The organism is Paenibacillus qinlingensis (genome assembly GCF_031455095.1).
GTDB classification, from domain to species: domain Bacteria; phylum Bacillota; class Bacilli; order Paenibacillales; family NBRC-103111; genus Paenibacillus_E; species Paenibacillus_E qinlingensis_A.
This window is the reverse complement of sequence record NZ_JAVDSB010000009.1, coordinates 57,672-115,342: the sequence shown is the minus strand read 5'-3', so window position 1 is coordinate 115,342 and position 57,671 is coordinate 57,672. Positions and strand designations below refer to the sequence as shown.

Annotated in this window: 32 protein-coding genes (2 of these 32 cut by a window edge); 7 read left to right on the top strand and 25 right to left on the bottom strand. The window is 45.1% G+C overall.

What is annotated here, in order from left to right; genetic code table 11:
- The 4 genes from J2736_RS21605 to J2736_RS21590 form a co-directional block, all read right to left on the bottom strand.
- Positions 1–3,004, bottom strand: partial view of an InlB B-repeat-containing protein gene (locus J2736_RS21605; RefSeq protein WP_310500666.1) — the 5' portion only. Its footprint begins 2,675 nt before the window's first position; 3,004 of the gene's 5,679 nt are visible here — the first part of the coding sequence; its start codon is at positions 3,002–3,004; its stop codon lies off the left edge, out of view.
- 189 nt (positions 3,005–3,193) lie between these two features.
- Positions 3,194–4,543 carry a hypothetical protein gene (locus J2736_RS21600; RefSeq protein WP_310500665.1) on the bottom strand — a complete coding sequence of 450 codons (1,350 nt, stop codon included), beginning with the start codon at positions 4,541–4,543 and terminating at the stop codon, positions 3,194–3,196.
- A gap of 15 nt (positions 4,544–4,558) precedes the next feature.
- Positions 4,559–5,380 carry a creatininase family protein gene (locus tag J2736_RS21595; RefSeq protein ID WP_310500664.1) on the bottom strand — a complete coding sequence of 274 codons (822 nt, stop codon included), beginning with the start codon at positions 5,378–5,380 and terminating at the stop codon, positions 4,559–4,561.
- 7 nt (positions 5,381–5,387) lie between these two features.
- On the bottom strand, positions 5,388–7,589 hold the full coding sequence (locus J2736_RS21590) for a glycoside hydrolase family 88/105 protein (RefSeq protein ID WP_310500663.1): 2,202 nt from the start codon (positions 7,587–7,589) through the stop codon (positions 5,388–5,390).
- Positions 7,590–7,688: 99 nt separating this feature from the next.
- Between J2736_RS21590 and J2736_RS21585 the strand changes: the two genes are divergently transcribed.
- The gene (locus J2736_RS21585) at positions 7,689–8,588 is read left to right on the top strand and encodes an AraC family transcriptional regulator (RefSeq protein ID WP_310500662.1); all 900 of its coding nucleotides are present in this window, start codon (positions 7,689–7,691) and stop codon (positions 8,586–8,588) included.
- A gap of 66 nt (positions 8,589–8,654) precedes the next feature.
- The gene (locus tag J2736_RS21580) at positions 8,655–10,475 is read left to right on the top strand and encodes a PAS domain S-box protein (protein WP_310500661.1); all 1,821 of its coding nucleotides are present in this window, start codon (positions 8,655–8,657) and stop codon (positions 10,473–10,475) included.
- Between the two features lie 347 nt (positions 10,476–10,822).
- Here J2736_RS21580 and lacZ read toward each other — a convergent pair whose 3' ends face one another.
- From lacZ to J2736_RS21525, 11 genes are all read right to left on the bottom strand, one after another.
- Positions 10,823–13,945, bottom strand: a complete 3,123-nt coding sequence (lacZ, locus tag J2736_RS21575) for a beta-galactosidase, LacZ type (protein WP_310500660.1) — start codon at positions 13,943–13,945, stop codon at positions 10,823–10,825.
- A gap of 108 nt (positions 13,946–14,053) precedes the next feature.
- Positions 14,054–15,595: an extracellular solute-binding protein gene (locus J2736_RS21570; protein WP_310500659.1), complete on the bottom strand. Its 1,542-nt coding sequence runs from the start codon at positions 15,593–15,595 to the stop codon at positions 14,054–14,056.
- A gap of 64 nt (positions 15,596–15,659) precedes the next feature.
- Positions 15,660–16,565, bottom strand: a complete 906-nt coding sequence (locus tag J2736_RS21565) for a carbohydrate ABC transporter permease (RefSeq protein ID WP_310500658.1) — start codon at positions 16,563–16,565, stop codon at positions 15,660–15,662.
- 19 nt (positions 16,566–16,584) lie between these two features.
- Positions 16,585–17,511 (bottom strand): ABC transporter permease, encoded by a 927-nt coding sequence (locus tag J2736_RS21560; RefSeq protein WP_310500657.1) that lies wholly within the window; start codon positions 17,509–17,511, stop codon positions 16,585–16,587.
- 341 nt (positions 17,512–17,852) lie between these two features.
- A complete protein-coding gene (locus tag J2736_RS21555) occupies positions 17,853–19,424 on the bottom strand; it encodes a response regulator transcription factor (RefSeq protein WP_310500656.1) in 1,572 nt (523 codons plus the stop codon).
- Positions 19,425–19,441: 17 nt separating this feature from the next.
- Positions 19,442–21,187, bottom strand: a complete 1,746-nt coding sequence (locus J2736_RS21550; RefSeq protein WP_310500655.1) for a sensor histidine kinase — start codon at positions 21,185–21,187, stop codon at positions 19,442–19,444.
- 173 nt (positions 21,188–21,360) lie between these two features.
- A complete protein-coding gene (locus tag J2736_RS21545) occupies positions 21,361–23,469 on the bottom strand; it encodes an RICIN domain-containing protein (RefSeq protein ID WP_310500654.1) in 2,109 nt (702 codons plus the stop codon).
- 1,076 nt (positions 23,470–24,545) lie between these two features.
- The gene (locus J2736_RS21540) at positions 24,546–26,555 is read right to left on the bottom strand and encodes an alpha-galactosidase (RefSeq protein WP_310500653.1); all 2,010 of its coding nucleotides are present in this window, start codon (positions 26,553–26,555) and stop codon (positions 24,546–24,548) included.
- Between the two features lie 74 nt (positions 26,556–26,629).
- Positions 26,630–28,246 (bottom strand): extracellular solute-binding protein, encoded by a 1,617-nt coding sequence (locus J2736_RS21535; protein WP_310500652.1) that lies wholly within the window; start codon positions 28,244–28,246, stop codon positions 26,630–26,632.
- Between the two features lie 123 nt (positions 28,247–28,369).
- Positions 28,370–29,260, bottom strand: a complete 891-nt coding sequence (locus tag J2736_RS21530) for a carbohydrate ABC transporter permease (RefSeq protein ID WP_310500651.1) — start codon at positions 29,258–29,260, stop codon at positions 28,370–28,372.
- A gap of 30 nt (positions 29,261–29,290) precedes the next feature.
- Complete coding sequence (locus tag J2736_RS21525; RefSeq protein ID WP_310500650.1) at positions 29,291–30,193, bottom strand: ABC transporter permease; 903 nt, start codon at positions 30,191–30,193, stop codon at positions 29,291–29,293.
- Between the two features lie 250 nt (positions 30,194–30,443).
- Between J2736_RS21525 and J2736_RS21520 the strand changes: the two genes are divergently transcribed.
- Together J2736_RS21520 and J2736_RS21515 are read left to right on the top strand one after the other, a co-directional pair.
- Entirely contained in the window at positions 30,444–31,982 is a 1,539-nt protein-coding gene (locus J2736_RS21520) for a response regulator transcription factor (RefSeq protein WP_310500649.1), read from the top strand.
- Entirely contained in the window at positions 31,979–33,754 is a 1,776-nt protein-coding gene (locus tag J2736_RS21515; protein WP_310500648.1) for a cache domain-containing sensor histidine kinase, read from the top strand. The genes J2736_RS21520 and J2736_RS21515 overlap by 4 nt, the downstream gene beginning before the upstream one ends.
- A gap of 64 nt (positions 33,755–33,818) precedes the next feature.
- Here J2736_RS21515 and J2736_RS21510 read toward each other — a convergent pair whose 3' ends face one another.
- Both J2736_RS21510 and J2736_RS21505 read right to left on the bottom strand, forming a co-directional pair.
- Entirely contained in the window at positions 33,819–37,949 is a 4,131-nt protein-coding gene (locus J2736_RS21510) for a carbohydrate-binding protein (protein WP_310500647.1), read from the bottom strand.
- Positions 37,950–38,906: 957 nt separating this feature from the next.
- On the bottom strand, positions 38,907–39,398 hold the full coding sequence (locus J2736_RS21505) for a hypothetical protein (RefSeq protein ID WP_310500646.1): 492 nt from the start codon (positions 39,396–39,398) through the stop codon (positions 38,907–38,909).
- Positions 39,399–39,565: 167 nt separating this feature from the next.
- Between J2736_RS21505 and J2736_RS21500 the strand changes: the two genes are divergently transcribed.
- The gene (locus J2736_RS21500; RefSeq protein ID WP_310500645.1) at positions 39,566–39,865 is read left to right on the top strand and encodes a MazG-like family protein; all 300 of its coding nucleotides are present in this window, start codon (positions 39,566–39,568) and stop codon (positions 39,863–39,865) included.
- Between the two features lie 72 nt (positions 39,866–39,937).
- Here J2736_RS21500 and J2736_RS21495 read toward each other — a convergent pair whose 3' ends face one another.
- The 6 genes from J2736_RS21495 to J2736_RS21470 form a co-directional block, all read right to left on the bottom strand.
- Positions 39,938–46,126 (bottom strand): polysaccharide lyase family 8 super-sandwich domain-containing protein, encoded by a 6,189-nt coding sequence (locus J2736_RS21495; RefSeq protein ID WP_310500644.1) that lies wholly within the window; start codon positions 46,124–46,126, stop codon positions 39,938–39,940.
- Between the two features lie 75 nt (positions 46,127–46,201).
- On the bottom strand, positions 46,202–47,782 hold the full coding sequence (locus J2736_RS21490; RefSeq protein ID WP_310500643.1) for an extracellular solute-binding protein: 1,581 nt from the start codon (positions 47,780–47,782) through the stop codon (positions 46,202–46,204).
- A gap of 67 nt (positions 47,783–47,849) precedes the next feature.
- Positions 47,850–48,710, bottom strand: coding sequence for a carbohydrate ABC transporter permease (locus J2736_RS21485; RefSeq protein ID WP_310500642.1), 861 nt, complete (start codon positions 48,708–48,710; stop codon positions 47,850–47,852).
- Positions 48,711–48,718: 8 nt separating this feature from the next.
- Positions 48,719–49,600 carry an ABC transporter permease gene (locus J2736_RS21480; protein WP_310500794.1) on the bottom strand — a complete coding sequence of 294 codons (882 nt, stop codon included), beginning with the start codon at positions 49,598–49,600 and terminating at the stop codon, positions 48,719–48,721.
- Positions 49,601–49,870: 270 nt separating this feature from the next.
- Positions 49,871–51,412 (bottom strand): helix-turn-helix domain-containing protein, encoded by a 1,542-nt coding sequence (locus tag J2736_RS21475; RefSeq protein ID WP_310500641.1) that lies wholly within the window; start codon positions 51,410–51,412, stop codon positions 49,871–49,873.
- Between the two features lie 16 nt (positions 51,413–51,428).
- Entirely contained in the window at positions 51,429–53,240 is a 1,812-nt protein-coding gene (locus J2736_RS21470) for a cache domain-containing sensor histidine kinase (protein WP_310500640.1), read from the bottom strand.
- 158 nt (positions 53,241–53,398) lie between these two features.
- Between J2736_RS21470 and msrA the strand changes: the two genes are divergently transcribed.
- The gene (gene msrA / locus J2736_RS21465; protein WP_310500639.1) at positions 53,399–54,034 is read left to right on the top strand and encodes a peptide-methionine (S)-S-oxide reductase MsrA; all 636 of its coding nucleotides are present in this window, start codon (positions 53,399–53,401) and stop codon (positions 54,032–54,034) included.
- Between the two features lie 121 nt (positions 54,035–54,155).
- Entirely contained in the window at positions 54,156–54,605 is a 450-nt protein-coding gene (locus J2736_RS21460) for a tellurite resistance TerB family protein (protein WP_310500638.1), read from the top strand.
- A gap of 83 nt (positions 54,606–54,688) precedes the next feature.
- Here the strand turns inward: J2736_RS21460 and J2736_RS21455 are convergent, their stop codons facing one another.
- Together J2736_RS21455 and J2736_RS21450 are read right to left on the bottom strand one after the other, a co-directional pair.
- Positions 54,689–55,621: an aldose epimerase family protein gene (locus tag J2736_RS21455; protein ID WP_310500637.1), complete on the bottom strand. Its 933-nt coding sequence runs from the start codon at positions 55,619–55,621 to the stop codon at positions 54,689–54,691.
- A protein-coding gene (locus J2736_RS21450; protein ID WP_310500636.1) for a DUF5107 domain-containing protein crosses the window boundary here: on the bottom strand, positions 55,621–57,671 show its 3' portion. 1,288 nt of this gene lie beyond the right edge of the window; only the last 2,051 of its 3,339 coding nucleotides appear in the window; its start codon lies off the right edge, out of view; its stop codon occupies positions 55,621–55,623. The genes J2736_RS21455 and J2736_RS21450 overlap by 1 nt, the downstream gene beginning before the upstream one ends.

The window sequence follows — 57,671 nt, the reverse complement described above, 5'->3', positions numbered from 1 at the left end:
AAAGACCACCATCTAACTTAACAAGGAAAGCTCCCTTCCCTTTTGCCGGCTGGCCTGTTAATACGTTCGCTTTTGTATTTCCAAGATCAGCAAGACCTTTGGTAATGGTCGTTCCGAATTGCTCACCCAAGAAGTTTTTGCCGATTTGCTTCGGATAACCTGTTACGGTAAGAACCAAATCGACACCTTGCGTAATCGTACCTTGGGTATTCCCTTCGGCATTGGTCACTGTAAACCAATCGTAATCACTGTTTTTGCGCAAATCATACTTCGTTCCAGTCGGAATTCCAGCTGTCTTAATAACAACTTGCTGCGTGGTGTTCCCTGTCACGTTCAGTTGATACTTACTGTCATCTGATCTTAAAGCGGTCGGTCTCGTCGGAACGATCACATCTTTGCCGCTTTCGATGGCTCCGATATCAGGTGCTGCACCAGCGTAATCAGCCGAAGTTACAAAGTTAGGAATCGTTGTACCCTTATCAAAACCAAGGCTGCCGCTTGTTTGGCTCAAGTCACCTTCCGCTCGGTTAGTGAAAGTCGCCTTTTTACTGGAATCCGGATTGATCGCTGTTACAGGTGTTCCGATTTTATCACCGGTAATCCCGTTTGGCTCAACAATTGGCGGAGGTCCACCCGTTGTACTGAAAGCATTTGTTGTAACCCCAGATCCATTAAACAAATCGTAATCATAACTAGCGCCTGGATAATTGTAAATGTGCTTAATCGTTATGATGACTTGGCCATTCGCCAAAGGACTATCCATGGATTCAATAATATTATTGCGATAGTACGGTCTGTAAATTTGACTGTCTTTGCGGGTAATATGACTAGCTGAACTCAGGATCGTATTGTTGAACAGATAGTTAGCGCCGAGCCCCATGTTCGCTTCTTTCGTAGCTGCTCCGTGCTTCAGTGCGCCTTGAATCAAGCCCCATTCATCACCCAAGTTTGTTAGGACATTTCTATACAAATAGATAGGACCTACATAGTTCGTATCCAGACCTACGCCATTCGCGACCCCTTCTATTTTGTTGTTGTAAAACCTTACGTTCATATCTGAGCCTTCTAATTCGACACTATCATCTTGGGTATAGGCAAAATAATTGCCATACACGTCGGAATCCTTACCAACGCCGCCGTCCACTTCACCATTGCCCCACGTTTCAATGGCATCGTTAAAACGGTGATCATCGCTTCCGACAATATCATTGTAACGAATGACCACCCCTTGCCCGCCCCTTGCATACATGGCACTTACACCTTGCGGATGTTTATCGTCCCATTCCGGATACCAAGCTCTACCGCCGCCGCCGTTCCATGCATTGGTTTTGGTCCTTGCATCATGAATATAGTTCTTTTCAATGACAAGATTGCTGGCATCGCTAATAAAAATACCGGAGTCATTGTTAACTGGCGTAGCGTTGGCCGTGTAACTTTGACCTGTACGCAAATCCACAGCCAAATTCGGATCTGCATTAGCAACCACGGTTTGCTTCGCTAAGTATTGTGTCGCTTCTCTTCCAAAATGGGAAATATCGCTATTCACAATGCGAATATGGTGACTTGAACTAAGTACGGATATCGCGCTTCGCTTACCGCCACGAATGATTAAGTTTTCCAAAATCACATATTCGGACTGGGCGATCACTACGGCTTCCCAGAACTCGTCCGTCACTTCAATGACCGTACTTCCGTCGCCAATAATTCGGATATATCCGTTTTCTGACCCTCTCAATCCTTGAACCGACAACGGTTTTCCGGGTTCATATATGGAAGCGATCGGGATATCTCTCGCAATCGGCACGTTCTCTTTCCATGTTCTGATTTGCCCGGTGTAGGTAGAAGCGTCTTTAAGAACCTTCACCTTCACTTCATAATCCGTGTCAGCTTCAAGGCCAACGATAGAGCCTCTGAACTGCTTGTTAACCGAGTCCCATGCCAGTGAGAGTCCGTCTTCCCATGTTGCAGTACCCACTTTCCTGAATTGCACCTCATTGGCAGGGTCAGTGACGACCTGTATCGTGGTGACAGGCGACGTCGGAAGCTTATACGCGATCGTATCTCCAGGAGTCGTATAACCTGTATAATTCAGATATACACTGACATTGTTGAACGTCGTTCTTAAAAGCAAATCGTTCCCTGTATTGGGGATGCTGTAACCACTTTGCGCTGCGCTTGTGGCAACCGTCGTTTTGAATTCCTTATCTGGTCTGCCGTCGGAGAAATGAATTCTCACTCTGATCATGTCATTGCTGCCCCCGCCGGACAAATAGCTGAGGCCTCCCTCAAACGCTCCTGTCGCCGCATTATAACCAGGCTTAGGCGCGATCAACCAAGCGTTGCCGGTATTTCTTGGTTGAGCGATGACATAGTTGGCCGGGTCCGCTGACTTCCGCCACACCGTGACTTCGGCGTTCGGATCGTCGCTCGGAATACTGTAGTAACCGTCTCTGGACTTGCCTACAGCTGTGATGTCAACACCCGGTACAGCTACTGGTATAGCCGCTTCAGCGGTAAGATGTCGGTTTTCATCATAAAGTACTTTGGCCGTATTGCTTGCGGCATCCCATGTGTATGTGGCTTCAAACGCATACATGAGTGTATCTAAGGGAATGAAGCTGCGAATTCCTTCTTTAAAAGGCATGTCAGTCGTAACTGTGGAGCCGTCCTTTAAAGCAACTTCGCTGCTTCCATATGTCGCTGTCATTTCGTAATAATCATTTTTTAAAGTGAAGGCTTTGCCATCGATTGACTCATAGAATACCGCATATAAATAGTGTGCGATCGCTTCAGCCGATACCCAGATTTTACCGTCCGTAAACTTAGGAGTTATGTCTGATTTTACGTTTTTGCCGTTTACGGTGATCTGGATCGGTGATGCTGGATTTACAATCTCTACAGGCTGATGCGAATATGCCGCAAAGGCTGAAGTAGGAAGAACAAGTGACATGATGACTGCAACAAGTAGTAGAAATCTCAGATTAGGTTTCATTTTGATTGCCATGTTAATCCAATCCTCCTTGTTAATTTGCTAACTAAAAATTGTAGAGAATCCCTCTATATCCCCCCTCGCATCTTCATGTCCTCTTCTTTTTTCACATATCGGAAACGTTTTCAATCTCTACTCAACTATAGATCGCCTTCATATTCATGTCAATGAAGTATTTTTACAAATATGAATTTTCAATCAATTTCAATAATTATGATAAGCCAGTTCTGATGTATGGAAGCTGCAGAAGATCGGGAAATTTTTCGCCAGTTTGGCGATTTCTTCAGCAGGCACAGAATCAAGTTCCGTTAATCGCCGGATTCTCGTCTTTTCCGCCATTTCCTGATAGGTGATAATCATATCGGCTTTCTTGAACAACTCGGGTCCCCATCTCACCGAAAAATCAATATGTCGACGTTCGTCAATCAAATCAAATTCACACGTAATCGCAGACAAGACATCGCCAAATTTCCAAAACGCTTCCGCCGACTTGCGCTTCTTCTTGAAGCCGCAAGCTTCACCTAGCATGGTTAAGTTGGCATACAACTCGGTAAAGTGTTCTTTGACATCCTGCTTGCCAGGACCGCCCAACCACTGGAACTGGTCAACGGAGTGACCCATTTGCAGCAAACGTCGCATCCCCATCTGACTGTGCCTGAATTCATCCCACATATGACGAGCCAAATCAAAGTAAAAAGGCAATGGCATGCGATCCACGTAATAGTAAATGCAGGACAACGTCTCTCCGGCAAAAATCTCCGTCGCATAGATGTAGATCATTTGCTTCACACTGTCATGCAGTACGGACATACTTGTATCGGTATACGATTGTTGTGGTTTCGGATTCGTGTATCGCGGATACTTGCTCTCCAACTTTGCCTTCTCCGGCAGTGGACCTGCTGGATTCTTTACCAGATTAGCCGGCCACACCACAGCACTCGCATCGACTGCGAATGCATTTGCCCGAAAAGCTGCCCAGACCGTCTTAATATAGCGCTCCCATTCCACCAGCTTCCGCGATCCTTCTTCACTACTACAATGGACAAACTGCAATTGCTCATGCAGCCAGCGTTGCGTCGCTTCCCGTTCTATGAAGATGATCTTGATCTGATCTAATGTAGGCGCATTTAAAACCGGATCCAGCTTGGCTACTAAAGCATCATACTGGGCATATAGTTGCCTATGAATATATAAGTAACTGATTAAAAACGCGTGCTCATCTGGCGCTCCGAACATTCTTTCGAATGCCTCCCTGGTGATATCAGGCATCCAATCCTTATCGTGCATCCCGCCAGGCAGTTCCTCGATACGTTCGTATAAGCACTTCACGTTCCGATTGTGCACATAGCATAAGCGGCCAAGTTCGATCTTGTGCTCATAGACTGGAATTGCTGGAATCCATCCGCCAATTAACTTAGATAGCGCCAACTCCTGCCAGAGCAAATGCTTGAGTTCATTGCTTGTATCCACAGGCCGTAAGAACCGATTTTTCAAAAAGCTATGCTCCGTTGTCATACTTTGCTGTAAACCTTCAAAATCTTTTTCATCTCTCAACGCTATCACCCCTTCCTATTTCTCTTTCCAGAGTCCTTCTCGAAACGAATGCCCATGCCGGAAATACATCTGTCTGTGCTCCAATCGATGCAGCGTCTCCTTGACCGCAATATCAACAGCCAGGTCGATTGTCTCGTTACCGAAAGCCGCGCTTGAATCCCTCGGATCCATCACACCACCAACGCCAACAATTGGCTCCCCTTTCGGAGGAAGCAAATCGAGTCTAACCGTCTCGGGATGAAGCGCCATCATATGCGAAGTCTCCCACCCCGCAGCGTGATCCCCGGCACAATCGTACCGGTTCTCCACCAACATATAATCAACAAACGCCCACGCTTGCATCCCACTGCTGCTGCGGCTATACAACCGCTTGTTGAACAACATCGCAGCCGCTCTGGCATGATCGATTAGCGGATAATGTCCAGCAACTAGCACGCCCACGCGAAAGCCGAGTGATTCCGCCTCTGCAAGGATATGCAAGAGCAGTTTCTCATAATTAATCACTTGCTCCATAGCTGAAAAAGGCATGCGTTCTGGCAGAAAGTTGTCTGGATTCAGCCCCATCAACTCTGCAATTTGTTGTCTATCCGCCGCATTCGCTTCCATTAGACCTTCAACCCGGCTCTCACCGTAGTACAATGGCGGAAAAACAAGGCCGCCGCCCTTTTGTGCGCATCGAATGGCAATGCCCTCTGCTTGCAAGGAGTCGGCACCGACTGGATTATGCAAGCCATGCCATTCTAGCGTGCCAATAGGGATATAGACGACTGGACATGCTGTTCTCCTAGCAACAATCTGCTCAGGGCGCAGCATGTGGTATCTGACTTCTTCGCTCATGATCCCCTCACTCTCCATTTGCCATATAATGGTTCAATCGTTCAACTTCAATGCCCGCCAGCATGACGATGCCGATACCGTGTGTATCGTTGGTCTTCCATGGCAGCTCATCCTTATAATAATCAGCCGTAAACGCATATTTAGATCCCGTACACACCCCATGCACATTGCCGTACTGATCAACCGCCCTGCTGATTAATCCATGCCAAGCCTGCCTAATGCTAGCTTCGAATGCCGAACGGTTATCCTGCAAGATACCCAGACGCAATCCTCGACAGAAAGCGTAAATAAACATAGCCGTGCAGGACGTCTCTTCATAGGAATCGGGATCGGTCAATACTTGATGCCACAAACCATTGTTCCCTTGAAGCGAAAGCAATCCCTCACTAAACTCTTGAAAAAACGCAACTAACTCTCCTCTGCGAGCATGCGTGGAAGGTAGTACTTCTAATAACTCCGACAGCGAAAATAGCGGCCAACCGTTCCCACGTCCCCACGGCACATAGGTGGCTGTATTGAATTTAAAATCGTACACATGCGACATCACTTTCAGTTCAGGCATGTATAAATACTTTTTATAAGCGATAAATTGCTCTGCTGCATCGTCCAAAACAGCCACATTTCCCGTAAGTAAATAGTAGCGCTTCATGAACGGTGTGCTCATGTACAAATCATCGCCCCAGAGCGTTTTTTCCATATAATAACCAGGGCTCTCCCGATAAAATGCCCCGTCTTCCCTACGTTCTTGACGATTGCATATAAAGTCACCAATTACTTCAGCTACTTCCAAGTAGGTACGTTCCTTATGTTCGGTATAAGCCTCTAGCATAACTGATCCAAAAGAACCACAATCATCTAACATATCCAATTCAATTAACTGATGATTAACCCACGGGAAACCGTACTGCTTGCGATCCCATAGTCCATAGTCGTATAGTCTGGTGCATTCCGAAATATGATTCGTTACATAGCGGACGATGTCTTCGCGCCCCAGCATCTTGCCTCCTTGCAGCAAGCCATACAGCGTCACGCCAAGTGGATAATTCCAACGCGCATAATTCGCATTTTCCAAATAAGGACGAACCCAAGCATCCGGTTGATCCAGCCGCCAGTAAAGGCCACCGTTCTCCGGTTCCCAAACGGTATACATCGTTTGCAGTTCGGCAGGCGTATATGCCTTTTCACGTTGAAAAGGTCCTGCATACAACCAGCGTTCTTCTGTACCTTGAACGGGATGCGGAAGCTCAACCTCACATAACTGGCCATTCTGGTGAATATCTACGTTAAAACCCCAATCCTTGCCGCCGCTTAGTGACTGCACCAAGAGGTCATGCTGCCCATAAGTGAGATCGATGTCAAAATGAATGGGTTGCAAGGCCTGCGCATGAAAAACTTCCTTTCCGTCTATCCACACAGTTAGCGCTGCACTCTGGTTGGTTCCCCTAAAGGAATAGCGTTGCTTTCCTGGAGATGAACAACGCAGACGCGTCCAACCGTAAGCATACTGCCCCTCTTGGGCTCCATTCCCAAACATTCTCGTGAAAACGGGTTGCTTGTTTTGTTCCGTGTTCCACTTCAGTGTTGGACGCCATTCAATGCCTGTCGCCAATTCACTTTGCCCTAGTGCGGGCAATGCACGATTTTTGTACACATCCTCATCCGTGGGAACCGAGTAGATCCATCCGGCCTGACCCTCACGCTCGTTAAATGGTGCCAAAGCAGGAGGCGTCGACCATTTACTCCGAATTGTCCCAAGGATGCAACCGAATCCAGCAGGCGTTTTACGTAATTTAATGAAAATCGTCGTCCAACCCGAACTCAGCGGTATTTTCAGATGACGCTTATTCGCAGGGTTTAGCTCATCAATCGTCACTGACTTATAGAGCAGTTGACCATTAACATACAGGCTTGCCGGTCCATAGCAGCTTAATGCTGACTCTACAATGCGTTCCGTATCACTCCATATTTGGGTAAACGCGTAGCCAAACTGACCGTTTTTCGCCTCAGGAAACTTCTCTCCCAAGTTAAGATCGTATCTGGCATCTGCCATTTGTTTACATCCTTGCCTACTGTACAGACGCCATGTGAACGAATTTGCTGGGTGCGTCCCCATATAGTGGTTGGCTATATTTTCTAAGATAAGCTGGGTGTTGGAACCACATCGTGCTTGGATACTTTGCTGCTTGTCAAAATGCCTTGTTATCATCATTTGAGTTTGCTCCTTAATGAAATCTTGTTAATGACTTCATTGTAGCCACATACTATCACATTGTCTTTGCCCTGCATTGTGTTAAAATGTTGTTGTATTGTGATTTATTTAGAGGAGGTTATCCAACTGAATCTCATCAAAGATTTTCAACTGAATCATGAACCGATCCAAATGACGTTTCACAGTCAAACGACTGCCTACTGGGACATTTACCACGCTCACCAAGGTATGGAATTTATCTATGTGCATCAAGGCGAAGGTTCCGTCATCATCGATCCATTTATGTACGAGATCAAACCAAACACATTACTGTTTTTCCAACCTTATCAACTGCATCGCATTAAAATGGATCTCCATTCGAGTACGTACAATACCTACGAGCGTTCAAAATTTTTATTTGAACCTTCTATCGTAGACAACTTACTGAGTACATTGCCTAACATGCAGAGCTTTTTCCGAACCTTATGGAAAGATACCCTTACTTGCCAAGTCCTGTACTTGCCCGAATTAGCATCTAGTTGGGATGTTCAGTTGAAACAATTAGACAATGCTTTACTTTCCACGCCCAAAGAAGAACATATGGAAGAGTTCGCAATCTTTTTAATCGGCTTCCTACAGGGTCTGCGTGCACATTGGCCAGATAAACAGGATTCCACGTCTGCCAACCAACGCCCCATGCATCATGTCGAACACATCATGAAATGGATTGATGAGCATTACCAGAATCCTTTTAAATTGGAAGAACTAGCAGAGTCCTTACATCTCAATACCACCCATGTCTCGCATCTCTTCCGCAAATTCTCCGGCAGCAGTATTACGGAATACTTAACGGCCAAACGATTACGAGAAGCTTGTTGGCTGCTCAGAACCACATCAGAGCCTGTTCACATCATCTCCTCGGCTGTCGGGCTGAGCAATGTGTCTTATTTCTGCCAATTATTCAAAACTCATATCGGAACCTCTCCGCACCAATATCGCAAAAACAGCACACATACCTGATGAAGGAATTCCACTACAATTGTCCAATTGTTTTAATATAAAACTTACGTGAATGCTGGAGGATATATGGCAATAGATCTCACTTTTTCACAGCCCGAACTGTTCTCTCAAATCTTTGAATATTCTCCGATTGGCATGTCCTTCCTATCTAAGGAAGGCAAGTGGCTGCGGGTCAATTCATCTTTATGTCGAATGCTTGGATACTCAGAATCTGAATTCCTTGATATGACATTTCAGGACATCACGCATCCCGATGATTTAGCGAGATCTCTGCATATTAAGAATCAAATCTTAGAAGGTAATATGGAGAATTGCGAACTGGAGAAACGTTTTATACACAAAAATGGTTTCACGGTATGGGTATTAGTAGTTATCAATTGTATGAGGGACGTAGGGAAGCAGCCCCTATTTTTTATTAGCCAAATCAAGGACATTACGGAAAGTAAGTTAGCCGAAGAGGATCTCAAAGCGAAAACTGAGCAGTTGGAGTCGTTTATCGAAAATAATGCAGATGCCATTTGGATGATCGATGCCGAGGATACGCTATTAGAAGTAAATCCTGCTTTCGAAAAGCTCTTTGGATGGTCTTCTGAAGAGGTTAAAGGCAGCAAGTTACCTATCATTCCTGAGTTTCTTATAGATTCCATCAATAACATTCATCAAGGAATCAGAGCGGGAGAAACGGTTGTGGGTTTGGAAACCACTCGCATGCGCAAAGATGGTACTCTCATCCATGTGGAAGCAACTTTATCTCCCCTTCGCGATCAAAGGGGAGCGATCATCGGGATCACAGGTATTTGCCGTGATGTTACAGCTAAAAAACTTGCAGAAGAGGATCTCAAAGCGAAAACACAGCAGTTGGAGTCGTTTATTGAAAATAATGCGGATTCCATATTAATTTTTAACAACGAAGGTTTTGTACTAAGAGTAAATGAAGCTTTTGAACATACTTTCGGGTGGTCGAAGGAAGAGGTCATTGGCACTGAGTTACATCTGCTTCCTTTTATTCCTGCTGCCTGTGCAGAAGAGTTCAAGCATAGTCGTGAACGCGTGAAAAAGGGACTGTCTGTCATAGGTGTCGAAACGATGCGTTTACACAAAAATGGTGATTTATTGAACGTGGTATTAACCGCTTCACCTATTCTTGATGGTAAAGGATCACAGATAGGTTGGTCTGTTACATTCAGAGATATTACAGAGTGGAAAATTGCGCAAGATCACCTTCAAAACTCCGAGAAATTATCTGTTGCTGGCCAATTAGCTGCGGGAATTGCTCATGAGATTAGGAATCCCATTACCTCCATCAAAGGATTTATTCACCTCATGCAATCCGGATTTGGAGAAAAAAAAAAGTATTTTGATATCATGACGTCCGAGATCGAACGAATTGAAATGATTCTTAGTGAGCTTTTGATATTGGCAAAGCCTCAATTGATTAAATACGAGCGAAAAGATATACGTGTGTTATTGAGTCAAGTGATGACATTGATAGATTCTCAAGCGATTCTCAACAATGTTGAATTTATTGCTGAATTCAAGCCAGGTGTTACTCATCTTTACTGTGATGAAAATCAACTGAAGCAAGTATTTATTAATTTCATCAAAAACGCCATCGAATCCATGCCAAACGGGGGAAAAATAACGATAGAAATCCACAGCGATCATGATCAAGAAATGAAGATTCGTCTCATTGACCAAGGCTGCGGAATTCCCAATGATGTGCTTTCCAAATTAGGGCAACCCTTTTATACGACGAAAGAGAAAGGAACCGGATTAGGTTTTATGGTAAGTAAGAAGATTATTGAGAATCACTCTGGTCACATCAAAGTTGAAAGTGAAGTAGACAAAGGCACGACGATTGAAATAACACTTCCTTTTTCTAATTAGGAGACAAATATAATAGAAGGAATGCATATAAACGGGCGGCGGCGGACGGCGGCTCCGCTGTAACTCGAATTTTGAGACTGTCGATTAATTCCCAAGCGTTTGCCCTACAATCGATTTTAATGAGTTAGTTCAAACCGAAAAAATACTTAATCGATTAGAAATGACTTGGCAGATCGATTCTCAGCTATTTAACGGAATTGGGACCCCTCAAAATAATTAATCGACAGTCTCATTTTTCGACTTACAGCGCTCCTAGAGAGCTGCTGCCGGCGGCGAGCCATACAAAAAAGCTTACAAGTGACCCAGTCACTCGTAAGCTCAATAGAAGTCGTATGAATGCTTTTATACTAGTTTACCTTTCCTTGCAGCGTAAAGCTGTAGGAATAAGTCTTGTCAGCAAGCAGTAAAAATTGCTGATGCGGCTTTGAACCCCAACTATCATCCCCGCCAACACCCATTTGACGATAATTGATTCGTACAACCGTTTTATCGCTTGCCGGCAGCTTATAGACATGGTCATTGGCCTCTAGCTCCCATGGCGTATAGGGCAATATATTTAGCTCGAAGGTAGGTTCACCTGTAATGTGCAGGACAACACCGCTCGGATTTGAGATTGCGGCACAGCGGACATCCATCTTGTTGCCACACTCCTGCGGTCTTAGATAAGGCACGAACTGATCGGCAACTTTGCCTCGATGCAGTCCAATTTTTGCACTCAACTGACGATCCCAATAGGATTCATGCGGCCCTTTGCCGTACCACGACAGGTCCGTGAATGAACCGTCCATACGAAACATCATGCCGATTTCAGGTATTTCTGGCAGACGATTGCCGGGCACAAGCTGCTGCTCAACTCGGATCGTTCCATTACCAAACACCGTATACGTGATCGAGCAAAACGACTCTGATGCTGTAGGCAACACATAGGCTGCATGTACGATAACACGATCAGCAAGCAACTCCCAACGGAACGAGCGGAGCGTGCGTTCTTCGCCTGCATGTCGCCATGTTGCGCAACGTTCATGCTGTTTATTACCGCGATCGTTATCCGTGTAGGCACGCCAGAAGTTCGGTACTAGTGCTCCCTTGAGGAGCTCACAACCTCCAACGATATAGGAAACCAAGCTGCCGTTTACCGTATCAAATTCCGTAGTGAAGCCCTTGCCACTTACCATTAGCGTGCCAGATTTGACGGCCATATAAACCGGATTGTAGCTCTTCGCAGCCTCAATCACAGCTTCAACTGGCTTCCCGACCGGAAGCACGAATTGCTCGAATGCAATTTCATGACCCGCTTCCGCCCATTTCTCCGCTTTCTTCGTTACAAAGGAGATGGTAAGTACGGCTTCTCCGTTGGGGTCGTGCTTCGGCAGCGCGAGCTGAATCTCCTTGCTTTCAAGAGGTGCGACGGATACAGATAGATGGCCTTCCGCACATACAACGCCATCTACAGCGATCGTCCATTGAAGCAAATAGGCGTCCAAATTTGTGAACAGGTTTTTATTTTTCACCTGATAGATACCTTGCGCAGCATCCACTTCGGTAATCACAATATTCTCATAGCATTTCTTGGCTTCAATTAATTTCGGGGAAACGGAACGGTCAGCAAGTAGAAGCCCGTTGCCGCAGAAATTGCCGGAATGCGGTGATTCACCGAAGTCTCCACCGTACGCCTTATAGGCCTTACCGTCCGCGTCTGTTTGCCAGAGACTCTGATCAACCCAGTCCCAAATAAAGCCGCCCTGCAGCACAGGATACTTATCAAATAATTCCGTGTATAGATGCAAGCCGCCGAGAGAATTACCCATAGCATGACTATACTCGCATAAGATATACGGCTTCTTCGGTCCTCTCTGATTGGCATACGCAATCAATCCTTCAGGTCGTATATACATGTAACTTTCCACATCTGTCGCGGCAGCCGATTCCTTCCAATTGACAACTCCTTCATAGTGAACGATCCTTGTCGGATCTGCCTCGCGCAGGAAATCATGCATGTGTACGAAATTATCACCACCGAACGCTTCATTACCAAGCGACCAGATCACAATGGAAGGATGATTCTTATCCCGCTGCATCATAGCATTCGCACGGTCAATAACATTCGCCGTCCATTCTGGTTTGTTGCCAGGGACAATATTCGGAAGCATTTCATTCTGACAGCCGAGCCAAGTGCCGTGCGACTCCAGATTGGTTTCATCAATGACGTATAAGCCATATTCGTTACATAGCTCATACCATAGCGGGTTGTTGGGATAATGGGCCGTACGCACAGCATTGATGTTGTAAGCCTTCATGAGCTTAATATCTGTCAACATGTCGGCCATCTTCATCACGCGGCCATCATCTATACAGAATTCATGACGATTAACGCCTTTAAACACGATGCGTTGTCCGTTGATTAGCATGAGTCCATCTTTGATTTCGAATTTACGGAAGCCCACCTGTGTGGAGATCGTCTCCAGCAGTTCCCCATTCTCATCTTTCAGACTCAGCACAACCATGTAGAGGTGCGGCTCCTCTGCGCTCCATTTCAGCGGATTGTCGACATGTGCTGAAACCTCTACTTGCGCTTCTGAATGACTGCTGCCAAGCGATGTAGTTACCCTCATCGGCGCTGTCAACACAGCGCTCTGCTGCGCATCATACAACTGTGCCTCCAGCGTAATTGCACCTAAAGCGACCTCCCAATAATTCATCAGCGTCGCTTTCACTTTCAACTCTGCATCTTGGTACGCCTCGTCAAATTCCGTTGTTACGAAGAAGTCGTACACATGCGCTTTAGGCACCGTATACAGGTACACATCGCGGAAAATACCGCTCAACCGCCAGAAGTCCTGATCCTCCAGCCAGCTGGCATCGCACCAACGATACACTTCGACCGCAAGCTTATTCTCACCTGCCCTTAAGTAAGGAGTAAGATCGAATTCAGCCGGTGTAAATGTATCCTCGCTGTAGCCCACAAGTTCACCATTGACCCACACGTAGAATGCGGACTCTACGCCTTGGAAACTGATGAAAACAGGTTGTTCCAGCCAATACTCCGGCACCGTAAATGTACGTGTATACGATCCAACAGGATTATATTTCGTAGGTGCGAACGGAGGAGCTAGTTCCGGTTCTGAAGTCTCCCACGGGTAGCGAAAATTCGTATATTGCGGATAATCGTACCCCTGAAGCTGCCAGTGTCCAGGTACATGAATGTCATTCCATCCCCTATGATCAAAGCTAACCTCATAGAAATTCGTAATCCGCTCCGATGGTGACTCCGCGAAAGCAAACTTCCACGTGCCGTTCAGCGATAAATAATGCCGAGAAGCTTGGCGGTCATTCGTAAGCGCTTCTGCCACGGAATCGAAAGGCATAAGTGTTGCGTGTGCTTTCATGCGATTCAATTCAAAAATTTCAGGATTATTGTTCCACTCTGGGTAGCCGTTGACCGGAAGCGTATGCTTAAATTTTTGCTTCATTCTTGATGCCTTCTTTCCTCTATTGGTCCTGTACTCAAAGAGCAACCCGGAAGTTAGACACCTTCAAACAAGGCGCTTTCTTCCGGGTTACGGTTACGGGTACGGGTCTTATTTATTTTCAGCTAGGAACGTGTTAATTTGATTTTGAATTTCCGTTTGAATTTTTTCAGCATTTGCTGCCTTAAGCTGTGATGTCAGCTCTGTCAATCCTTTGTCAGTCTCTTTCACAAGACCGTATTCCAGCGGCAGTCCGTAACGCGTCATTACGTTGCTGACATTTGACACTTCATTAACAACTTTCGAGGTATCAAATACGAACGTTTCAAGTTTGTAATGCATAACTTGCGGTTTCCATTTTGCCTCGATGTCTTTCGCGGCTTGCGGGTAAGTCGTCTCTGTACGGTTCAATGTGGACTGGAAGCCCCAGTTCGTGAACGTGTTAAAGCTAGCGAATTTGTCCAATTTCATGTATTGATCGTTACCGACAGCCGAATAGTGCGTGCCTTCGATACCATACATGACTAGATCGTGAAGCTGTTTATCATTTTGCAGCAAGTCGAGCACCATCAATGAACGCTCAGGGAATTTCGACGTTGCATGAATAGACATACCATTTTGTGTTGAAATAGGGTTTGATTTCTTGCTATCTGGCGCGATATCCGCAATACCGACTTTCCAATCTGGATGCAAGCTTTTCACAGCATTTACAGCAGAAGCAGCGGCAGACAATGTATGTGAGTATGAGGCAATTTTACCCGCTTTGAAATCTTCTGTTTGGCTGCCTTTGTAAGTTAGGACATCTCTCATCCAAGAGCCGTTCTCTGCAAGCGTTTTGTAGTAAGTTAGAAGTTCTTTGAATTCAGGCGTGTCGTAAATGTTAAACACTTTGCCCGTTGCATCATTTGCATTGAAAGCAAACGGCGTGCCGTCAATTTGCTTCCAGTTGTTCTTTTGTAGTAACAACAACGTATCCAACGTGTGGACAGTCCCTAGTGTAGCGCCAAATGGCGTAACGCCTTTTTCATTTTTGGCAATCGTATCCGAGTATTTCGCAAACGAAGCCCCGTCCGTAATTGGCGGCAAGCTGTACTTCTCACGTAAGTCTTCACGATAAATAATGGTCTTTTCCTTGTATTCATTCGGAATGTTGTACGGGATCATGTAAAGCTTGCCTTTCACTTTCGCTTGATCCCACTTGACTTTATCAATCGTTTTCCAAGTTATTGGCGCGTATTTAGCTAGCATATCGTCTTTCAACTCAAGGAAGCCGCCTTTATTGGCTTGATCTGCGTATGATGACCAGTTCGCAGTGAAGACAAGGTCAAAGTCTTCGTTTGCTGCAAATTTAAGCGGATACTTTTGTTTATAATCGGACCAATCTAAGAACTCCGTTTGGAGTGTAGCGTTTACTTTTTGTTTTAAAATCTTGTTAATTTCTCCGAATACGAGGTCATAATCGGCCGGTTTCGGTCCGAGCATGATCATCTTCAAGTCAACGGCTTTCGACGTATCGATGGCAGCGTCTTTGGGACTTGTAGAGGCCGTACTTTGGGCATTGTTCGGTTTCTCATTGTTACCGCAGGCACTAAGCATGATTGACGCTGTTAAAAGACTTGTCAACACAAGACTCATGGATTTTAATCTCTTCATTCTGATGCTACCCCTTTTCATTCTGTTAGTTGTCTTTCCTATTGATAATCAGGTTTCCCTGAGTTTACCCTTTTACTGCACCAATCGTTAATCCTTTTACGAAGTACTTTTGGATGAATGGATAAGCAAGAATGATTGGGCCTGTCGCGACGACGGTCATCGCCATTTTCAAGCTTTCACCAGGAATCGTCACTGTCATGCCGCCTCCAGATCCGAGCATAGCGTCACGCATGCCCTCCAGATTGCCGAGCATCTTATACAAATAATACTGCAGCGGCATTAGCTTCTCGTCGGATATAAAGAGCAAGGCCATATACCAATCATTCCAGTGGCTCAGCGCGATAAACAGACCGATTGTGGCCAACGCGGGCTTGGAAAGCGGAAGAATAAGACTACGGAAGATACGAAAATCACCGGCACCATCAATTTTGGCTGACTCGGAAATGGCATCCGGAATTCCACTCATGAACGACCTCATGACTAGAATGTTGAATACATTTACTAACGTCGGAAGTATAAGGACGATCAAGTTATTTTTTAGATCCAAATAATTAACAATTAACAAGTACCACGGGACAAGCCCTCCACTGAACAATGTGGTAAAAAAGAAGTAAAAAGCGAAATGGTTGCGCCATTTGAAGTCTTTGCGGCATAGCACGTAAGCGGTCATTGCCGTTAGGAACAAGCCGAGCACCGTGCTGACAACCGTAACCGTAATGGTTACGCCATATGCTCTAAGAATAGCTTCGGGAAATTCGAATATAATCCGATACGCTTCGGTCGAAAATAACTTTGGAATAAGACTATATCCGCTTAATCGAATCGTATTTTCATCCGTGAATGAAGATGCTAGAACGATCCAGAATGGGATGATGCATAATAATGCCATGAAAATCAGTATGACGTACCCAATGGCGGAGAGAAGGAGTCTATCCTTCTGTAGGCCGCGTTTAACGGCTGTTGCTTGCATATGAATTATCCTCCTCCGCTTAGAATAAAGCGCGATCCTTATCGTATTTACGTACTGCATAATTGACCATTAGAATGGTCACGAAGCCGAGAACCGATTGATAAACACCCGCTGCGGCTGACATGCCGATTTCGTTGGTCGTCATCAACAACCGGAAGACAAACGTATCAATAACATCTGTTGATGAGAACAACATACCGTTGTTGCCAACCAGATTGTAGAACATTCCAAAGTCGCCGCGGAAGATGTGACCAACAGATAACAGAACGAGAATTGTCGTCGTCGGTATCAAATTGGGAAGGGTCACATGGTAGATACGCTGGAACACGTTCGCTCCATCAATTTCGGCCGCTTCGTACATTTCGGTATCGATGCTTGTAATCGCTGCCAAGTACATCACCATACCGTAGCCGAGGGACTTCCAAGTGTGGAAGAATAGCAGAATGTAAGGCCAGTAAGCCGGCGTATTGTAGATATCGATCTTCTCCATGCCGAGCGATGTCATCAAGTTGTTCAGTGCGCCAATGTCGTAACTAAAGAAACTGTATGCGATCGAGCCGACGACTACCCAAGAGATGAAGTACGGCAGGAACATGGCCGATTGGATAATTTTGCGGAACCATTTGCCTCCGACTTCAAAGAGTAGAATCGCTGCTCCAATTTGCAGGATATTCCCGAGAATAATAAAGGCAATGTTATACAACCCTGTATTACGCGTTACCAGCCAAGCGTTACCGGATTGAAAGAAAAATTTAAAATTATCAAACCCTACCCATGGACTCCCAAAAATACCGCCTGTATAGTTGTACTGCTTGAAAGCAATTACGATCCCAGCCATCGGGATGTAGGAAAACAATAAACATAACAGTGTTGTTGGCATTATCATGAGCAGCAGAGTTCTACTCTTCACTAGCTCATGCCAAAATCTTTGTTGTCTTTTTATCATGTCTCTACTCCTCTCTCTCTCTCTGTTTCTTATTATAAAGGGAAGGCGAAATGGATATCATTTAGCAGAACAACAAAAACGTATACAAAATCAACGAACATCTTTTATATTTTGCAAGGCTATGTAAGTAGCAGCTGGAATAAAAAAAGCAGTAGCGGATTGCTCCACTGCTGCTCATTTGAATACCACACCTTCTCCTTCGAAAATTTTTCCAGTTCCATTGCCGTCTATGACAATGGAAGTCGCAAATACGGGAGCTCCTAAGCTCCCCCCATTTTCAGAAAACATCACCATGATTGCATGAATCCCTCTCTTGTTCAATCGTCCTCACATTACGAACTTTATATTTTATTCTTTTTGCGATATTCCCTTGGCGACATACCTATAGCCTGCTTGAAAGAGCGATTAAAATAAATGACGTTTCGATAACCAATTTTGTCTGCGATTTCATACACCTTCAACCGAGGATTATCCAGAAGCTCACAAGCTCGTTTCATAGTGATGTCATTCATAAATTCGCTGAACCCCATCCCCGTTTCCGTTTTAAACAAATGGCCCAGATAGTTAGGTGTAAAGTCGAAACGCGCGGCAACTTCTTTCAACGTAACTTTGTTCTCCAACCGTTCTTCTACATAACTCCTAATTTCTGCTATCAATTTACGGTCCTGTTTCCGTCTTTTCATATAGAGCAGTTCAGACAACTCGAAAAATCTTCTGCGCAGCCAGGATACAATATCATTCATCGTCTCGAATTCGAATAGCACATCCGGCTGATGGGATTCCCAATTCAGAAGTTCATACAAATTTTCATTTAATTTTTGTAAATCGCCATGTAGTTTCGACGTCATTCGGTTGATCAGATCATAGGCCTCGCTCTTGCGATGCAGCGCTAAATCAGGGCGGAAGATGGCCGTTAATCCATCATCAATCTTCACAAGGTCATAATCGAGTATGGCTTGCAGTACTTCTTCGAAGATTTGTTCAGTATTCACTGTTCCCACCTTAACAGGTTGCTCGAAGGTTACATCGCGAATCACTCTGTTCTTCCCCAGCACCCACTTGATACTAAGCGCCATCTCCGCTTGCCGATAGGATTGATGAAGCTCATCCTCGCTATATGCACGAACGCCAAGCCCAATGGTTAGGGTAAATGGGAAGGACTTACCGAACGAACGAATCAGTTCTTCAAGTTCATTTCCTATATCGGCGCCGCCTGTTGCCAAAAGAACGAACCTATTCGCGTAACCATTCATCAGGCTCCCCAGTCTTTTAGTCTGAACACTCTCTATCAGATGCTGCTCGATCCTTGTCCATAATGCACGCCGATCTTCTACGGTCATATCTTTCGAATGTCTTTCAAAGTCATCTGCTTCAATCAATGCCACCGCTGTACCCTTCTCGATAAAAGGCGACACAAACTCGGCCACCCGCTCTTCGGCAATACCCGGAGATGCTTCCTGGAACCAGCGCAGCAGCAATTCTCGCTGAACAAACGGCAATGCTTCAGAAAGAGAGGAGTGGAGGCGACGATCTTCCTCGACCTTGGCACAAAGACCTGCAATCATCTTGGCCAGCTCATCGTCATCGACAGGCTTTAACAAATAGTCATATGCCTCTAGTTGTATGGCTTCCTTCGCATAACCGAAATCTTCATGTCCACTTATAAAAGCAATCCGAACTTCTGGATTTATTTCTCTTGCTTTTCGCGCGAATTCAAAACCCGACATAATCGGCATACGGATATCCGATAGCACGATATCAATTCTTTCCTGCTTCATTAAGGTAAGTGCGGCGAAACCACTCTTCGCCGTTCCCGCAACTCGCAGTCCTTGGCAATCGGTTGCCTCAACCCTTACTCGCAGCCATTCCAAATCAATCGCTTCGTCATCGACAAGCAAAATGTTAATGTTCATGATATCTCACCACTCATTCATGTGTGTTTGCGAGTATAACTCGACACGTCTAGTTCTGGGAATTCATTCATATGAAATGGCAACAGAATCTGGACGGTTGTCCCGCCGCCGTAAACGCTAGCTATTTGCACGCCGTAATCAGTGCCATATCGAAGTTTAATTCTTTCATTCACATTCTTAAGTCCATAAGCGTTCGATTGTGCTCCACCTCGAAGTGCCTTCTGAACCGTTTCTGGGCGCATGCCGATACCGTTATCAATAACCTTTAGCTCTAGGCTATCCCCTATCCGCTTCGCCGTAATACGAATCGCGATCGTTTCCTCAAACCAGGCATGCTTGAACACATTTTCAACAAAGGGTTGCAGCAACAATTTGATAATCTGTACATCTTTAACTACGGGGTCCATCTCAATATAAACTTGAAAAGCATCCGCATATTTGACCTTCTGAATGTCAAGATACGCTCCCACTTGATCTAATTCTTTTTTGAGCGGAATAAGAACCTGTCCTTCGTTCAGCGTCAATCTATAGAAGCGGGAGAGCAGCTTAACCATCTCCGTTACCTCGCGAGTCTTGCCCAAATTGCTTAGACTACTGATAGCCGATAAGGTATTGTATAGAAAATGCGGATTGATTTGCGCTTGCAGTGCCTCAAGCTCCGCTTGTTTTTTTTGAACCCCTTGACTATACACATCTTGAATAAGCTGCTGTATACTACTGGCCATGTTATTGAATGAATGGGCGATAAGTTCAAACTCGTCGTTACCGCTCACAGAAAGCCGGCGATCCAGTTTTCCTTCTTTCATGGATGTAATGAAGGAGACAATTCGTTTCATTCTTCGTCCAGACAACGTCGCTACGACAAACCCGATAATCCCCATCACGATAAAGCTTGCAGCACAGATCAGCCCAATCGTCACTTGTAGCCGTTTGGCATCTTTGTTCAAATAACCGTGCGGCACGCGAACTTCAATGGCGAACGAAGTACCTACAATTTCTTCACGCAGATTCAAATACGTCGTACCGATGTTATTGGGAAGCCTCTCATACAAAGTAGACTCTGTTCGCTGGTCATAGAAACGCAAACCAAGTCCCTGCTCTGGATATTTGACGATGTTGCCTAGTAAACTATCGAGATTAACCGTAATTTTTATATAACCAATGACCGTACTATAGTCAGTAAATAAGACGAGTTTGCGAAAAAGCGATACGTTGCCAAGCTCTCGATCCTCGTCAGCCTGAAACCAGAGATTATCCACGCCTTCGGCCTCCAGCTTTTGAAACCAGGGACTGCTCTGCACAGCAGAAAAGTGCTGCATAAAATAATCACTTCTGGTAATTGGCGTCGTCTCGGAAGAGCTTGCTGATTCACCGATATCTGGGTTGACCGCGTAGAGTGTCAGCCGAATTGGACTGCCGAACAGATCAAGCGGCGCTTGCAGCAGCGGAATCACTTCGTCGATGACAGTTAAGTACATCGTTGCTCGATCGCCGTGTTTCGTCAATGCGCGTTGGAAGGGCAGGTTGCCAAACAGCTGGTCCGAAATTCGCTGGACTTCCGCCATTCGGTAATCCGCATTATTGCGCGTCTGCTCCAGTGCTGCACGAATACCCGTCTGTGCGACTTCCGTACGAGACTTAACCAGCATCGTATAGGAGGCGTAGCCGATCGCTATGTCAGTAACCAGCACAAGCAAGAGATAAGAAATCATCATTTTATACGTAAAAGGCATATATGTGCTTCTGAAGAATAATCGTGTCATACCTAGCCAACCCTTCTACGATTTAACTACAGAACGCCTACATTCTCAGTTTAGGGTATACGTGCCCGTCTAGAATATACAAAAAATCAACGGAAAGGAGTATAAAATCAACTTTTTATTAGAAAATAATTAAAAACCGAAGACATGTAAAGTGTCTCCGGTCAACATACCCATTAAGGATTAAGAACGGTAAAGCTCCAATTTTGGTTCAAAGAAGTGGACTCTGTCCATTGTTTATTTAGTGCACCGTCGTTCATGCTGCCGCCGTCTAGGCCGAGCATTAAGCTGCTTTTTACGTTTTTAAGTTTGTAGAAGCCGTTGCCTACATCAACTAGCTGCCATAGCTGGCTAGTGGAGCTGCTGGCTGTGTTAATGATATTGTTCGCTCCGCTAGCCGTAGAAGCGTTGTTAATATCCAAGTAAGTGCCGCTGCTTACATTTTTGATTTTATAATAACCGTTCGTATATTCGAACTGCCAGGACTGACTTGCCGCACTTGCATAAGTGCGCTGTTCGACATTCGTACCAGCCGTTGCAGCGTTGTTTACTGTGCCTAGTGACTTACCGCTATTGCGATTGACAATCGCATAGGTCTTGGTCAAATCAATGGGAGCCACTGCGTCGAAGCGCCACTTTTGGTTGGCCGAGCCTGATCCAGACCACTGAACCACAGCAGCACTGTCATCCGTTGACCCCCCGCTTATACATAACATCTTACCGCTGTTGCGGTTCTTGATATTATAGTAGCCGCCTCCTGCGTCAACTAACTGCCATTGCTGACTATTGTTGCCATTAGCTGTCCATTGGATGCTCTGCCCGCCATCTGCTGCCGACTCATTTCTAACATCCATGTACAATCCGCTGTTCGTGTTCCGAATTTTGTAATAACCGCCCCCAATATGAACGAGCTTCCATGATTGGCTGACTGCTCCGGTATAAGAACTCTGTTGAAGCGTCGCATCAGCACTCGTAAGATTGCTCGAAATGCCAAGCGACTTACCCGAATTACCATTCACAATTGCGTAGGTTAATTGCGTATTCATAGAAGAAGTAGGCGTAGCAGGGCTCCATGTGCCAGCTGCCAAATCGATGTTCCAATTTTGATAACCGTTAATAATAGGCTTGCCTGTACTATCGAAGGTCAATGGATACCATTGGTTACGACCAGGTCCTGTGCTTGCAATAGCACCATTCTCTTTCATATTGCTCCAACGATCTCCGATATACATATATGTCGTTCCGGATGTTCCTTGAATCGGTAGAATTTGATCAATTTGCGTATCAAAAGAATTTGCGCCCGTAGGACTCGTTCCCGCGTAAGTTGTTCCATTCCAAGCGGTTGTCCCAACCTTTATGGCAGAACTCCATGTTCCGGTTACACTTGATGCGGTATAGTAATACGTTGGGCTCGATTTCCAACCGTTGGTCTCCGAAGCCAGCATGTAATACGTGGATCCTACTTTGAACAATGTAGTCGCTTCTTTATTAGGGCCAGTTGACTTAAATAGTACCACAGGTGTGACATTGATCTCATATTTATTATTAATGAGTGTTGTGTCCACTCTGCCGATATAAATGCCGGAGTTATAGCTAGGTGTGATGCCGTCTGATTGTAGTTTCCAATCCACGGTTTGCGTAATGTACGTAGTGCCGTCATCGTCGGTGAAAATCGAACCCAGATCACCATTTCCGTAGTAACCGCCTGGATTAGGAATGACTTGCTGGAATTCGAACGGACCCACTGGTGAATCACTACTCCAAATCGAAATGGAAGCGCGGTACCCGCAACAGCCCCATTCCAGGTACATCACATATTTACCCATCTCACTGTTATACTGAACAAGCGGCCTACCGAACCAGTTACTCGTATCAAAAGCAGGGACAGTCGTACCCGGGTTCGCTGTGCGATACGCAGCAATGGAATCAAAGTCGACAACTTCCCTATGCGCTGTCCAAGTCATAAGATCTGTGGACGTGTAGGCACTAACTTTCTTTTTCCAGTTCGGATTGAGTGTACCATTTGGCAAATACATAGGTTCCGATGCGTCGAGGCCGTACCAATAGTACGTGTCTCCTTCCTTCATCGTCCAGCCGCCTTGTGCCCAGATCTCCTCACCGTTCGTTGCATACTTGAGCTCATTGTTCACAATTCCTGCTGATGCGGCTTTCACTGGCTGTGCAAACATAAGCAACATGATCGCAATAAACATCGCTCCTACAATCGACACTACTTTTTTCTGTTCTTGCAGCCAATTAATATTTTGCATGCGTGTCATCATCATGGACATCCTCTCTTAGTAAATTACATGGAATTGATTTCATCAAATGTACTAAACTTGTGCCTCTATTTGTCTGTGTCCCCCTTTAAAAATCAGCTTTAATAAAGCGCTTTCACATAGTATATTTTAGTTAATTTTTGAAGGACCGAATAGATAGCAAAGCAACGATTTCTAAACTTTTGTTAACACACTAGTCTGACTTGGCGCGATTTCCTTTCCGAGACGTCGATTTTAGCAGCCTCAGATTCACATCAGCACCGACTGCACTCTGAGACGGCGAAAGTGGCAGGCTCGGTTAACAAACTAGTCGGACTTGGCGCGATTCCCTTTTCGAGACGTCGATTTTTGCAGCCTCAGATTTCCAACAGTACCGACTGCACTCTGAGACGGCGAAAGTTGCAGGCTTATCAATCAAACTAGCTTTTGCAGTGCTGTAACTCGATTTTTCCGTGTTACGGGCGGCCACTGTGGCCTTTCGAGTGCTGTAACTCGATTTTTCCGTGTTACGTGCGATCACAGTGGCCTTTCGAGTGCCGTAACTCGATTTTTTCGTGTTACGGGCGGACGCTGTGGCCTTTCGAGTGCTGTAACTCGATTTTTTCGTGTTACGTGCGGTCACAGTGGCCTTTCGAGTGCCGTAACTCGATTTTTTCGTGTTACGGGCGGACGCTGTGGCCTTTCGAGTGCTGTAACTCGATTTTTGAGACTGTCGATTAATTCCCAAGCGTTTGCCCTACAATCGATTTTAATGAGTTAGTTCAAACCGAAAAAATATTTAATCGATTAGAAATGACTTGGCAGATCGATTCTCAGCTATTTAACGGAATTGGGACCCCTCAAAATAATTAATCGACAGTCTCTTTTTTCGTGTTACGTGCGGCAGCAGTGGCTTTTCGAGTGCCGTAACTCGATTTTATCGTGTTACGGGCGGACGCTAAGGCTTTTCGAGTGCTGTAACTCGATTTTTTCGTGTTACGGGCGGCGACTTTGCCTTTTCGAGCCCTCCCCCGCCATTTAGAGCACTCTAAATAAAAATAGCGTAACTCGATCAAATCGAGTTACGCTTCGCAATCCCCACACTAAAAAATCAGCTTCAATATTTTCGACTCCGCCGGTTCCAAGCGAACTCGGATATCACCAGTTGACGGTATATCAGTTTCCTCCCATAAGTCATGCAGCGAATAAGTCATGTCACGAGGCAGGCCTAATCGGTCAAGTTGGATGACGGCCTCAACTGTTTCTTCTTTATTAAAGTTAAATACGGCAATGAAACAGTTGTCACCTGCCCTTTTATAAAAAACAGTGTCAGAAGCCGCATCCGTATTCCCCTCAAGCGGTATAAAGCTTTCCCCTTTTTTCGCAATTTCCAGTAACTCAGGACGAGTCAAACAATCCTCCGCCCTTATTCTTGCCTCCTCATGACGGAAATCATCCCCCATGAGAAGAACTGTCCCGGCAATGAGGGACGCATTCAGACGGCTCCTACTTTCTTGTACCATCGTAGGTTCTTGGTTAAAGCTTTTGTATAGAACCGTATGATCAGGATCATTAAATGGAAATAAATTTCCATTCATCCACCAGCCATAGGTAAGTGCATTCAACATATACTCCGTATCTGTCAATGTCCCGAAAGCGTCGCAGGAAATGCGCCTGCTATGCGCGTATTGATGGGGAAACATCGGCGCGATGGACAAGTTAATAAAGAATGGACGACCAATTGCTTTAGGGTTAAGTCTGTCTTTAATCAACGCCATGCCAAGGTTATACGCTTGAATTCCTGTACGCACCGATTTATCGAAGTGCACACCTTCCAACGCACCGTGTCCAAGGAAGTCGAGTTTAATGTACTCGAACCCGCACCTGACAAAACGTTCTAGATAAAACTCCGTCCTTAACAGATTGCCAGGGTGGGTAGGATCAATGGCAAGCCCGCCATCCAACTCGGGGAGAACTTGCCCCTTTTCATCGCGCATCAGTAGCTCTCGGTACGTATATTTACCATCAGTCCCTTCCACCAACCGATCATAATCATGCCCCCAGAAGGCAAAAGGTGTCCAATAGATGCCAGCCTTCTGTCCATTATCACGAACGTGACGCACGGCGGCTTCTAGCTGCTCTTGCGATAAGTTCGTCCAGAAGGAATCGAAGTTGATATAGAGCGTCCCCTGATGATGAAACCCGCAATCCGACAAGCTTTTTAAAAAGTCCGACGTATGCGTGTATAACTCATAATCAAGTTTATCCCCAGCCGCCGACCAGCTATTCCATCCAAAAGGAGTACCCAGTTCCCATTGTAGAGGTGGGGCTATCAACGCATTAGCATTTCCATATTCCTCTAGTCCCGTTCTATAATCCTCATACATGCCCACAAAGATACGCGGTGAAGTAAGCGTTCCACCGATCAGCGTTCCATGTGGCATCGTATCGCGTGTATACTCCCCGGCTGCGCCACCAAATACCTCCAGACGGTGAATGGCAGCCCCCTCTTTACCGACTACTTTCAGACCGGTTTTCCACGTATCATGTGTCACCGAACCAACGACTACGCCATTTCTGGATGTCGGGTCAAATATAGCCGTCACCTCATAGCTTTCCAGCTGATTCGGCATGGCGATGGATTCATAACGTACCCACTTATCGTTATCAAAAGGTACGAGCAACGCGCGCAGTTCCTCAGCCGCCAACGAAACAGCTTCCACCGTCAATGGTGACATATAATTCGTCTCCAAAGCTTCGCCCTCCAGCTCGACCTGAACGAAAAAGTATGGCGCTTTTTCATAAAGCCAGAACGTCTGCTTCATAACCGGCTTGAACTGAGCAGAATGAAGTACAGAGAAGCGACAGCCTGTGCCGAATTCATCATGAATCACCTCAATGCCGCTAGCTGCCAGTTTGTGCTCCGAGTACTCCGTAGAAGCCACATCGGTGCCATCGATCCTTACAACACTGTAAGCCCCGCTCATGCTGCTGCCTGTGCTCCATTCATAATTGGTTAATCCGCTGGACAGATCGACGATTATTCGGCATACCCCATTTCCGCCAACGACGTTCCCTTCCAACTCTTGAAACAATACCGTACTAGCTCTCATCTTTCCCCGCTCCTTCACGCTTTTGTATATGAAGAAGGAAGCCAGAGCAATCCCTCGGCTTCCTAATTCGTCTCTTATTTCCAAAGATCCATGCGTTTCTTGTAATTCTCGTTTATGATTTTCTCCACTTTCTCATCGCCAGCTGCTTTCATATCGGCAAGCATTTTATCGAACAGAGCAGCTGCATCCGCTTCTGTCTTGGAAATGATCACTTTCGTAATGGTCTGACTCATGATATCTGAAATTTTCTGACTGACGAGCGCATCTGGGGTGCCGCCTGCAGGGCCAAGATTATCATAAGCCGCTGTTTCCCACACCGTATCGGACAAGTTCTTCAGTGCCATCTGGTCGATCTCGTTACGTGAATAACGTCCCGGCAAATCATACGGCGTGCCATCGGAGCCTTTACCGTTCTTCACGAACCAAGTCCATTTGCGGATACCTGTTTTCTTCGCGTAGTTATCCCAATCGTCTTTGAAACCTTGAAGCACTTCCGGACGCGGTGTATGTTTGCCGTCCTTCTTATCCCAGTGCACACCCTCAATTCCCCACATCAAAAGGTATTGGCCTTCTTCGCTAGCTAGGAAGTCAATGAGTTTCATCGTTCTTTCAGGGTTTTTATTCGTCTTTGTAATGGCAATTGCATCCCAACCAAGCGAGCTTTTTGGCCCTAAGGTTGTTTTGGCAGGGTCAACGCCTGGTCCTACAATTTTATACGGGTAAACCTGCTTCTCAATGCCGCCTTCTTTCTTCAGCACACCGTTAGGCGTACCGAAATCCCAATAAGCGCCAGGTGATGCAAATACGAGACCTTTGGAAATTTTTTGTTCCCACGTTTGCTTCTTATTAACAGGCCATTCCGGATCGATTAAGCCTTCACGGTACAACTTGTTAATATACATCAGCATGTCCTTATATTTCGGGTCCTTCACATCGTATTTCAGTGTTCCATTATCTTCGTAGTATACGCGCATTCCCCACATGCCTTTAAACGTTCCGAGCACAGCGCCCATGTTTTCACCGTTGAAGCTCATCGGGAATACGTCTTTGCCATCCACCTTACCCAGCTTTGTTTTAAAATCTTTCAGTAGAGCCTCGAATTCATCGGTCGTAAACGGCTTACCGCCTTCCGCTTTGTCTGGCGCAATCTGTTTCAGCCAATCCTTCCGCATATTGATGCCGAATACAGGCTCATTCTCTGGACCGTACCAGTTAGAAAGATAGTAGTTTTTACCGTCCGTAAACCGCGTCTTCTTCAAAGTATCCCCATACATTTTCTGCACGTTAGGACCATATTTTGCAATGAGATCATCCAGTGGAATAATCGCCCCTGCGGCGATGTACTTACTAACGATATCTCCGCGGTCCATGAGAACTAGATCCGGTAGATCGCTGCTGGCGAGCATCAGATTGAGCTTCTCGGATGGATTGCCCGTTGGCTGCTGAATTTCAATCGTAACTCCCGTCCGTTTCGTAATTTCCTTTGCAACTTCATTGGTAAAAGCATCGCCTGTATTTTTATCGAAAAAAGTCATTTTTATCGGTGTCGTATCGTTTGCTTTGTTATCGGTTGTGGCTGCTGGTTTAACACTTGTTGAAGCCGTATTATCTTTGGTCGTACAACCAGCGATGACGGAACCCATAAGAACCGCTGATATCAGCACGTTGAATGTTTTTTTCGTTTTGAACATGAAATAAAATCCCCCTTGACTGAATGTATTTGAAACATATCTACATGCATGACTTCCTGGAATATCGCCCTGATTAAAACGAATGTGTTCCCAACCACCGCCTTTCATATATAAGATACAGGTCTAGGCTTTAACAGCACCAACCGTCATCCCTTTGACAAAATACTTCTGCAGGAAGGGATACACGATAACAATCGGGAGTGTTGCGACGATCGTTGCCGCCATGCGGATTGAATCCGACGATACGGCGAGACGTTTGGCCGAATCTGCCATTTGCTGCGCATCGGACACCATAGAAGACGTCTGATACTGATTCAATATTTTGACCAGCACCGCCTGTAAAGTCTTCAATTCCGGCTTATACGTGAATACATAGGAATCGAACCAAGAATTCCAGTGGCCGATTGCCGTAAACAAACCTATTGTTGCAAGCACTGGTGTTGTTAAAGGCAATATGATCATAATGAAGATTTGCAAATCGTTCGCACCGTCTATTTTCGCTGATTCATCTAATTCCCCAGGAAGTTGTTGAATAAATGTGCGTACCAATATCATATAGAAGACATTCATAAGCCCTGGTGCAATGTATACCCAGAAGGTATCAATAAGGTGCAGACTTTTTAAGATCATATAGTAAGGAATTAAGCCGCCGCCGAAGTACATCGTGAATATGAAGAACAATGTGATGGGTCTCCCACCAACTAGATCACGTTTGCTCAGCGGATAAGAAAGCAGGCAGATAACTAGAACCGCGAGAGGCGTGCCGATCAATGTGCGTGCAATTGTCACTTTGAGCCCATTAATAATTTCCTGATCGCCCAAAATCTGCGCATAGCTTGTTAGCGAGAAATCCCTCGGCCAGAAATACACACCACCCCGGATTGTATCCTCCGCACTATTTAGAGAGAGTACAAGAATGTTCCAGAAGGGGTAGAACGTTGCGATAAACATCAGTAAGAGGAACCCATATACGAACCAAGCGAAGAAAACATCGCCTCTCGATTTTGTTCTCATGTAAACCCACCCATTTCTATCTTTTCTTAGTTAGAACAAAGATTGCTGATTCATTCGTTTAGAGAGCGAATTGACGCTGACAACGAGGATAAAGGCAATGACCGATTTAAACAACCCTACAGCTGCTCCATAAGAAAACATGCCATTCTGTAATCCGTAACGGTACGTATAGGTATCGATAACATCCGAATATTTCAAGATCGTGTTATTTTGCAATAAATACTGCTGATCGAAACCCGCGTTCAAAATCCCGCCAATTGACAATATAGCTAGAATGACAATCGTAGGGCGCAAAGATGGGAGTGTTACGTGGAACATTTGGCGCATGCGACTGGCCCCATCAACTCTGGCTGCTTCATATAGTTCGGGATTAATAGCGGCTATTGCGGCCAAATACATGATTGCATTAAATCCCATGTCCTTCCACATATTCGAGACGGCAATGATTCCCCAGAAATAATGACCATTTTGGAAAAATTGCACGGGTTGCTCTGTAAAGTGCAGAAGCATCAATATTTTGTTAATCAACCCTTGTGAAGACAGCAGTGTTATGATGATGTTGGCTGCTATGACCCACGATATAAAGTGAGGTAAGTAAGATACCGTTTGCATCACTTTTTTGAATAAACCTGTCTTCACCTCATTGATCATTAAGGCCAGTAGAATGGGGGCCGGAAATCCGATTAATAGGGATAAGAAGCTTTGGGCAATCGTATTTCGCATAATGATATAGAAGTCACCGCTGCTAAAGAAGTACCGAAACCACTCGAAACCGACAAACTTACTTGTAAAAAACTGATGAAAAAATGAACCTCCACCGGGCGAGTAATTGATAAACGCCATGTATAAGCCGAACATCGGACCATACGAGAAGAATAGGGTAGAGATGAATGCCGGCAGGATCATTATGTATAAGTATTTTTGGCTCTTCATCCTTCTGAGTTGCGCTTCCATGTGGTTAACCCGCCTTTTCCAGGCTGCGACGGCTGAAGCCGCTCGATCACAACCATCATCATTTTGTATATTCTCATTATAGGAACGGGCCATTCACAATTCTATACAAACATCCTCCGAAACGTATTCCAAATGAACGATCCTTGGGTTAGGTCATTGTTTATTTGAGCTATACGTTTTACAATACATGGTGTTATAACTAACGTTCAGAAAGGTGGTAGCGCTCTCAATGTACAGCATACTGCTGGTAGACGATGAAAAAATGGAGCTCGAAATGCTCGCCGATTACGTTCGTTGGGGTGACATGGGTATTCGTGTCGCTGGCACAGCGAAGAACGGTAGAGAAGCGCTTCAGCGCATGGAAGAACTTCGACCTGATATCATATTAACGGATGTCCGGATGCCTATTATGGATGGACTGGAATTCAGCAGGCGAGCCAAGCAGATCAATCGCAACGTCCAAATCATATTCCTAAGTGGTCACGATGAATTTCACTATATTAAAGCGGCGCTTTCCGTTGAAGCGATCGGCTATTTGTTAAAACCACTTGATATGGGCGAGCTTCAACTCCTCATGGAGAGAGTGAAACAGAAGTGCGAGGAATTCCGAATATCCTCTCAGACTTCGGAAGTACTCAAAGAATCCTATCTGAGGGAACTCGTACAGGAAAGTAGTCCTCTGATTAGATCGCAATGGATTGAGAAACTAGTCTTACTGCCATCTTCAATCCCTTCGAGCGGACTTTTTCAAATGATTTACTTAACTGTTGACCCTGTTAGCCATTATGGCTTGGAGCTCGTTACACAGATCCGTAATTTCACACAAGCGGAGATCCCTCGTTCCTTTCTCTGTCAAATGAAAGAAGGAACCTTCCTGCTTCTCTGCCACAAGCAAGATACAGCGCCACTCGAGCTATACCCTGCGGCGGAACGACTGATTCGCTATATCAACGACAGCAATAACTTGATTATTTCAATCGGTATTTCCGATGTACAGATGGGCTTAGATAGCCTATACGAACTGTATGTCGGCGCCAGACGAGCGAATGAAAGCAAATTTTATTACGGATTGGGGACATGTACAAGGGCTGATCAAGCTGTGGAGCCGGTGTACAAAGAAGTGAACCCCGAGCAGGCTATTGCTTCACTTTGTCATGCCATTTCCCACTTACAAGAAGCTGCTGCCTCTACCGTGATTCATGATTTCTTTCATGAAATGCGCACGTCCAAGATCGATCGTGATCTGGTCTGCTCAAGCTCACTGCGCCTTATTACAGCCATCGAGCAGCATTTTACCAATATTATCGGAGGCGACTCTGTGAATGCCATGTATGTCGACGATTGGAGAGGCATCGCGAATTATTCAACTATTAATGAAATTGAAAATCATATTTTGGGAGTCTGTCATGCCATCCTCTCCCTTATGAAAGAAAAGGACAAAGATAAGAATCTTCATATTATTCATCAAATCACTAATCTTATCGACAACAGCTTCAGCAGACAGTTGACCATTGAGGATCTCGCGAAACAAGTGTATCTGTCACCCAATTACGTGCGAACTTTATTTAAGGAAAAAACGGGAGAAACGATACTGGAATATTTGACACGTATACGCATACATCATGCAGGAGAGATGCTCAAAGATAAATCCAAAAAAATCCATGAGATTGCCGCATCCGTTGGATACGAGAACGTCTCCTATTTTTGCTCTGTGTTTCAAAAGTTCAAAGGAACGACCCCTAACGAATACAGGAAAAAACAGTTATGAAGCAGCGACGATTGCCCTGGCCACTCGGGTTGGTAGCTAAAACGTTTCTTAATCTCAATTTGAACCGTAAATTATTCGCCGTCTTTTGCATCGTTTCCATCTTACCGTTATTGTTTTTCGTCAAATATTCCTATGACACCACCAAACAGGAATTAACAACACAAATCTATGCCAATATGATTGCAACGACTGATCAAATTAACACAAACTTAGAAACAAAGCTGGATTCTTATTCACAAATATCAGCTTCCATTTATTTGGATAATACGCTGCGTCTGCTATTAATTAAAGATTACTCCGAAGATGAAACAGAATACTTAGATTCCTACATGTACTTCAATAATGTCATGAAAAATGTATTAGCAACGAATCCCGATATTCGGGCGGCATCCATCTACATAAGCAATACCACATTTCCTGCGGATAGCGTATATATTAAACGCATTGATGCTGCAGCCAAAGCAACCAATTGGTACGCATCTATCGCCAATTCTCATGGTAATGTGACTTACAGCGTGTCCGCAAATACGGATACCACTGAACCTGTATTTACGCTTGCACGTTTGCTCAATAACAACAGCCTTAACTTTCCTTACGGGATCCTTACGTTCGAAATTGCTGAAGCGGACATTTATCGGCTTATGGAGAAAGAAGATAAACAAAAAGATATTTATATCGTCAATGAGAATGGCAATATTTTATCCAACCGCAATAAAACACTTCTGAATCAAAATATTAATACCTTAATCTCCGGTACTTTCCGTGAGAATCAGTCAGGAAGCTTCGACAGCATGTACAATGGTGAGAAGTCACTCGTCGTGTACAACACGATTAAAAATGGCTGGAAAACGATATCCGTTATCCCCTACAAGAGCTTCATTTCGAATGCTCAAAAGGCATCCAAACGAGTTCTTCTCATGGCTTTGAGCAGTATTGCGATCTCCGTAGTTTTAATTTATATCACTTCACGGTTCTTCACGAAACGTATCGAATCCCTGCTTCAAGTCATCCGGCGGGTTGAACGGGAAGATTTTAATGTCAATATGACGTTTATGGGGCATGACGAAATTGGGCAGCTATCCTTTGCCTTTCACAAGATGACAGGGCGCCTCAAAGAATTAATCAATGAGGTCTACAAGAAGGAAATTGCCAAAAAAGAAGCGGAAATGAACATGCTGCAAGCGCAAATTAACCCACACTTTTTATATAACACGTTGGCTTCTATCTCATCTTTAGCTATTAAGCATGGGGATAATAGAATTAACGAAATGGTCTCACACCTCGCTAAGTTTTACCGAATTTCATTAAATAAAGGAAAAATGATATTGCCCATTAGTGAAGAAATCAAGCTCACCAAATATTACATTGCCATCCAACAGCATAGGTTTGAAGGGTTGCTGCGACTCCATTATGACATTGATGATTCTGTACTGGTTTATCAGACCGTCAAACTAGCCTTACAGCCATTTGTCGAAAATGCCATCAATCATGCCGTGTGGGACGACGAAGTCGGCCTTAATATTATCATTAAAGTATACAGAGATGATTACGATATTTATCTGGAAGTAATCGATGACGGGATGGGCATGCGTGCCGAAACACTGGAACGTGCTCTCAATAAAACAGATAACATCTCGGGGTATGGGATTACGAATGTTGACCAGCGGATTAAATTAGCCTTTGGCGATGAATACGGCGTGATGCTGTACAGTAAGTTTGGAATCGGAACGAAGGCGCAAATTCGTATCCCGCTGCACGGTATTCATTCATAAACATGATTGAAAAATGTGACTAATGAAACAAAGGGGCTCTGATGAGAGCCCCTTTTTCTCATAGCTATTTACTTGCCTTTTGGATGAAGTAATCGATGTCGGCAATAAGGATGTCAGAGAATTCTTTGGTGATCTTCTTACCGACGGTTACAACTCCCACAAAAATTCGCAGCGCTTTTAATTGCAGAAGGGTCGCTTCTTTATTATGACTGCGAATAATCGCATCCACTTTGGCAAGCAACTCCTTGCCCTTGTCTGAAATGGTAATTGAACCATTCGCAACACCGATATTGATGAGATCCAAGAAATGACTAGTATCCATCTGTACTTGCAGCGTATACGTATTCGCCGTCACATTGCCGGCCAGATCCGTTCCCATGATCTCGATGAGATGGTTGCCAAGGGCTAATGTTGCAGGGGCAGCTTGAATGGGATTGCCCGTGGTTTTCTTATCCAGTTGAATCGTGCTATGACCTAGGCCGCTTAGCGAATCCGTTATCTGAACCGACAAGTTCAAAGAGTCTGTCTGCCAAATGGTTAATGGACCATTGATTCGGACAGCGGGTGCTGTGCGATCGATGCCTGCCCTCACTTGCTTGGCTGCCTCGACATTGCCGTATCGATCCTTCGAACGATATTGAATGCTGTAAGCACCTTCTGTAGAAAGCGTCACAGGTCCATTAACCGTTACCCAATCTCCACCATTGAGCTGGTATTCAGTCAGCAGTATGCCAGAGCCTCCCGGTTGATCTACTGCGCTGAAAGTCATCTTAATATCTTTATTGGTAATGGTATTGGAACCACTGATTCCGTCCAAGATGACGTTTGTCGTAGGAGGTACGGTATCTAGCTGAAGCTTAAATAGTTTAGATTCAGCGGGCTTCAGGGTTACATTCAGCATACCGCTCACCTTATCCTCGGCTCCTGTCCAAAGATCCGTTCGTAGATAGTTACTGACACCATTCAAGCCAGCACGCGCCAAATCGATGGACTTCGTCGAAGCGGAAGCTCCGCTATAATTGAAGACAGCCACGTAGTAAGAGCCATTGTGATTCAGCACGAAAGTCTCGGCTGCATTTGCACCCGTATTCCCTTCCACTGCTTGGAATGCTTTTCCTAGTAAAGCGACTTGGTTGACTGCCTTGTTCGTCAACAATTCATTCATGTAGGCTTGAGCCGTCTCATTATGAACATCATCCGAATTCAAGAACACCGTGCCCGAAATAACGGCGGAATTAACTCTGCTGCGCGCCTCGTCCATGGAGCTTGCTCGCGACAATGACATATGATCTGGGTCTGTGTAGGGGTAAATCGTGCCATTCTGCCACCAACCATAAGTGAGCGAGTTCAGCTCGTACTCGGTTTCACTGATTTTGCCATACACATCACAAGATATTCGACGGCTGTGCGCATATTGACTAGGGAATAACGGCGCAATCGACTCGCTAATGAACATGCTGCCATTAATGACATGATTCACGTACGCCATCCCTTGATTATACGCTTGAATACCGGTGGTCACCGTCGGATCAGCATGCTTGCCTTCCAAAGAACCGTGTGTTAAGAAATCCAGTTTAATATACGTGAAGCCTAAACTCTTAAATTTACCCAAAAAATAATCCATTCGTGCCTTCGTGCCCGGATGAGTTGGATCAAGTGCATAAGCGCCATCCAGCGTAGGCAAAATATTGCCTGAACTATCCCTCAATACGATGTCACCGTATGTATATTGATTGTTCGTCCCCTCAACCACCTGACTCATATTCGTGCCCCAGTAGACAAAGGGTCCCCAATATATACCGGCTTGCTGACCATTTTGATGAATGGTTGTCACCGCATTACGCAACTGCGTATCCGTTAAATTGTCCCAATAGGAGTCTAAGTTAATGTAGAGTGACCCCTTGTTGTTAAAAGATTGATTCTGCAAGTGCTCCTTGAAGTAGTTCGACGTATCGATAACATCTTGATAAGTGAGATCGCTGCCGTAGGCTCCCCAGCTATTCCAGCCTACCGGAACTTCTTGGGCAACAGTGCCCTGGAAGCTTAATGGCGGAGCAAACACGGCGTTCGCGCGCCCGTATTCCTCGAGACCGTCACGGTAATCGGCAAAATAACCGACAAACATCGTTGGTGATGTTACTTCCATACCCGTGATACTTCCGTGGGGCACCGTGTCGTGTGTAATGTTGGACGATGCTCCGCCATACACCGTGAGGTTACTCAATTTATTGTTAGACCCGTTCCAGGAAATACCCGTCTTCCACGTATCATGCGTAGCGGAGCCGATCACAAGTCCATTCCGATTTGCGTTATTGTAAATTGCCGTTACTTCATAACCAGTGTTCGACGTGTTGATCGATTGAGCCTTATACCGAATCCAATTATCATTATCAAAAGGGACAAATAGGGCTCGGTTATCCGCATAACTGCCAATGTCCACACCGCCCGTATTGTTCACAACGATAGGAGCTATGGTATTTGTCGTCATGGATGCGGTATTTACCGCTTTTAACTGAGTCAGAAAGAAGTTCTTCCCTTCATACAAGGTATAGATTTGATGAAGCGTAGGTTTACCAGGCGCTTCGTTAATGACGGTGAAACGAAGACCTGCACCAAAACCGTCATGAACAGGCACGATCGCTGCGTCGGATAAGGTATGCTGTGGATAACTTTTATTGGTGATGAGTTCATCCAGTTGTAGACTGCCGTATACGCCCTTTACAATTTTGGCATCCTTCCATGTATAATCTGCCATGCCGCTATCTGTATGGTACGTAATGGTCGTATCACCGTTCGAAAAAGTAGCACCATACGTATAACGCGTTACGGTGATGGCACCGTATTGTTTCGACTCGCCGGGTACGCCAAGAGAGCTGTCGACGTTATCGTCATCGCCAGGATTCTGTACCAGCTTCGGGCCAACAACAATTTTATCCAGATCAGGGGAGTATCCGTTGCCGTCAGCGAACTGAATTGTATTGCTGCCAGCCACTAAAGCCAAAGGAATCACATACGTATTCACCGTGTTCCAGTCAGGTGTTTTGGGAAAATCATACGTCTCTGCAGATCCACCATTTGCACTGACTTGTACAGCGCGAGGATCGCCAGATATATAAGATACGGTTACTTGATAATTCCCTGCTGAAGCCACTTCAACCCCATTAAATTGCAAGGAGCTGCCTTGATATAAGTTGCCGACTTTCTTACCTTCCGAGCAACTGCTGCAATTGGCAATACTTGCTTTGCCACCGAGTGTGTTCGTAGAAGCTTCTGCTTCATAGGTTAAGCTTTTGGGAGAAACAGAAATCTTATCGATATCAGGGGAGTACGAATTGCCATCGGATAAAAGGATTGTATTGCTGCCCGCCTGTAAAGAAAGATCGACGTCATACGTGCCGACCGTATTCCAATCCGCCGTTTTGGGCAGATCATATAGCTCGGACGAGCCTCCATTTGCACTGATTTGAACAGACCTAGGATCTCCGGAAATATAAGAAAGCTTCACCGTGTAGATACCGGTAGCATTCACTTGGATCTGATTGAATTGCAACGCGCTTCCTTGATATACATTACCGACTTTCTTGCCTCCTGAACACGAACCGCAATTCGATATGGAAGCTTTGCCCGTTAGCACATTGAGCACAGACTCTGCCTCGTAATGCTGAGCGAATACTGGTGGTGGGTCGCCTCCGCCACCATCTCCAGGATTCTGCGTACCTGCAGGATTGATTACCACTTTGTCAATATCCGGTGCATACCAATTGCCGTCGTCAAATACGATCACATTCGTACCGGCATTCAGTTGCAGCGTAATATCAAAAGTGCCAACCGTGCTCCAATCCGCCGTTTTCGGAAAATCGTAATTTTCCACGCTCCCTCCATTTACACGGATGTTCACCGAACGAGGATCGCCGGATATATAAGAAACCGACATCTTGTAGCTTCCAGCTTCGTTCACGGTAATACCGTTGAATTGGAGCGAACTTCCTTGATAGAGTCCACCTACCTTCTTACCACCAGAGCATCCGGTACAATCGGCTATTGATGCGTTTCCAGCTAAAAGATTACCCGCTGCTTCAGCTTCGTAGCTCTGACCTTCCGCATACGCAGTTTGAACGCCCATGCCCGCGTTGGCTGGCAGCGCCACTAATAAAAGCATGAACACAACTAGCCATATCGCAATCCTATCCCTCATAACATCTCTCCTTGTACAATGAAATTTTCATTCATGTCTATTATAGGAAGGAAATCAGAGAGATCTCTACGCGATTATTTTCAGAAACATACCGTTATCTAACAGACTTTGTAGATTGCAAAATTACTAAAAAACACCGCGCAACCTATTCATTCATAAGTTGAACGGTGTTTGTTTTTTTTGCATTTCCGCGTTTCTATTGTTGATGCTCTGACTAGTCCTTCGATATAATGCTTTTCTGTTGTATCTACAACAGAATTTCTTCTACCCAAGTACACTTCAGGTACCCTAGTTTTCTGATGTATATACAACAGAATTCCTTCTACCCCAGTGCACTTCAGGTGCCTTACTTTTCTGTTGTAGATACAACAGAATTTCTTCTACCCCAGAGCACTTCAGGTGCCCTGCTTTTCTGTTGTATCTACAACAGAATTTCTTCTACCCAAGTACACTCCAGGTACTCTACTTTTCTGTTGTATCTACAACAGTATTTGCTCTACCCCAGTGCACTCCAGGTGCCCTGCTTTTCTGTTGTAGATACAACAGAATTTCATTTAAACCGAGATCACTCGCGCCACTACCAGCGCTGCTTATCACTTAATCTTTAACACATTTTGAATATGCTGGTAGACATCCTCATTAATCATCGCATCAAGATCATGTTCAAACATGTTAATATCAAGGAATTTACCATTTGCAAATTTATATCTAAAGATTGATATGCCAGAACCAATATCCTTGGTGTTGCCTAGTTTGTGTATTAATTCTTTGTACGACATGTCCTTTGTTATTTGCTTCAATTGAGACAACGTTATTTTTCGTATCTCAGTTGTTAGTACTGGAGGTTCGGTACTATTTGACGGAGTCGAATGATTAGAGCACCCGAGTAAAACTGTCATTAGAGTAACAAAAAATAAAATAAATACATTTCGCCGAATATACATCGCGCTGTCTCCCTCATTTAGATTTCACTATTTTATCTTTGTTACTTGTCATCCAGACGTCATCATTTTTCTCAATGGTTTGTCTTAGTTGGATGGATCCTAGGAACGTCTTCCTGCTAGTTAAGATTACTTTTCCATCTTTTTTGAAAACGATGTTCTCCAATTCAATTGCCATCCCACCAAATATATTTTTCGCTAAATTGGTCTCTATATTCGAATACTTCCCTTCCCCCACATCAACTTTAGTAATTTCCTTTACGTAATTTAATAACGCTATTTTTTCATCCGTGTTGAGTTCTAAATTATCTGTTTTCACTAATACATATGTCATCTTGGAATTATTATAAAAATTGGCATCTTGATCAAAAATCGTTTTGAAAGCAACTTTGTATATGTCCAAATAGTCATTCTTATTAATTATTTGCGGTTTTGTACATCCAACTATGAGGATTACCAATAGAAATAGTACGACTAACTTTTGCGATAATTGATTCATCTTAATCATTTGCTCTCCTTCTGTCTCGCATTTAACAATCGCTCCATGACAGTTAGACGTCCCTTTTTTACAATAGTTCCATAATTAAACAATTATATTTTGTAAAATACTTAGTTTATCTCTATACTTATTCTAACAACTTTATTTCACTCATTTTAAACAAGGGGAATACCATTATGCACATATCTGACATGCAAAAGCATATTCAACAATTCAGTATCGAGAAGGGCTTCGATTCGTCCACTGTGGAACAAAGAGCACTATATCTGGTGACCGAAGTAGGTGAGATGGTCAAGGAACTGCTGCATCTTTCCTATCATCCGGACCACGAAAACAAAGAAGATATTAAAAAGAACCTCGGTTTAGAAATGTACGATGTGGTATGGAATATCTGTGATCTCGCCAATAAATTGGAAATCAACCTTGAAAAGGCCTTTGCGATGAAAATGGAAATAAATAAGGATCGCACTTGGTAGAGTCAAAAAAACGCTCATCCACCTGCTCAGTTGAGCAAGGGGATGAGCATTTTTCCTACCCTCCAAGTAGCTTTAGTTGATAAAATTCAGCTGCTGCAGCATTCGCTTCAGTATGACAGTTGCTTGAGCTCGGGTGGCCTCTGCTAAAGGTTCAAATTCTGTATCCGACACTCCGCTCAAAATATTCGTAGCTACAGCCTCATCAACTGCTGCGGCCGCCCAGTCGGAAATGGCATTTCGATCGCTGAATCGAGATAGAGCCTGCGCTAGGGTAACAGCTGCTTGTTCCGTTCCCCGAACAATCCTCATAGCTCTAACGATCAGGACGGCCATCTGTTCACGCGTTATCGTTCCTTCAGGCTGAAACGTACCATCAACATAACCGTCGATCAGACCTGCCTTCACAGCGGCACCGATCGCCCCAGCGAACCAATCCTCACGAGTAATATCTGTGAAGTGAGTCGCTTTGAGCTCCTCCGGAAGACCGAGTCCCCGTATCAATAGCGCCACGAATTCAGCTCGAGTCATGCTCCGTTCTGGCGCAAAATTCATCTTGGTGACACCATGCACGATTTGTTTGGAGGCTAGCAGCTCAATATCCGTTCTTGCCCAGTGCTCCACAAGATCCGAGAAGGTTTTATGTGACTCGGCGATCGCGTATATACTGTTGCCATTACGCAACATGGTACGTGTAGGTGTAGAGGAAGCTGACTGAGTATCTGACTTGGTTGGACCCACACTTTCTTCCTCCCTGTCTTCGCTTTGCTCATCGGAATCTCCCCCGTCAATACTAGACGGGGGTGTTGTATCCATAATGTCAACAGCTAGCATTGCATTCGTTCCTGCACTGAATTGGAAGTTCAGCGATAAAGAACCTACAGCTTGCGCCATGAGATAAGCTTTTTTCAACGTAATTTGATTACCAAGCACCGTATAGTCTGTTCCTTTAGCAAGCGCTACACTTCCATTACTTATCCCCTCAAGTAGGTTACCATTCAACGATAGCGAGACACTACTATCTTTAAATTCGGTGCTGTTGCTATTTTTATCAAATACTGCCAAGGTAGGATTGACTACAGAATTTTGAATTGCGTTATTAAAAGCATGCACAACCACTTCAAGATAAGGCTGCTTATTCGTATTCTCACTGGCGTATACATAGATTTTTCGCCCTACGAGTACCTCCTCAACAAGCGCCAGATCAAGCGTGGTACTGGTTTTTAACCTTTCCTTCGTATATTTGGTAATATCGAAGCTCTTATCGGCTTCTACGTTCGTATACCGAGTTGCCTCGGTAATGGCCTTTCCAAGCGCTGGTTTACTCGCATAATGAACCGTTCCTTCCTCCCAATCACTCAGCACTGGTTTCAGTACCGTATCGACAAAGGTACCGCTGGAATCATCCACTTTTCCAGTGGCATGGAATTTGACAGATGCAATCTCGCCAGCAATGCCACTTAAATCAAATGAGAAGTAAGCCTCACGATAATCATCGCCGCCTGCATTTTTCACATTCAGTTTGGTATCGTTGCCATAGGCATCTTCCTGATACATGCCGGATCGAACGAACGTATCTTTGCTCGTAAGCTTTGTAATCACGGTCGGGTTAGCGGATGGCACCAAAACCTGTAAGGTCGCAGTCTTACTAATACCGCCTACGGTAACCACAGAGGTAATCTCCGCAGTTCCTGGACTGATTCCCGTAACGCTCCCTGCGCTATCCACGGTCGCCACTTGTTCGTTGCTGCTGTAGAATAACACACTCGTCGGGCTAAGCACCGCAGCCCCTTGATCGTCTAACGTTGCCGTCAATGCCGGTGCGGCAGTAGTACCCGCTCCTACAACGATTAAGCTTGTTGCAAAAGAAGTCGAAGCCAGCGACGGAACTGAAAAGTGCTCCACAGCAACAGCATCATCATAACCGAAGGTGATTACATGCGTTTTTCCAGGGTCGGCGGTCGTGTCCACTTCGAACTTGATGGTCGGTGATAGCTGAAGTACAGTGATTGTACTGTCCTTACTAATCACTTCCGTCCCCTGCTTCTTAATCTCAAAGCTGATTCTATCCTGTTTCTGCGTCGGATCGGAGACAGCCAACGCTAATTGTTCATTGGTTTCCTTCAGCATCACGGACGAAGAATGATTGGCCTTTACATGATCCATCGTGCCTCTCTTCCAGAAATTGATACCCGTGATGTCCAGTGTGCTGTCTTTTACTGCTTGAATTTCCGGCGTATTGGACAGTACTACTACGTCCGGATTTGCACTGTAAGCAGCAACCGCAGCAGCATCCTTCTTAGGCAGTTGGATGTAGCTATAGTCGGCCTCCTGCGGTGCGATCCCATGCGGCATCCAGAGCGTCATATAGTTCCGCGTATGCCAGAGATGGAAGAAATCAAAGCTGGCCGTCACTTCTGTGTTGGTCTCTGTACCACTTTGTGCAAAGAGTCCCATTTTCAGCCCCATATTAAGCCGATCTGTACCTGCCATAGCGTTGGTGAACGTATACAGTGGCGTTCCCCAAGCTGTTTCGCTGCTGCTGGCGTATACCGAATAGCGGTCATTGCTCTTATCGATTTTCAAAAAGACGTCTCCTGTCAGGTTAAGAGGGAAATCAACCACTTGGGAGACCCCGTCAACTTCATTGACAGCGATAATTCGGCTGCCTTGCGAGGTCATTCCCTTTGACAGCGACACGTAGTTATCGTCATCTTTTCGAATCAAAAGCCCCGCTTCCTGCCCTGGCTGTGTAGGTGCAATATCCAGAGAAGTGGTTACAAAAAAATCTTCCTTAGGCGCTGCAGTCTGGAACAGATTGAACGTAGAATTTGCGTTCCCCCTTAAGCTCCCCTGCTGTGATTTGATCTGCAACTTCGTGCCCGTTAGCGCATTGTGCGTCTGATTCTCTCGGATCCATCCCCAATTCGCAGCTCGATTGGTGCTATTGAATTCATCATCGCCCGGAAAGAAAAACTTCTCGTTAATCGTTTTCGATTTACCTTCCCTTTCTTCTCGCAGCATCTCTACATTCGCGACGTTAGGAAAGACATAGCCTCCTGTGCCGTCTAGATGTATCCAATGTGTACCTTCTTTTGTAACTTGTTGGCCCATAGGTGAAAGATCCACGCTGCCATCAACGGTAAGGACATTATCCCCATTGGCATTCAACGGGCGATTCTCCACAATCGTCTCGATGGGTCGATCGGAAGTGCTATTGATTCCTGCGCCAAGTGCAACGATCTCATCATCAAACATAAACCATGACTTCTTCGCTGATACATCCATATCCCCATAATCATGTTGTTTGAAGTCCATACCGGCTGTCCCGTACGTACGGTCCAACGAGACACCGCCAGTCCAGCTGGTCTCCATTAACTCGCCGTCACCAGCGAACTTGCTGACATCCACATAAGGCCGATTCGCGGATGTGGATGCGGGGCGATTCACATCCCGATCGACAGTAATGCCAGGCAATCGGCTTGAATCAGCCGTTGTCCAGAACAGGGCTAAATAATCCAATGGATCTAGATACAGCTGTGTCATGCCGTCCGCCTCATACCAGCCCTTCAAATTCTCATTGCTAACTGTTTCATAGTTAGCCATGCGATCGGAGTGCATCGAAATGCTATACAACCAGTCTTCTCCTCGGTGAACGACATTATCCTGATTGTAGAAAAGGAAGTTGCCTGCTGGTGGCGTATAAGCCTCGACCGTCTCGTCATTAAGAATGCTCTTTGCTTTTTGCATATTCCAGATGTTCGCGTTACTTAGAAATGCTCGAACATTGGCGTTCTCAATATGATATTTGATCGCACTTTTTTGCTTCTCAACATACGGATTGCCAGCCAATTCAACTTGCGTCAATAGCGCATTCAGGACAGCATACCCGCCAAACGTGTACTCACGGGATATTTCCCTGCCGTCAATCGCGTTAATCATTTGCCCTTTGTACAGATTGGGCTCGAACGCTTCAAAGTACCAGTCGAAAATATTCGCCTTCTGCGAGTCCTCATTGTCCCACTCACTACCACTAACCAGCCATAGAGTATCGGTGAAATCCTGGAGAAGTGCTTTTCCGTATGCACCTGCATAAGGGAAATAGTCATGTTGGATGAATGAACCATCCTCATAAAAGCCATCCCCAGCCATGACATTCGGGAAAACCTCCGTCAATCCATCGGAGCCTGCTTGAATGCGGCTGCTTTGCTTACCAGTAATCCCTCTTAGAATCATAACCTTGCTGACAAAAACCCGATTAGCGCCGGTACGAGTGACCGTAGGATTGAACTTATCAATCGCTCTATTTAATTTCGTGATCAAATCGGGATGTGCACTATAAGGAATCGTTTCGTAGAGCAAAATCATAGAATCATTGATATTGTTCGGCACATTAACCAGCCAGTCAAACCAATTATCATATTGGCTTTTATTTTCGTTATAGCGAAGCAGATAAAACTGGTTCCAGCTCTCCAGCATGTCGTACAGCAGTGCCTCTTCTTGGTAATAAGCAGAGCCATAGGTCGCCCATGCTTTAGCCATCGTTCTTAATCTGGAGGACATTGTGCTTAATTCAACCGACTTGGTCGTCGACGTCAAATCCAACCACGTGTAGGTCGTTTTATTCATAGATTCCCAAAGGTTCTTAGTGTCAGCATCCAGCGTTTGAATAATCTGTTGAATATCGGGATCATTCACATCATAGGAATTGTCCGGATCGTAGCCGCTCATCTTCTTGGCATACTTGATTCTCAAGGTATCGTACGCATCCTGAGCAGTTGGGTACACTCGAACCAAGACAGACGCCGATTCCCTCGTTACGCCGTCCAACGTGACGATCGCTTTGACTCTCGCTGAACCAGCATAAACCGCATTCGCGACATTCGTGCCTCCGCTGCCCAAAGCAATACTTTCACTATTACTGACATATGTAATCGCTGCTTGGGTTAAATCAGCCGTTTCCCCATTCTTCCTTGTAGCACTTATGGAAAACACAACCGACTGTCCTGGTTTTATCGTATCTGTGCTTGGCGATAGGACCACTTCTTTAAGGACATTCGGCTGCTCGTATACGAAGGTAAACGGGATTCCCGATGAGAGATTGCCCGCCAAGTCTCTTGTCTTAATCGTAAACGTATAAGACTCCCCTGCGTTGAGGTGAGGCGCTTGAAAGGTACCGATGCCTTTCGCTACCGTCCCTAGAAGCGTCGTCCCCTCATAGATGTTAACGCCGGCATAATCAACATCCCCAGGATCGGACCAGGACAACGCATACTCACCATTCCTTAATCCGCCCGATACATTGGAGACTTCTGCAGGTGCGATGCCATCTGCCGTTAGCAATACGCTTGCGGATCTTGTTACGCCTTCTAGCGTAACGGAGGCTGTGATCGTCGCGCTCCCACTCGATACTGCTCTTGCAACGCCGATCGTAGCGTCGTCAATGACAAAATGAGTACTATCGCTCGTATACGTGACGGTGGCACTGGATAAAACAGCAGGCGTATTCGTGTCCATCGTCCCTGATATCGTCAGATTAGCTGATTGTCCCAAACCTAACGAAGTGTGGTCAGCGACTACTGATACCGCTTTCAAAGAAGGGGTGCCGTGGATAACCAAATACGGCTTAGCTTTATGTCCAGGCGTATCCTCAATGGTTGTGGTACGCGATTCAATCTTAATCAAGGCATTCGAGCCTGTCAGAGCAAAGGTTGCCTTTTTATCCGTAGTAAGTTGACTCTGAATAAAGGAGGTCACATCCAAACTGCGCCACCCAGCCGCAGTACTGCTTGGAAATATCATAGAACCAATTAGATTCCCTCCTGGTCCTGGCTTCGAATTCCATGTCAAGGCGCTCTCGCTCCAACTGTCACCTGTTGGCGTATCTACCCCATAGACCTTGGCGGTCACCGTATTGGTTGCGCTTTCACTATTCTTGCCAAACAAGAACAGTTCTGCCGATGTAATATGCTCCGGATAATTAGTGAGATCGAACTGTAAATATGCCTCCCTAGGCGATGTTGTATTCGTTTCCTTCACATTCAAATAACCTGCTTTGCTCGCTTCTCCGCCATTTGGCAAATTGCTGTAATCGGGATTCACGGGGCTAGGCGGGGTCTTCCTGACAAAATTATCTTGAACATTCATGACCGTGTAGGATTGTTCGGATGCATGAGCGAACGGCACGCTGAGTCCGCTAAACAATTGACTCACGAGCGCCAAAGCTAACCCGACTGTCAAACACTTCTTGACCTTACTTATCATCTAAACTCCTCCCTTTTTTACAATGGAGAGGCAGCCCATAGTACAGGACTGCCCCTTCCGAATGTTGTATCCACCTTATTTTTTCACCTTTGCATACCATTCCCTTGACCGCTTAGTTACTTCCTCACCGCCGGATTTATTCCACTTCTCGACGAACTCATCAAATTTACTGATGGGATATTGGCCTAAGATAATCTTAGTCGCGTACTCGACATACAGAGTACGATTGTTTATATCTGCAAAGCCTTCGTACACACTGGCAGGCAATCCGTCTCCAGCAATCGTTTTTACGTATTTCTGATTCTCCGCCATATTTCTTGTATTCTGACCTAACGCCCATTCACGCTCAGCTGAAGTGGCCGACTTCAACAGATTTGTTTTATATGCCAGTGTATCGAGATCGTTAAAAGGTTGGAACAGCTTATTCTCTTGTGTGCTTTTATCCGGAGCGATCGACACTTTCTTACCATCTTTAACCGTATGGTGCATACCCTCAGCGCCATAGAATAGATTTTCCCACTTACTTTTGTCATACAGATTATTTAACAGTTTCATGGTAGCCATCAGCTTTTTCTGATCCTTGTTGTTCTTGACGACCCAGATCGGACTTCCCATTTTCTTCTGCGTGTAGAAACCTTTGAATCCCGGCACTTCCGGAACTGGGAGCACAGCGTAGTCGCCTTTTACGTTTGTGTTTTTGGAAATTTTCTCAATGTGTCCGCCAGCATCCTCCACCCAGTGATAGTACAAACCTACTTTATCGGAGTCGATTTTACCGTCCCATTGGGCTTTGTTGTTTAATAAAGTTTCCTTATCCAGCAAACCGTCTTTATACAGCTTGGCAGCAAACTCCAACGCACCTTTCATGTTCGGTGTCACTGCGGAATACGTCATCTTCCCTTCGTAGATGTCCCAGTCCGGCTTGCCTTCATTCATCGCAACACCGTACATGGCGAAAATGTGATCCATCCAGGCCGCTTGCTCACGCCCACCTGTCGGTATCTCATCCTTCTTGCCGTTGCCATTCGGATCCTTATCGCGGAATGCTTCCAACACCTTCACAAAATCATCCTGCGTTTTGGGCATCGCAAGCCCCAATTTATCCAACCAGTCTTTGCGAATCAACCCGCCCATGCGACCGTAATCTAATACCCCAGGTACATAATAAATGCGACCTTGTCCGGTAGGGTCATTTGCTTTTACAATATCCCACACATCCTTCGGAACTGCATTCCACAGGTTCGGCGCATATTTGGGAATGAGGTCCGTCAGATCAGCAATCGCGCCATTTTTGGCTAAGCTTGCTTCCATGCCTTGCTGCGGAAGAAACATATCGGGCATTTCATTGGCTGCAATTTTTAAATTGAGTTGATTTAGATACGATGTCCCGCCGTTCCATTCCACATAAGGATGGATAATGCCAACGCCGAGTTCTTTTTTATAAAATTCATACAGCGTGCTGCCCTTCTCAATCGGTTTAAAGCCTAGATTAGAATACCATACTTCTAGATTTACGATTTCCTCAGGAGCAGCGCTGCCAGTCGGGTTTTGAGACTGGCCTTGCGTGACTGCTTCTTCCTTCTTGGCGCAGCCAGCGAATACGGATACTGATAATGCTGCAGTTATTGTAAGCAAACTAAGCTTTTTCCATAACATGTTGTATTCCCCCATTTGATTGTAGTTGTATTTGATAGCCCTACGGACTCCTAAAACGAAGTAGTAATTACCCTTTTACCGAACCAATCATAGCACCTTTGACAAAATACTTCTGTAAAAAAGGATAGACCAAAATAACTGGAATGATGGCGAAAACGACCGTTGCGGATTTCAGCGTGCGTTCGTTGTAATTAATGTCCATAATCGATTCAACAAAAGGCATTTCATTCGGATCGGTAATAAATTGCCTAATCTTCAGCTGAAGAGGGAACCATTCCGGATTTTGAATAAAGAAAAGCGGATGCTGGAACTGGTTCCACACGACTACGCCATAGAACAGCGCTAGCGTTGCAAGGACCGCCTTAGACAACGGAAGCACGAAATGGAACAATAACCGGAAATAACCACAGCCTTCCATGAAAGCCGCCTCTTCCAATTCCTTCGGAAATTGCTTGAAGAACGTTCGCATAATAATTAGATTAAAAGGATTTAGAATATGCGGAATAACCAGCACAAGCGGATTATTATACAAACCGATACTGCGAACCGTTAGAAAATAAGGCACAATTGGCGCCTTGAACACCATCGTGATCACCACAGCAATCATCAGAATGCCTGCGGGCAAAAATTCCTTTTTGGATAATGGGAAGGCCAATAGTGCCGTTACGAGCAGGGCAAGCGATGTCCCGACAACCGTGGTTACCAGTGTCAGAATGAAGGAACGCCACAGGTCCCATCGGACTAGCAAATATGACCAGGAATCCAAGGTAAATTCTTTCGGCCAAATCGTTACCAGATTCAAGTCAACAGCTCGGCTGGAGCTGAAGGAAATGGAGATAACGGAAAGCAGCGGGATCAGAGCGATTATCGAGAAGACACATAGGCACACTAGGATGGCAATTTCAAAACCTTTTTCTGCTTTGGACATAGGCATAGTTACCAGAGCCCCCCATCCGAGACTTTCCTCGACAATCGATTAAAGGTATAGACCAAAATGAATCCGATAACCGATTGGAACAGGCCAACTGCTGTCGCGAAACTGTACTGAGCCTGCTGAATCCCCGTTCGGAACACATACGTATCTAGAATATCGCCTGCGCTGTAAGTCATGGGTGTCAGAAGGTTATACACATGATCGAAGCCCAACTCCATAAAATTGCCGATCTCTAGCAAAAACAACACGAGAATCGTCGGCAGCAGTAGCGGAAATGTCACATGTCTCATTTGTTTGAATCTGGAGGCGCCGTCCATCATTGCTGATTCGTACAACTGGGGATCAATCGAGCTGATTGCCGCCATATATACGACTGTCCCCCACCCCGCATCCCTCCAGAGCCCGGTAAGTACATAGATCGGACGGAAGTATGCGCTTTCTTGCATAGCCAGAATGGGATCATGACCGAACCAACCCATCACAATATTAAACAATCCATTTACAGCGAACAGATCAAATGCAATACCTGCAACAATAACCCATGATAGAAAGTGGGGGATGTATAAGGCGGTTTGAATTCCTTTCTTCAGCGCTGCTTTCCTGACCTCATTAATCATTAAGGATAAGATGATTGGAATGGGAAATACGAAGAGCGTTTTTAAGAAGCCTAAAATTAGCGTATTCGTAAACACCCTTGTAAAATCCGGATAGTGAAGCAAGGTCTTAAAGTGTTTGAAACCGACCCATGTACTGTCCGCAAATCCTTTGAACACCGAGTAATCTTGGAAAGCGATGAGCGATCCGGTTAATGGAATGTACTTAAAAATGAGAATAAATGCGACGCCAGGGACGGCCATGAGATAAAGTGGCCAATACTTTCGCATATTGTGCCATAGCAGAAAAGCCGAAAGAAATCCCGTTCGCCTTGCCACGACCTCCTTGCCAGATGCAGACATTGTTCGATTCATGTTGCTTTCTCCACTTCCTTTTTGATTTCTGTATCTACTGAATCCGTTTTCATGTTAAAAATATACCTAGATTACAGAGGAAGCACAAAGGGGGATTTTTAAGTTTCCACTATGTCACTTTTAAGTTTTCAACAAAAAAAGCACCCGATTTTTCCATCACTTGGGAAAAGGGTACTTTTACATCGTTTATATTTTACATTTTTTTCTATATTCTGTAGGTGTACAACCTACCATTCGCTCGAACAATTTACTGAAATGACTCGTATCCGCATAACCGACCCTTTGGCAAATTTCGTATACTTTCAAGTCCGTATCCATTAAAAGCTCTTTCGCTTTATTCATCCGAACGCCCATGAGATAACTCAAATACGTATCCCCGGTTTTTTCTTTGAATAATTGACTCAAATAAAAAGGATTGATATAAAAACGTGCTGACAAATCCGCGAGCGTGATATTGCTGTCATAATGAGCCGCTACGTACTCCTTAATCTCGGAAATGACATCCTTTTTCTTCGGTGCTTGCCGAATCTTATTCTGATCGCTAATGCGGTCGATGGCTTGAATGACCCAAAGTTTTAATTCTTCCAGCGTCTTAAAACGTGCCAATTCTTCGACGGACAGTAGGTACTTGCCCAGTAAATCATTCATTTGCAGCTGCGTAAAGGATATTCGCCGCATACTGGAAACGAGAATAAGCAATATTTGGTGCTGCAGATCGGCCAGATGCAGATTGCTCTGCTTCTCAATAGCACGAAAAATACGATGAATGACTTCAGCGCTGCCTACATTATCCATCTGTTCCATGCAGGTTTCTAGCAGAACCAGCTCCTCCTCCGCGAGAAGGGCAACGGCGCTGGAAGACGGTTCCGTCTCTCGAAAAGCGATGACGACATGATTACCTTTCATAACCTTATACCACAGCGACTGCTGTGCTTCATCGAACGAAGTGCTTAATCCGGCCGGCGCGGGGTAGGCCCGCCCGATGCCAGCCGAAACAGAAATGCCCAAGACACGACTGAACTCTTCTTGCAGTCTCCTTACATCTTGGATCAGATACTCCTCATTGATCTTGCCTTCATGCATGACAAGTACCGCAAATTGGGATCCTTCATAGCGGATCACTTGCAATTGATCGTACGGCTTGAAGACATCCCTGGCTTGGCGCAGGACATAATCTTCTTGAACCATGCCCGGCTCACAGCCGAATTCCACCAAGATACAAGCACAGTCATACCGCGTAACTGGGAGAGGGAATAAATAGGATATATGGCCCTCGTGCGTCTGCGGGTCATAGCCAGTTACCAGCACATCCTTTAACACAAAGTCGTGCCAATGCCGCGATTGTGCCTTCTCGCTGTTGATCTCGGCAATCACTTTGGTCACGCAATCTTCAAGTTCTTCCTCTTCGACCGGCTTGTTGATGTAAAATTTGACGCCGAGCTCAATCCCTTTCTTCGCATACTCGAATTCCGCATATCCGCTCAGAATAATGAATTTGGCCCGGCTGCCGGATTCTATCAGCCTGCGAATCATTGATAGGCCATCAGACTGAGGCATGCGAATATCCGTGATCACGATGTCTGGTTGCATTTCCTGCACGAGCTTCCAGCCCTCGTTCCCATTATGTGCAGTTCCGACAACCTCACATTGCGGCAGATAGCGCCTCACAAGCGTTTTAAGCCCGTCCGTAATTCCTTTCTCATCATCCACAAGGACTAACCTCATCATAAACTCCCCCTATGCTCTATGATCGTGTGGGTATACGAAATTCAACAACCGTGCCTTCGCCTTCTGTGGAATGAACCGTCAAATCATAACCATCCCCGTATTGCAACTTGATGCGCTCTGCAATATTTTTCAGACCAATACTCTTCCCCGTTGCTTCTATTAAATCGTCTAGCTTTAATTTATCCGTCTCCGCCTCGGCCAGCCGCTGGTTTAGCTCCATGACTTTCGAAGGATCCATGCCTGCCCCGTCATCCGAAATGCGAATTCTTATATGGTCATCTTCAGTGACGATCCCTTCCAGATGAAGATTCATGACCTTGCTGTAATCGTGAAATGCATGGTTAATGCTGTTCTCGACGATCGGCTGAAAGACAAGCGGCAAAATGCGGCATTGCAAAACCTCCTCGCTCATGTGAACATGCAGCTTAAAGCGGTCATCGAAGCGAATATTTTGCAGTTGAAGATAGTTCACAGTATAATCCACTTCGTCTCTTACAGAGTGAAGATGGGCTTCCTTCCCTAATGACAGTCGGAACATACGAGCAAGAATTTTAATCATGCCAGCAATTTCATCCTGTTCCTTTACAAGCGCTTTCATTCGAATGGATTCAAGTGTGTTGTAGAGCATGTGCGGATTAATCTGATGCTGAAGGGCAAGAAACTTAGCCTGCCTTTGCTTAATTTCTGCTATATACACATCCTCAATTAGGGTTCGGATCTTCACGATCATCTTGTTATAGCTATGGACAAGGCTCCCGATTTCGTCATTCGGAATCCTGAGCTCGATCGGAAGGTACAAGCCCGCTTCGGCTTGCTTCATGCTTCTGCGAAGATTCATAATCGGCTTCGTAATATAGGAGCTCATGGCAATTGAGATCCCCATAATGAATAGTAAGCTGACAGCAGTGACCAGAATCGTCGAGACTTTCATATTTCCAATTTTCAATAATAATTTCTCTCGAGGAATTTCCGTTCTCACATCAAGCTTATTTGAGTGCATGTTGCCGGTGAGTACGATCATCCCCTCTTTTTCCTTTGCGGAAGTTGACCTGCTTGCAGAAAGCTGTTTCCAGTTCGTTTTTCCGCTGGTTAGATCGGAGTGATACACCAGTTCTCCTTTTTTATTGTTGACGATCACCCGCATATCGTATCGATCACGAGCAACGAGAAAATTCTCGTTCAGTTTCAGCAGTCGCGATGGGTCTAGATCAATCAACAAAACACCAGCATAGGAGCCGTTCGCATTAAGCAGCACGCGGCCAACCGTCAGAACAGCGCCTTCTCCTTTATCCTCATAATACGAGCGATCATGCAACCCTGTAATGAACAGGGTATCCTCCGGATCAACACTCATCTTATACCAATCCTGCTGAAGCAGAATGCTTTCATTCACTGCACTGGATGTATTGGAAAAATGATACACGATGTTTCCTTTGGTAACGAGCATCAAGTTGCTGATTTCTGGTTTGAGTAAAGCGATCCTCATCAGGATGCGGTTGATCATATTTTTGTTGACAATCAATTCCGCCATTGGAAGCTTTTCTTCCCCCAAACGTGAGAGCAAGTCGTTGTCAATCAGGACCGTTTTGGTCACCCTGTCATATTCCTGAATAAAATCATTCATCGATGAATCGATCTGTGAAGTGTATAGCGCAGCAAATTCTTGAGAGGCTTCTTCCAAGCTGTGAGCTGATTGATAATAAATAATCGTACTCACAATCAAAAGCGGGATAATGCATACAAGCAGATAGCTGGTTAGAAACCTTTGTTTCAACTTCATACTAGGTATTAACGCAAGCGGCTGTTTCATCCATTGATTAAGGGCCATTCAGATTCCCCTTTAGTCGATCATTCATTTTTCACCACATTGTATCACACTCTCTACTTTAGCAACACGGCGGAAAAAAGTTGTGATCCTATCTTTACATTGAATAAAAGCAATCCGAACCATTCATGCTATTATTAACTTAACTGGAGGTGTCTGACATGAATAGCAGCAACGATCACACGATTACGCTTGGAATGGGTTGCTTCTGGAGCCCAGACGCTTTGTTTGGACAACTGCCGGGTGTCGTTCGAACACGTGTTGGTTTCGCCGGAGGAACGACTGATCATCCAACTTACCGGGAAATGGGCGACCACACAGAGACCGTTGAAATCGTATTTAACTCTGATCTCCTAAGTCTAGAGAATCTCCTGAATGTGTTCTGGAGCAATCATAACCCAACGAATATCAATGATTATAAAGGTCGACAGTATACGTCCATGGTATTGTATCGTGACTCCAACCAACAAAGCGCAGCTCAACATGTTCTCACGAACCGGGAGCAGCAAGGAAATAGCAAAATTGACACTGAGATTGCACCTTACACGACTTTTTATCTTGCTGAAGATCGGCATCAGAAATATTATTTGAAACGGTATCCAGACGCGATCGATAAGTTGAGAACTCTCTTTTCAACGGATGAAGAACTGACCAACGCGACCTTGGCTGCACGATTAAATGGACTGGCTAAGGGATATACCAATATGGATTCTATTGTGAGTGATATCCGAACTTGGCCGATCAGCACCCAGCAACAAGAAAAAATGATCCGCTTAATCCGGTTGATAAAGTGGTAGGGATGATCGTATTACTCTGTAAACGGAAGACGAATTTCTACAAAATTTGCTAAAAGTAAATAATAAATTTAAAATGTAAAATAACAAGTTAATAAAAACTAAAATAATGGAGGAATCATACATGAGTGTTGGATTCAAATCATGGTTACAAAATTCTAAACAAGGTCTAACTGATCAAGTAAAGAAATTTAAGAACAAGGACTTTATGGATGCCGTAGTTGCCGGTTGTGCACTTGTAGCTGCAGCTGATGGTTCCGTCGATTCAAATGAAAAACAAAAAATGGCTGGCTACATGAGCCGCAGCGAAGAACTAAAAGTATTTGATATGAGCGACGTCATCAATCGCTTTAACCATTTTGTTGGAAACCTTGAATTTGATTCCATGATCGGCAAACAAGAAGCATTAAAAGCGATTGCGAAATTCCGTAGTAAACCTGAAGTTGGACGAGTAATCGTTGGCGTTTGTAGTGCAATCGGTGCAGCAGATGGGGATTTCGATGACAAAGAGAAGGCAGTTGTTCGTGATATCTGTCAATCACTTGGCTTAACGCCTGGTGAATTTGGTTTGTAAGAGCAATTCATTATAAAAAAAGATGATTCCTGTATGTGTATTGTACAGGGATCATCTTTTTTACTTCCCACTGGTACCAGCCCTTACGATTTCCACTCTCCAATACCGATGGTGAGATCTAAATACCATTCAAAAGAGGCTTGGGCTGGAATGGTTTGTGCAGACCCATTACTTACGGCTTTATCAAGGGAATCATAATAGCCAATACTAGGTTCCAAAGCACAAGTAACGCGATCATTGAACATGCCCTCATCGATCCAAATGCCTAGATAAGGAACCTTCTCTTTGGGAACCGATACGATCAGGAAGTTTTCACTTTCCTGACCGTACAAGCCAGACCAACTTATGGGTACTTGCCCCACATAATAAAACTTTCGTCCGTCTCCAGTAACCGCGGGGGAAACGAGAGAGACATCCTCCCAAGCATACGTTTCCCCCTCCTTTAGCTTATGACCTGCGTACACGCAAAGCATTTCCGCCATAGGTTCGGGGAGCAGAATACGTGTTTGTTCCGTCATGGCAAATTGCGGGTGAGGCACCCACAGGAATGGCATCGGCTGATCGTTCCTATTATCAACACGGTATTTCATCCTAACCGTATTCCCCGCATGCATGGTGATGCTTCTTATAAATTGATATGAGAGCAATGAACTTTCTACGGAACACACAACCTCGTTCTCTTCGATGCTATAACGCCAAGGAAGCGACCAAATTTCGCCATGATCAGGCAGAATCACACGCTTATCTAATTCCCATGGACATTCATTAATGGTTGGGAAACATTCATCCCAACCACTCATATCCCACTCGCCAAAGCTGGAGCCATAGTGAGGCTGCCTTAAAGATCTCTCACCCGAATCAAGCAGCCACTCCTTACCACTAGGTTTATAAATAAGTGAAACCAGCTTTCCGCCGAGATCCGGTACGATCTCCATACGGATTTGCTCATTTTCCATGGTGATGGATAAGAATCCTTTATACGTTCCCGTTGTTAGGCTAGTGTGAGTCTCTTCCATTAATGGCACATCTCCCGATGAATACGTGCCCCAGCATGATTAGCTTCTAGATCCAGCGCTTTATCGAACTGCTCACCAGCCATTGTTAGGTTACCCAATCCAAGGTGCCCAAGTCCCATCATGTATAGACAGTGAACTTCATTGCGCACATTCAAATTATCCTCAAATACCAAGAAGTCTGGCAAGGAAACGGCGAAGTAATCGAATTTCACTTCATTGAACACGTGTTTCTCAGCGTAATCAATCAGCTTATTGAAACGGCGCTTCGCTTCCTTTTCGTTACCCAGAGCTAGCCAAGCCATTCCTTGATAGAAGATCATATCCGGCGGTTGATCGTTGTAATACATGGCACTAGCTGGCTCCTCTAGCCCCTTTGAAGCTATTTCAAAACACTCCTGTGCTTGCGTCGTTTGCTTTAAACCTTCATGCGCGAGTCCAAGATAATAATACACATTATTTTCTTGCGCACCTGACAGCTTGCCTTCCCCTAAATTCTCCGGGTAGATAAGCGCTTCATGTAAGTAGGATACTGCCGCGTCAAAACGATTGTCAGCTAATGCCGCTTTCGCAAGCTCGACATGAGCAACGACATGCTGGCCGGTTATTTTGCCCTCGCCACCTTCCCATGGATGGAAGTTGCGTGCTTGAATAGCTTGAATAGCTTTGTCGTGAAGACCTTGGGCATTCAGGAGTGTCACATACTCCACGTAAAGATCGTCGCGTTTGTTCACTAGATCTTGATGTTCCTCTAGCTTCGTGCAACGAATCGCAGCGGTGTAACCCAGCTTCTTATACAGTTGATCGAGTTCATAGAAGACGCGTGCATCATCCTGCCTACAAGCAAAAGCTGTCTCCAAGGCGATAAGAGCCGATGCTGAATCTCCTCTTTTGTTAAAATAAGCGAGAGATAAATTGCGATGTACCGTCGCGAAATCTCCTCGGATCGAAACTGAAGCTTCCCAGTGCAGAATGGCATCTTCGTGCCTTTTTTTGTCGTAACACCAATTGCCAAGGTAATAATGCGCCTTATCATTATCCTCAGAGGTCGCAGCAATAACGCTTGTCAGCACTTGCAAATCGTATAAGTTATTCGGGAAACAGTAATCCGAAGTTGCTGTATTCCCCTCATGCCTGTGATGGCTAGCCCGATCGAAATGCCCTGTTTTCTCATAGAGATAGCTAAGTGTGTAATGAACCATCGGGTTCACTTTGGAGGAATCGTGACCTTGGACAATGCGTCCAAGCAATTGGACCGCTTCCTCAAACAAACCGCAATTTGCATAATCCGATGCTAGGTTCAAATAATTATGTGCATCCCCGCGCATGAGGCGAGTCAACTCCACTAATGTTTCATTAGCAAGATCCTCCTCACCTTGGTTAGCAAGCGTAAGGTATCGTTCGTTAGCCGCTCCAAAATCAGCGATATCCAGCGCAAGTGTCTCCTGTGAGAAGACAACTGCTTCCTGCCATTGTCCCAACTTCCTAAGAAGTGCAGCTTTCAGGTGACGTGCTTTGTAATTGCGAGAATTGCGTACCTGTGAACGCTCAACCAATTCCAACGCTTCACTATAAGAACCCTTCTCACAAGCAATTTGTGCCATTGTGAAGAACCCAGCATCTTGCCAATTCGCCGACCATGTCGCTTTGTAGAGGGCAGCGAATGCTTCTTCTTTGCGTCCCTGCTCTTTGAGGGCTACGCCTAATTGATAGAGCGCTTCACTATCATATGGATTTGGATTGCGCCAAGTAAGCGACTTGATCGCGGTACGGAAGTGCTCTTCTGCTTGGGAGAATAACCCACGGCGCAGCAAGAGTGTACCATAGGCGACATTAATACGGCTATCGCTTGGGTCACGTTTTAAACCTTCTAAATAGTAATCTTCTGGCTCGAAAGTGGCGTGGCGGTATTGTTCTAGATGCAGACCAGCTAAATACAACTGTTCATTCGTCTTCAACTCCGTAGGCTCTGCCAGTGGCTTAGCGGCATCCGGCACTTGCTCAATGGAAGGCTTCTCAGGCTGATAAGAAATGAGTAGCGTAGCATTGGCAT

What these genes read in the sequence shown, in the direction of transcription:
- J2736_RS21485 (WP_310500642.1), bottom strand. Translation starts at nt 48,710, where the DNA reads ATGTCCAAAGCAGAAAAAGGTTTTGAAATTGCCATCCTAGTGTGCCTA.
- J2736_RS21540 (WP_310500653.1), bottom strand. Translation starts at nt 26,555, where the DNA reads ATGAGAGCTAGTACGGTATTGTTTCAAGAGTTGGAAGGGAACGTCGTT.
- J2736_RS21495 (WP_310500644.1), bottom strand. Translation starts at nt 46,126, where the DNA reads ATGATAAGTAAGGTCAAGAAGTGTTTGACAGTCGGGTTAGCTTTGGCG.
- J2736_RS21460 (WP_310500638.1), top strand. Translation starts at nt 54,156, where the DNA reads ATGAGTGTTGGATTCAAATCATGGTTACAAAATTCTAAACAAGGTCTA.
- J2736_RS21590 (WP_310500663.1), bottom strand. Translation starts at nt 7,589, where the DNA reads ATGATGATAACAAGGCATTTTGACAAGCAGCAAAGTATCCAAGCACGA.
- J2736_RS21470 (WP_310500640.1), bottom strand. Translation starts at nt 53,240, where the DNA reads ATGGCCCTTAATCAATGGATGAAACAGCCGCTTGCGTTAATACCTAGT.
- J2736_RS21530 (WP_310500651.1), bottom strand. Translation starts at nt 29,260, where the DNA reads ATGAGAACAAAATCGAGAGGCGATGTTTTCTTCGCTTGGTTCGTATAT.
- J2736_RS21515 (WP_310500648.1), top strand. Translation starts at nt 31,979, where the DNA reads ATGAAGCAGCGACGATTGCCCTGGCCACTCGGGTTGGTAGCTAAAACG.
- J2736_RS21475 (WP_310500641.1), bottom strand. Translation starts at nt 51,412, where the DNA reads ATGATGAGGTTAGTCCTTGTGGATGATGAGAAAGGAATTACGGACGGG.
- J2736_RS21560 (WP_310500657.1), bottom strand. Translation starts at nt 17,511, where the DNA reads ATGATAAAAAGACAACAAAGATTTTGGCATGAGCTAGTGAAGAGTAGA.
- J2736_RS21570 (WP_310500659.1), bottom strand. Translation starts at nt 15,595, where the DNA reads ATGAAGAGATTAAAATCCATGAGTCTTGTGTTGACAAGTCTTTTAACA.
- J2736_RS21500 (WP_310500645.1), top strand. Translation starts at nt 39,566, where the DNA reads ATGCACATATCTGACATGCAAAAGCATATTCAACAATTCAGTATCGAG.
- lacZ (WP_310500660.1), bottom strand. Translation starts at nt 13,945, where the DNA reads ATGAAGCAAAAATTTAAGCATACGCTTCCGGTCAACGGCTACCCAGAG.
- J2736_RS21535 (WP_310500652.1), bottom strand. Translation starts at nt 28,246, where the DNA reads ATGTTCAAAACGAAAAAAACATTCAACGTGCTGATATCAGCGGTTCTT.
- J2736_RS21580 (WP_310500661.1), top strand. Translation starts at nt 8,655, where the DNA reads ATGGCAATAGATCTCACTTTTTCACAGCCCGAACTGTTCTCTCAAATC.
- J2736_RS21595 (WP_310500664.1), bottom strand. Translation starts at nt 5,380, where the DNA reads ATGAGCGAAGAAGTCAGATACCACATGCTGCGCCCTGAGCAGATTGTT.
- msrA (WP_310500639.1), top strand. Translation starts at nt 53,399, where the DNA reads ATGAATAGCAGCAACGATCACACGATTACGCTTGGAATGGGTTGCTTC.
- J2736_RS21505 (WP_310500646.1), bottom strand. Translation starts at nt 39,398, where the DNA reads ATGATTAAGATGAATCAATTATCGCAAAAGTTAGTCGTACTATTTCTA.
- J2736_RS21480 (WP_310500794.1), bottom strand. Translation starts at nt 49,600, where the DNA reads ATGCGAAAGTATTGGCCACTTTATCTCATGGCCGTCCCTGGCGTCGCA.
- J2736_RS21510 (WP_310500647.1), bottom strand. Translation starts at nt 37,949, where the DNA reads ATGAGGGATAGGATTGCGATATGGCTAGTTGTGTTCATGCTTTTATTA.
- J2736_RS21455 (WP_310500637.1), bottom strand. Translation starts at nt 55,621, where the DNA reads ATGGAAGAGACTCACACTAGCCTAACAACGGGAACGTATAAAGGATTC.
- J2736_RS21520 (WP_310500649.1), top strand. Translation starts at nt 30,444, where the DNA reads ATGTACAGCATACTGCTGGTAGACGATGAAAAAATGGAGCTCGAAATG.
- J2736_RS21565 (WP_310500658.1), bottom strand. Translation starts at nt 16,565, where the DNA reads ATGCAAGCAACAGCCGTTAAACGCGGCCTACAGAAGGATAGACTCCTT.
- J2736_RS21490 (WP_310500643.1), bottom strand. Translation starts at nt 47,782, where the DNA reads ATGTTATGGAAAAAGCTTAGTTTGCTTACAATAACTGCAGCATTATCA.
- J2736_RS21525 (WP_310500650.1), bottom strand. Translation starts at nt 30,193, where the DNA reads ATGAAGAGCCAAAAATACTTATACATAATGATCCTGCCGGCATTCATC.
- J2736_RS21550 (WP_310500655.1), bottom strand. Translation starts at nt 21,187, where the DNA reads ATGACACGATTATTCTTCAGAAGCACATATATGCCTTTTACGTATAAA.
- J2736_RS21555 (WP_310500656.1), bottom strand. Translation starts at nt 19,424, where the DNA reads ATGAACATTAACATTTTGCTTGTCGATGACGAAGCGATTGATTTGGAA.
- J2736_RS21545 (WP_310500654.1), bottom strand. Translation starts at nt 23,469, where the DNA reads ATGATGATGACACGCATGCAAAATATTAATTGGCTGCAAGAACAGAAA.